This is a genomic window from Halobacillus ihumii, from assembly GCF_902726645.1.
Lineage (GTDB): Bacteria > Bacillota > Bacilli > Bacillales > Halobacillaceae > Halobacillus_A > Halobacillus_A ihumii.
The window spans coordinates 1,382,576-1,440,246 of the sequence record NZ_CACVAO010000001.1; the positions used below are offsets into that span (position 1 = coordinate 1,382,576).

The 57,671-nt window shown below is 37.6% G+C and carries 54 protein-coding genes (2 of these 54 running past the window's edge); 13 read left to right on the plus strand and 41 right to left on the minus strand.

Translation table 11 applies throughout. From position 1 onward, the window contains the following. A protein-coding gene (gene dcuS, locus G6R08_RS07040; protein WP_163527330.1) for a DcuS/MalK family sensor histidine kinase crosses the window boundary here: on the minus strand, positions 1-22 show its beginning. Its footprint begins 1,580 nt before the window's first position; 22 of the gene's 1,602 nt are visible here — the first part of the coding sequence; it begins with the start codon at positions 20-22; the stop codon falls past the left edge of the window. 802 nt (positions 23-824) lie between these two features. Here dcuS and G6R08_RS07045 point away from each other — a divergent pair. After that, a complete protein-coding gene (locus tag G6R08_RS07045) occupies positions 825-1,346 on the plus strand; it encodes a CBO0543 family protein (RefSeq protein WP_163527331.1) in 522 nt (173 codons plus the stop codon). A 2-nt stretch (positions 1,347-1,348) separates the two neighbouring features. Beyond that, positions 1,349-1,831, plus strand: coding sequence for a CBO0543 family protein (locus G6R08_RS07050; RefSeq protein ID WP_163527332.1), 483 nt, complete (start codon positions 1,349-1,351; stop codon positions 1,829-1,831). Positions 1,832-1,903: 72 nt separating this feature from the next. On the opposite strand, the gene G6R08_RS07055 is transcribed toward G6R08_RS07050, so the two are convergent. The 10 genes from G6R08_RS07055 to G6R08_RS07100 all read right to left on the minus strand — a co-directional run bounded on the left by G6R08_RS07055 (position 1,904) and on the right by G6R08_RS07100 (position 13,974). Further along, entirely contained in the window at positions 1,904-2,944 is a 1,041-nt protein-coding gene (locus G6R08_RS07055) for an N-acetylmuramoyl-L-alanine amidase family protein (RefSeq protein WP_163527333.1), read from the minus strand. Between the two features lie 886 nt (positions 2,945-3,830). Continuing rightward, positions 3,831-4,607 carry an IclR family transcriptional regulator gene (locus tag G6R08_RS07060; protein ID WP_163527334.1) on the minus strand — a complete coding sequence of 259 codons (777 nt, stop codon included), beginning with the start codon at positions 4,605-4,607 and terminating at the stop codon, positions 3,831-3,833. 24 nt (positions 4,608-4,631) lie between these two features. Next, positions 4,632-5,852, minus strand: a complete 1,221-nt coding sequence (locus G6R08_RS07065) for a CaiB/BaiF CoA transferase family protein (RefSeq protein ID WP_163527335.1) — start codon at positions 5,850-5,852, stop codon at positions 4,632-4,634. Between the two features lie 11 nt (positions 5,853-5,863). Then, on the minus strand, positions 5,864-7,849 hold the full coding sequence (locus G6R08_RS07070; protein ID WP_163527336.1) for a TRAP transporter permease: 1,986 nt from the start codon (positions 7,847-7,849) through the stop codon (positions 5,864-5,866). A gap of 39 nt (positions 7,850-7,888) precedes the next feature. Further along, a complete protein-coding gene (locus G6R08_RS07075) occupies positions 7,889-8,863 on the minus strand; it encodes a TAXI family TRAP transporter solute-binding subunit (protein ID WP_163527337.1) in 975 nt (324 codons plus the stop codon). Positions 8,864-8,916: 53 nt separating this feature from the next. Further along, entirely contained in the window at positions 8,917-9,723 is an 807-nt protein-coding gene (locus G6R08_RS07080; protein ID WP_163527338.1) for an enoyl-CoA hydratase/isomerase family protein, read from the minus strand. After that, on the minus strand, positions 9,720-10,817 hold the full coding sequence (locus G6R08_RS07085) for an acyl-CoA dehydrogenase family protein (RefSeq protein WP_163527339.1): 1,098 nt from the start codon (positions 10,815-10,817) through the stop codon (positions 9,720-9,722). The genes G6R08_RS07080 and G6R08_RS07085 overlap by 4 nt, the downstream gene beginning before the upstream one ends. Then, positions 10,814-11,962 (minus strand): acyl-CoA dehydrogenase family protein, encoded by a 1,149-nt coding sequence (locus G6R08_RS07090; RefSeq protein WP_163527340.1) that lies wholly within the window; start codon positions 11,960-11,962, stop codon positions 10,814-10,816. The genes G6R08_RS07085 and G6R08_RS07090 overlap by 4 nt, the downstream gene beginning before the upstream one ends. A gap of 531 nt (positions 11,963-12,493) precedes the next feature. Continuing rightward, positions 12,494-12,676, minus strand: a complete 183-nt coding sequence (locus G6R08_RS07095; protein ID WP_163527341.1) for a hypothetical protein — start codon at positions 12,674-12,676, stop codon at positions 12,494-12,496. 338 nt (positions 12,677-13,014) lie between these two features. Then, positions 13,015-13,974 carry an LCP family glycopolymer transferase gene (locus G6R08_RS07100; protein ID WP_163527342.1) on the minus strand — a complete coding sequence of 320 codons (960 nt, stop codon included), beginning with the start codon at positions 13,972-13,974 and terminating at the stop codon, positions 13,015-13,017. 363 nt (positions 13,975-14,337) lie between these two features. On the opposite strand from G6R08_RS07100, the gene G6R08_RS22075 reads away from it, so the two are divergent. Further along, complete coding sequence (locus G6R08_RS22075; RefSeq protein ID WP_240339660.1) at positions 14,338-14,436, plus strand: putative holin-like toxin; 99 nt, start codon at positions 14,338-14,340, stop codon at positions 14,434-14,436. 423 nt (positions 14,437-14,859) lie between these two features. Here G6R08_RS22075 and G6R08_RS07105 read toward each other — a convergent pair whose 3' ends face one another. After that, positions 14,860-15,543 (minus strand): FadR/GntR family transcriptional regulator, encoded by a 684-nt coding sequence (locus G6R08_RS07105; RefSeq protein WP_163527343.1) that lies wholly within the window; start codon positions 15,541-15,543, stop codon positions 14,860-14,862. Between the two features lie 172 nt (positions 15,544-15,715). Between G6R08_RS07105 and G6R08_RS07110 the strand changes: the two genes are divergently transcribed. The 3 genes from G6R08_RS07110 (at position 15,716) to G6R08_RS22080 (ending at position 18,926) form a co-directional block, all read left to right on the plus strand. Continuing rightward, entirely contained in the window at positions 15,716-16,882 is a 1,167-nt protein-coding gene (locus tag G6R08_RS07110; RefSeq protein ID WP_163527344.1) for a trans-sulfuration enzyme family protein, read from the plus strand. Between the two features lie 13 nt (positions 16,883-16,895). Continuing rightward, entirely contained in the window at positions 16,896-18,377 is a 1,482-nt protein-coding gene (gene nhaC / locus G6R08_RS07115; protein WP_205439403.1) for a Na+/H+ antiporter NhaC, read from the plus strand. A gap of 450 nt (positions 18,378-18,827) precedes the next feature. After that, positions 18,828-18,926 carry a putative holin-like toxin gene (locus G6R08_RS22080; RefSeq protein ID WP_240339660.1) on the plus strand — a complete coding sequence of 33 codons (99 nt, stop codon included), beginning with the start codon at positions 18,828-18,830 and terminating at the stop codon, positions 18,924-18,926. Between the two features lie 267 nt (positions 18,927-19,193). On the opposite strand, the gene G6R08_RS07120 is transcribed toward G6R08_RS22080, so the two are convergent. Then, positions 19,194-19,679: an immunity protein YezG family protein gene (locus G6R08_RS07120; RefSeq protein WP_163527345.1), complete on the minus strand. Its 486-nt coding sequence runs from the start codon at positions 19,677-19,679 to the stop codon at positions 19,194-19,196. 5 nt (positions 19,680-19,684) lie between these two features. After that, a complete protein-coding gene (locus G6R08_RS07125) occupies positions 19,685-21,256 on the minus strand; it encodes a T7SS effector LXG polymorphic toxin (RefSeq protein WP_205439404.1) in 1,572 nt (523 codons plus the stop codon). 347 nt (positions 21,257-21,603) lie between these two features. On the opposite strand from G6R08_RS07125, the gene G6R08_RS22430 reads away from it, so the two are divergent. Then, the gene (locus G6R08_RS22430; RefSeq protein ID WP_245804749.1) at positions 21,604-21,702 is read left to right on the plus strand and encodes a putative holin-like toxin; all 99 of its coding nucleotides are present in this window, start codon (positions 21,604-21,606) and stop codon (positions 21,700-21,702) included. Between the two features lie 211 nt (positions 21,703-21,913). Here the strand turns inward: G6R08_RS22430 and G6R08_RS07130 are convergent, their stop codons facing one another. After that, positions 21,914-22,453, minus strand: coding sequence for an NUDIX hydrolase (locus G6R08_RS07130; protein ID WP_240339661.1), 540 nt, complete (start codon positions 22,451-22,453; stop codon positions 21,914-21,916). 287 nt (positions 22,454-22,740) lie between these two features. On the opposite strand from G6R08_RS07130, the gene G6R08_RS07135 reads away from it, so the two are divergent. The 3 genes from G6R08_RS07135 (at position 22,741) to G6R08_RS07145 (ending at position 23,879) form a co-directional block, all read left to right on the plus strand. Beyond that, positions 22,741-22,977 carry a hypothetical protein gene (locus G6R08_RS07135; RefSeq protein WP_163527346.1) on the plus strand — a complete coding sequence of 79 codons (237 nt, stop codon included), beginning with the start codon at positions 22,741-22,743 and terminating at the stop codon, positions 22,975-22,977. Beyond that, complete coding sequence (locus G6R08_RS07140) at positions 22,964-23,542, plus strand: hypothetical protein (protein ID WP_163527347.1); 579 nt, start codon at positions 22,964-22,966, stop codon at positions 23,540-23,542. The genes G6R08_RS07135 and G6R08_RS07140 overlap by 14 nt, the downstream gene beginning before the upstream one ends. Before the next feature lie 97 nt (positions 23,543-23,639). Further along, on the plus strand, positions 23,640-23,879 hold the full coding sequence (locus tag G6R08_RS07145) for a hypothetical protein (RefSeq protein ID WP_163527348.1): 240 nt from the start codon (positions 23,640-23,642) through the stop codon (positions 23,877-23,879). A 315-nt stretch (positions 23,880-24,194) separates the two neighbouring features. Here the strand turns inward: G6R08_RS07145 and G6R08_RS07150 are convergent, their stop codons facing one another. From G6R08_RS07150 to G6R08_RS07160, 3 genes are all read right to left on the minus strand, one after another. Continuing rightward, a complete protein-coding gene (locus G6R08_RS07150; RefSeq protein ID WP_163527349.1) occupies positions 24,195-24,917 on the minus strand; it encodes an amino acid ABC transporter ATP-binding protein in 723 nt (240 codons plus the stop codon). Continuing rightward, positions 24,917-25,573 carry an amino acid ABC transporter permease gene (locus G6R08_RS07155; RefSeq protein ID WP_163527350.1) on the minus strand — a complete coding sequence of 219 codons (657 nt, stop codon included), beginning with the start codon at positions 25,571-25,573 and terminating at the stop codon, positions 24,917-24,919. Before G6R08_RS07155 ends, G6R08_RS07150 begins: the two co-directional genes overlap by 1 nt. A 73-nt stretch (positions 25,574-25,646) precedes the next feature. Continuing rightward, complete coding sequence (locus G6R08_RS07160) at positions 25,647-26,441, minus strand: glutamine ABC transporter substrate-binding protein (protein ID WP_163527351.1); 795 nt, start codon at positions 26,439-26,441, stop codon at positions 25,647-25,649. Positions 26,442-27,178: 737 nt separating this feature from the next. Between G6R08_RS07160 and G6R08_RS07165 the strand changes: the two genes are divergently transcribed. Then, positions 27,179-27,760: a hypothetical protein gene (locus tag G6R08_RS07165; protein ID WP_163527352.1), complete on the plus strand. Its 582-nt coding sequence runs from the start codon at positions 27,179-27,181 to the stop codon at positions 27,758-27,760. Positions 27,761-28,032: 272 nt separating this feature from the next. On the opposite strand, the gene G6R08_RS07170 is transcribed toward G6R08_RS07165, so the two are convergent. From G6R08_RS07170 to G6R08_RS07190, 5 genes are all read right to left on the minus strand, one after another. Beyond that, positions 28,033-28,830 (minus strand): hypothetical protein, encoded by a 798-nt coding sequence (locus G6R08_RS07170; protein ID WP_163527353.1) that lies wholly within the window; start codon positions 28,828-28,830, stop codon positions 28,033-28,035. Between the two features lie 404 nt (positions 28,831-29,234). Continuing rightward, entirely contained in the window at positions 29,235-29,978 is a 744-nt protein-coding gene (locus tag G6R08_RS07175) for a hypothetical protein (RefSeq protein WP_163527354.1), read from the minus strand. Then, complete coding sequence (locus tag G6R08_RS07180; RefSeq protein ID WP_163527355.1) at positions 29,927-30,280, minus strand: outer membrane protein assembly factor BamD; 354 nt, start codon at positions 30,278-30,280, stop codon at positions 29,927-29,929. The genes G6R08_RS07175 and G6R08_RS07180 overlap by 52 nt, the downstream gene beginning before the upstream one ends. A 96-nt stretch (positions 30,281-30,376) precedes the next feature. Continuing rightward, a complete protein-coding gene (locus tag G6R08_RS07185; RefSeq protein ID WP_163527356.1) occupies positions 30,377-31,618 on the minus strand; it encodes a ComEC/Rec2 family competence protein in 1,242 nt (413 codons plus the stop codon). A 1,153-nt stretch (positions 31,619-32,771) separates the two neighbouring features. Then, positions 32,772-34,202, minus strand: coding sequence for a YfcC family protein (locus G6R08_RS07190; protein ID WP_163527357.1), 1,431 nt, complete (start codon positions 34,200-34,202; stop codon positions 32,772-32,774). A 133-nt stretch (positions 34,203-34,335) separates the two neighbouring features. On the opposite strand from G6R08_RS07190, the gene G6R08_RS07195 reads away from it, so the two are divergent. Next, a complete protein-coding gene (locus G6R08_RS07195) occupies positions 34,336-35,172 on the plus strand; it encodes a MurR/RpiR family transcriptional regulator (RefSeq protein WP_163527358.1) in 837 nt (278 codons plus the stop codon). A gap of 18 nt (positions 35,173-35,190) precedes the next feature. Beyond that, on the plus strand, positions 35,191-36,321 hold the full coding sequence (locus G6R08_RS07200; RefSeq protein ID WP_163531181.1) for a M20 peptidase aminoacylase family protein: 1,131 nt from the start codon (positions 35,191-35,193) through the stop codon (positions 36,319-36,321). Positions 36,322-36,514: 193 nt separating this feature from the next. On the opposite strand, the gene G6R08_RS07205 is transcribed toward G6R08_RS07200, so the two are convergent. The 18 genes from G6R08_RS07205 to galU form a co-directional block, all read right to left on the minus strand. After that, positions 36,515-38,080, minus strand: a complete 1,566-nt coding sequence (locus G6R08_RS07205) for a UvrD-helicase domain-containing protein (protein WP_163527359.1) — start codon at positions 38,078-38,080, stop codon at positions 36,515-36,517. Next, on the minus strand, positions 38,044-39,771 hold the full coding sequence (locus G6R08_RS07210; protein ID WP_163527360.1) for an AAA family ATPase: 1,728 nt from the start codon (positions 39,769-39,771) through the stop codon (positions 38,044-38,046). The genes G6R08_RS07205 and G6R08_RS07210 overlap by 37 nt, the downstream gene beginning before the upstream one ends. 331 nt (positions 39,772-40,102) lie before the next feature. Next, on the minus strand, positions 40,103-41,056 hold the full coding sequence (locus G6R08_RS07215) for an LCP family glycopolymer transferase (RefSeq protein ID WP_163527361.1): 954 nt from the start codon (positions 41,054-41,056) through the stop codon (positions 40,103-40,105). Positions 41,057-41,201: 145 nt separating this feature from the next. Then, positions 41,202-42,356 (minus strand): sulfate adenylyltransferase, encoded by a 1,155-nt coding sequence (sat, locus tag G6R08_RS07220; RefSeq protein WP_163527362.1) that lies wholly within the window; start codon positions 42,354-42,356, stop codon positions 41,202-41,204. Positions 42,357-42,444: 88 nt separating this feature from the next. After that, positions 42,445-43,455: a UDP-glucose 4-epimerase GalE gene (gene galE, locus G6R08_RS07225; RefSeq protein WP_163527363.1), complete on the minus strand. Its 1,011-nt coding sequence runs from the start codon at positions 43,453-43,455 to the stop codon at positions 42,445-42,447. Between the two features lie 19 nt (positions 43,456-43,474). Further along, the gene (gene cysQ / locus G6R08_RS07230; RefSeq protein ID WP_163527364.1) at positions 43,475-44,260 is read right to left on the minus strand and encodes a 3'(2'),5'-bisphosphate nucleotidase CysQ; all 786 of its coding nucleotides are present in this window, start codon (positions 44,258-44,260) and stop codon (positions 43,475-43,477) included. Positions 44,261-44,304: 44 nt separating this feature from the next. Next, a complete protein-coding gene (gene cysC, locus G6R08_RS07235; protein ID WP_163527365.1) occupies positions 44,305-44,901 on the minus strand; it encodes an adenylyl-sulfate kinase in 597 nt (198 codons plus the stop codon). A 12-nt stretch (positions 44,902-44,913) separates the two neighbouring features. After that, entirely contained in the window at positions 44,914-46,689 is a 1,776-nt protein-coding gene (locus G6R08_RS07240; protein ID WP_163527366.1) for an SLC13 family permease, read from the minus strand. A gap of 111 nt (positions 46,690-46,800) precedes the next feature. Continuing rightward, entirely contained in the window at positions 46,801-47,790 is a 990-nt protein-coding gene (locus tag G6R08_RS07245) for a sulfotransferase family protein (protein ID WP_163527367.1), read from the minus strand. A 13-nt stretch (positions 47,791-47,803) separates the two neighbouring features. Next, a complete protein-coding gene (locus G6R08_RS07250) occupies positions 47,804-49,297 on the minus strand; it encodes a flippase (protein WP_163527368.1) in 1,494 nt (497 codons plus the stop codon). Between the two features lie 172 nt (positions 49,298-49,469). After that, positions 49,470-50,588 carry a glycosyltransferase family 4 protein gene (locus tag G6R08_RS07255; RefSeq protein WP_163527369.1) on the minus strand — a complete coding sequence of 373 codons (1,119 nt, stop codon included), beginning with the start codon at positions 50,586-50,588 and terminating at the stop codon, positions 49,470-49,472. 44 nt (positions 50,589-50,632) lie between these two features. Beyond that, entirely contained in the window at positions 50,633-51,532 is a 900-nt protein-coding gene (locus G6R08_RS07260) for a glycosyltransferase family 2 protein (protein ID WP_163527370.1), read from the minus strand. A gap of 174 nt (positions 51,533-51,706) precedes the next feature. Next, a complete protein-coding gene (locus G6R08_RS07265) occupies positions 51,707-52,834 on the minus strand; it encodes a glycosyltransferase (protein ID WP_163527371.1) in 1,128 nt (375 codons plus the stop codon). Between the two features lie 41 nt (positions 52,835-52,875). Continuing rightward, positions 52,876-53,850, minus strand: a complete 975-nt coding sequence (locus G6R08_RS22435; RefSeq protein ID WP_420810418.1) for an EpsG family protein — start codon at positions 53,848-53,850, stop codon at positions 52,876-52,878. Positions 53,851-53,943: 93 nt separating this feature from the next. After that, a complete protein-coding gene (locus G6R08_RS07275) occupies positions 53,944-54,981 on the minus strand; it encodes a glycosyltransferase family 2 protein (protein WP_163527373.1) in 1,038 nt (345 codons plus the stop codon). Positions 54,982-55,010: 29 nt separating this feature from the next. Further along, a complete protein-coding gene (locus G6R08_RS07280; protein ID WP_205439460.1) occupies positions 55,011-55,673 on the minus strand; it encodes a sugar transferase in 663 nt (220 codons plus the stop codon). A gap of 41 nt (positions 55,674-55,714) precedes the next feature. Then, positions 55,715-57,040, minus strand: coding sequence for a UDP-glucose dehydrogenase family protein (locus tag G6R08_RS07285; RefSeq protein ID WP_163527375.1), 1,326 nt, complete (start codon positions 57,038-57,040; stop codon positions 55,715-55,717). A 21-nt stretch (positions 57,041-57,061) separates the two neighbouring features. Continuing rightward, on the minus strand, positions 57,062-57,671 hold the 3' portion of the coding sequence (gene galU / locus G6R08_RS07290) for a UTP--glucose-1-phosphate uridylyltransferase GalU (protein ID WP_163527376.1). Its footprint extends 269 nt past the window's final position; only the last 610 of its 879 coding nucleotides appear in the window; the start codon falls outside the window, past its right edge; the stop codon is at positions 57,062-57,064.

Sequence of the window (57,671 nt, forward strand, 5' to 3'; positions counted from 1 at the left end):
ACTTAAATCGCGGCTGGCGCACTGTGTCTCACCTCTAATTAGAAGTTGATAGCTAATGATATCGATGGGCGATATTCTCAATACAACAATTTCTATCTATAAGAACGAAATATAATTTCACCTATTTGTTCAGAATTTACCTGAAATCTACGTAAAGCCATATAGTTCGCTATTCTATCACTTCTATTTTCCCTTCATTGTAGCACAAAGTCCCACATCCATTTAACAATCTAGGATATCGATCCATGAAAGGAACAACTAAGGAAATAAAACACATCCTTACTTCTTTTGAAAAATATGAATGTTCCCAAGCAACGGTTCTGAGACCCTTTTGGGGCTTTGTTTGATTTGATCGCAGCGTCTGCCGTCGAAGGATGTTGAAATAGATATTTCCCGGGAAATTATCATAATTTCTAAGAGAAATATGTCAAAAAGACGACTGACAATGAAGCTCAGACGCTTTTTACACGAACATAGTTTATTAGGCGGCCCCATTTATTTATCATAGTGTTGATGAACGACCCGGCGTGAATTTATATTACGTTATAAATAAGCGAAATAAGCGTTATAGCTCATCTCAAGTCTGTTTTCGCTCATATTTTTCATAATAAGCTCGCTTTTCTTCCGTATCGCTCCCCTCCCTATCCATTTCGCTCACTTCCAAGCCATTTACGCTCGCCGTCTCCGTCATGGTAGTTATCGAAGCATCCAACAGAAAGCTTGCCATACTATTCCGTAACCACACAAACCTTTAGTAACCATACATACCTCCCCGACGATTGGATAATCTAAATTTAAAACAGTTTTAACCAAGGCGGGGTCACATGCACATTTTCATAACGATTTGGGCTGTAGCAGCAGCCTGGCGCTGGGCTGATTGGAGCCGGTTTCGTGAATTCCACGCGACAATGATCTACATGCCCGCAATGGATTTATTATATTTTTATTTTACAAACGACTACCCACTATGGACGGTACAATCACATTTAGGACTCCCCTACACAGGAATAGCATTATTATATACGTTTATTGTCTTTCCCTGTACGGTGATCCTATTTCTGTCCAACTATCCGGATACGGTGAGAAAGCAAATTCTTCATGTTGGAAAATGTGTTATGATTTATGTGGGAATTGAATGGATCTGGCTGCTCTTAAGATTTATAAAGTATGATAATGGTTGGTCATTGGGATGGTCATTCTTATTTGTGATCGTTATGTTTCCTATGCTGCTGCTCCATTATAAGCGGCCTTTTCCAGCCTATATTGCTTCATTGATCATTATTATTTTCTTAATTTATTGGTTCAATGTACCTTGGGATTCCCTACACGTTAATAAGGAGACATAATTATGGAAATCATAATGCTGCGTGTTTTTCTCTTTATTGGAATAGGACTCTTTATACTAGCTTTAAGGAGGCCACCACAAAAGGATTGGTTGTTAATTTATTTTATTTCAGCATACTTCGGAAGCTTTATAGGAGCTCTTGTAGTTGCACACAACCTCATTTCTTATCCAGTAACTTTTCTTAAACCACCCTTTCACTCAAGCGTTCTTTTTGAGTTTCTGTTATTACCCATAGTATGTACGTATTATTATCAAACATCTTACCAATCGGGTATTTTCGGACGTATTTGGCAAGCAGGGTTCTATAGTAGTGCTTTGACCATTATTGAATTCTTTTTAGAAAGATACACAGATCTTATCGAATACCATCAATGGAAGTGGTACTTTACTTTAATTACTGTGTTTACGTTTATGATTTGTGTGCGTTCGCTGATGTGGGTGATCCATAAGAAGGCAAGTACTTTGAAAAACTCGGAATCACAGTAAATTTAATGACTTTCCTTTCCTATCAAAAAAACACCTTCAAACGTCATGATAACGCTTGAAGGTGTTACAATTTTAAAAATAATCCATAAGACCTTGGGTAATTGCTTCAGCTACATTAGCCTTATAACTTGCCGTCTTCAGCTTCTCCACTTCAATCGGATTCGAGAGAAAACCAAGTTCAACAAGAACAGATGTATCACTGTTCTCCCTCAGCACATGAAAGTCTCCAAACCTCACACCATCATTCTGCAGACCCGTGTGAGCCACTAACTGATCTTGAATTTGATCGGCAAGCCCTCTATCTGCATCTGAATAATAATACGTGCTAATGCCGCGGGCACTTGAGTAAATACTAGAGTTATAATGCAAACTAATGAAAGCGTGGGTGTTGTAATCATTGCTGATGGCCACCCGCTCCTCAAGAGATAAATAACGGTCACTCGACCTCGTCATAATCACCGTCGCGCCTGCCTGCTGCAATTGTTCAGAGACAATCTGAGCAGTTGGCAAAGTCATGTTCTTCTCGTGGCCGCCGTAATATCCTATAGCACCGGGATCATACCCGCCGTGCCCTGCGTCGAGCACCACGTTAATACCTTCTAACGAAGATGAACTCGGAGGCTCAGATGATGAACCGCTCGTGAGAAGCCAGCCTGCGATCCAGCCGCTGCCTCCCGACACCTGCACTTGAACCCAGTCATTGGACTTTTCGATGACTGTAAAAGTATCCCCGCGATAAACAAGTCCAAGACTGTCATGACCCGTTCCTGGACCAGTCCGCAAATGAGCCGCATCTACACTGACGGTAACTTGTCCTCCTCCAGAAGAATTGGAGTCCGTCTCAACCAAATAGTATCCGGCAACCCAGCCCACTTGGCCATCATAATTAATGCGGGCCCAGCCATATCGATGCTCATAAACCGTAACCAGAGCCTGATCATCCAGCGAACCAATAACAGACGACTCAAGACCTGGCCCACTTCTCACATTCAGATTAGTGGCTTCCACCCGATATGTAGTCCCTTCCTCAGCCGCAACCTTCGGGGTCAAAAAAGTGAACGCCATCATAAGACTGAGACACGCCACCATTAACTTAAAACTATTTTTCCTCACAACAATAATAAAACCCTCACTCCTCTCTCCTCATTCTCTACTAACTAAAACTATAGAACCATAGCTTTAAGTTGGATTGGTCACAGTATTGTAACAATATTCTGCAAAACGTAACATATCTCTCCATAAAATTAATTCTAATAAACTAGTTTAGGAGGAAATAAAAGGATTTATTGGAAATGTATACTGAATGAGGGGTACTTTTTCATTTGGCGTGAAGGGGTACTTTAAGCACATAAAGCGACCTGTTGACTCCTTAGGGAAAAGTCTTCGTCTTGAAGGGCCAAATCTTTGCCGCGAAGGGAAGAATCACTGGCTTGAAAGGCCGAACTCTTGCCTCGTAGGGAAGAATCACTGGCTTGAAAGGCCGAACTCTTGCCTCGAAGGGGAGAATCACCGCCCTGAAAGGCCGAACCCTGGCCTCGAAGGGGAGAATCACCGCCTTGAAAGGCCGAACTCTTGCCAGGTAGGGCAGAACCTTCGCCTTGAAAGGCCGAACTCTTGCCACGAAGGGCAGAACCTTCGCCTTGAAAGGCCGAATACTTATCACAAAGGGAAATACTCGCCGTGAACGGCTGAATCCTTTGCCAATCGCCACCAAGAAAGATTCCTCGTCTTTAAGGGGCGAACATTTGCTCCGAAAGGGAGAACCTTCACCTTGAAGGGTCGAACCCTTGTCGCAAAGGGGAGAACTACCGCCTTGAAAGGCCGAATCCTTGCCGCGAAGGGGATAATCACTGCGTTGAAGGGTCGAATCCCTAAAGTTTCGGTTAAAAAGTCTCCCTTATGGTCAAATAAATTTCCAACCCCCCATAATTGGAGGCAAAATAAGCGCCTGAGCAATATAGCTCAGACGCTTTTCCCATGCACTTAGATTGTTAGAAGTTTATATCCCTAATTTATCCGTAATTTCCTTTGCTCCATTTACAATTTTATCTGTTAAGTCCTCGAAGTTATAATCATCCGCTCTTGCAGAAGGAATAATAATAGTTAATGCTGCAAAAATGTTTGAAAACGGGTCAAATATAGGGGCACTAATCGAAGACGCTCCCTTTACTCTCTCCCCATGACTTGCAGCAAAACCATTTTTTCTTATTTTGTTTAGATCCTCGGTAATGGCTTCCTTAGTTGATATCGTATTTTCAGTTATAACCTCTAAAGAAACATCATTTAAATAATTTTCTAATTCATCCTGATTAAAGTGGGCAAGCAATACCTTTGCAGATGCACCTGCATATAATGGTGAAGTTTGACCAACAAACGTTAACGCATTTAGCTCATGTTTACTTTCAATGTTGTGGATACACTTTCTTTCCTTATTTTCAATGACACTCAAACTAACACTCTCCGTCGTTGCGGAGTAAATACGTTCCATAACGGGTTGAGCAATGGAAAGGAGACTTGAGTTCTTTTCCACTAACTCTGCAAAGAAGATAAAGTCTATTCCAAGCTGATAACGCTTATCTTGATCACTTTTTTGGAGCAGACCTTCCATGGTCAATGTAGAAAGAAGCCGTTGAAGGCTTGATTTTCCAATCCCCGTAAGTGAATGTAATTCAGTTAAGGTAAGTCTTTTATGATGTCTTGAAAAAGCTCGCAAAATCTGTACTGCTCGATGTACAGTCTGCATGGAGTAATTCTTCTCGAAGTTTTCTTTATTCATTTATATCACCTATTTAGCTTATTATCATCCATCCACTATTTTATCAAAAGCAGTGTATGAAATAACATGTTGTTTTCTTAATTCATCTAGTTCTTCCATACTGTACCCTAATTCCTCCATTAATAACTCCTCTGTGTGTTCTCCTAATAGTGGAGGTGCGTACTTACTTGAGATATTTAAGTCGGAAAATCTCATTGGATTTTTTGTCATTTTAATTTCTCCAACGATAGGATGAGTAAGCACTTCTACGCTTTCTCTGGCCTGAACCTGGGGATGATCAAACGCTTGATCAATCGTATTCACTTTACCAGCAGGGATTTTTGCCTGGGAGAGCAATTCCATCCATTCATCAGCCGTTTTCTTCTTCATCACTTGTTGAATCTTGGAAACTAACTCTTCTTCATTTTCTAAGCGCTTATCATTAGTGCAATATCTTGGGTCTGTGGCCCACTCTGGATGGTTTAATAGCTTACATAATTTAACGTACAGACCATTATTTCCAGCACATAACATAATCGGATCGTCCTTACAGCGGAAAACCTGATAAGGTACGACATTATTGTGACTATTTCCCACACGCTTAGAGATTTTCCCAGCATTTAAATAGCCGCTCGATACATTAGCTAGACTGCTGATTTGGACATCTAGTAAAGATAAATCAATATGCTGCCCCTGGTTATTGAAGTCTCTCATTCTAATAGCGGACAAAATACTAAGCGCCACATAATTAGAGGTAAGAATATCAGCTATAGGCACACCAACTTTAGTAGGTTCTCCATCAGCATCTCCTGTAACATCCATTAAACCACTGATGGCTTGAATCACTGGGTCGAAACCAGGAGCACCTTTATCGGGACCAGTTTGACCAAAGCCTGTAACCGAACACATAATTAACTGATCATTAACCGTCTTCAAATATTCATAGCCTAACCCTAGTTTTTCCATCGTCCCCGTTTTAAAGTTTTCCAGAACGACATCTGCTTTTTTTACTAAGTCTAGAAATACGTCTTTACCTTTTTCTTCTTTTAAATTTAACGTAATGGATCTTTTATTACGGTTAGATGAAAAATAATACGTACTCTCGCCGTTTACAAAAGGCCCCCACTCCCTCATACTATCTGAGCCTGTTAACGATTCAACCCTTATAACATCCGCCCCCAGATCTGCAAGAATCATGGATCCTGCTGGAGCAGCATATACCCTGGACAAATCCAGAATTCTTATATCTTCTAACGGTTGGTTCATATTCATCTCTCCTATAAGGTAAGTCGTTTACCCGAAGCTGTTCTTTCCGATTCTTCTTCTTTCCTGATACTAAACTTCTGCATAACTGCTACGACGCCTATTAAAGCCACCCCAAGCAATCCAAACAATATCCCTGGGAAGATTAATAGGAATGCTGCCACTAACATGATTGCTCTTTGTAATAGGTTAGTTTTTATAAATAACCTCCCTTTTACCACTGATGCTAGGGCAATAACCCCTATAATAGCTGTTATGGCTGCACGTAGACTATCCCATGTGGAACCTCCATCAAAAAGGAGCACGGGGTTAAACAAGAAGAAAAACGGGACAATAAAACCAGCTAATCCTATTTTCAGGGATTCTATTGATACTTTTCCGGAATCAGTGCCAGCAATACCGCCTGCTGCATAAGAAGCTAAAGCTACAGGAGGAGTAATACTGGATAAGGCGGCATAGTAGAAAGCAAACATATGAGCAGCTAATGGTGCCACATTCATGGTGATAAGAATAGGAACAGCAATGGCTGCAACAATAATATAGGCAGCCGTCACAGGAACGCCCATTCCAAGGATAATGCTTATAGCCATTGTTAATAACGCCGCTAAGAATACACTATCCCCAGCTAGATTTATAACATTATTGCCTACTACAAGGCCTAAACTAGTCAAACTTACTGTTGCTATAACCACGCCTACAATCGCACACGCGATCCCAACGTTGATAGCTCCCTTAGCCCCTTCTTCAATAGACAATAAGATTGTTCTAAAATTCATTCTCGTTGATTTTCTTAACCAACTAGCAGCTACAGTCGAAATTAATGCCCATATAGCTGCGAACAATGGAGTGACACCAGAAAATAAAGCGCCCACTAACACAAACAGCGGAATTAATAAATGGCCTCCATTTTTTAAAACCTTCATTGCATTAGGGATGTTTTCCTTGGATAAGCCTGATAGCCCCATATTTTTTGCTTCAAAATGTACGACCATAAATAGGGTTACATAATAAAGCAGTGCTGGAATTAATGCTGCCATCATAACCACTGTATATGGCACACCCAGAAACTGTGCCATAATAAACCCAGCTGCTCCCATGATAGGGGGTGCTATTAACCCTCCTGTAGATGCTACCGCTTCTACAGCGCCGGCAAATTTAGGACTATATCCGGTTTTCTTCATCATCGGGATCGTAACCGTTCCTGTAGTAACAACATTTCCAACAGCACTTCCACTGATCATCCCCATGAAGCCACTGCCGAAAATAGCAACCTTTGCAGGGCCTCCTGCTGAACGTCCCGCAATGGTTAAAGCCAGATCATTGATAAAATCAGTAAAACCACTATTTTTAAGGAAGGCCCCAAAAAGCACAAAGACAAAAATGTATGTGGCTGACACACCCAGGGCAATGCCAAAAATCCCTTGACTTCCCCAGAACATGACATTAATAACTCGTTCGACAGTAAATCCATAGTGTCCTAATAGGCCAGGTATATAAGCTCCGAAAAAATTATACAGAAGGAAAATGGCCGCAATGATAGTGAGTCCTTTTCCGGCAACTCTCCTACTTGCCTCAAATAATAAGAGTACGGCAACCCCACCCACGAAATAATCTAGTGTTGTATTTATACCATTTCTTTCTAGAATAAAATTGTCGTACATTAAAATAAAATAGCCAATAGATCCAACCGACAAAATGACACAAATGACATCCCAGACCGTCGGCGCTACTCTATTTCCACTACTTTTCTTCGAAGCCGGATAAAGTAAAAAAGTTAATACAAGCAAAAACCCTAAGTGCCAGGCCCTAAACTTCACAGTCTCCATAACTCCATAACTACTCGTGTATAACTGAAATACAGTCCAGACAATACATAGAAGTAAAATGACTCTAGACATAACCCCTAAATAATTCACCTGTTTTACACCATCATCAGTATAATTAGATTCTGACGGTTGTTCGGAGTCCTTTACCTTCTTTCGTTTAGGCAGGAACTTCATCCTTTCACCCTCCTCCTCATAGCCGTGTCAACATAGAGCTTATTCAAGAACGCCTATTTCCTTATAATATTTTTTTGCACCTGGATGTAATGGAACGCCTGCAGTACCTTGCACGGCTAACTCAGGGTCAAACTGTTTGGCAACGGCCTGACCGTCTTTCAATTTATCAAGATTTTCCCATAATGCCTTAGTCAGCTCATAAACCTTCTCTTCAGACACATTAGCATCAACAGCGATCCCGCTAAATTGCCCAACCGTAATAATATCTTCTGGTTGATTATCGTAAGTTCCAGCTTCGATGGTATGTTTAAAATTCCATGGATAGTCTGATTCATCCGTTAATGTTTTGATTGCATCTTCTGAAAAGCTCAGCACTTTTGAATCAACAGTGGAAATGAGCTCGGTAGCAGCCGAGGAAGGTACGCCTGTATAAATATTTGCTGCTTCTACTTGACCATTTCTTAATAAATCAACAGCTTCTGTAAACCCAACATAGTTCGCATTCACACTATCAACATTTACTCCATGGGCTTTCAATAATAATTCGGATTCTATGGCTGTTGCACTTCCTGGAGCACCAAATACGAAGGAATGGCCTTTAATATCAGAAGGTGATTCAATACCAGATCCTTCTAGCGCTATGACATGACTTACATTTGGATAGAGATTTGCTAAGACACGTATATCTTTGTACTGATTGTCTTCAAAATTACCAACTCCGTTATAAGCTTGATACATCATATTTACAGTTGAAAAACCCATCGTGACGTTTCCTTGGCTCATCAAGTTTAGATTATCAACACTCCCGTTAGAACCCTGTGATGTCACTTGTGTGCCAAGTTCATCCGTCCAAGTAGTGGATAATAATGCTCCCAATGAATAGAAGACCCCGGTGGTTGTTCCAGTTGAAAGTACTAAAGGTTTTCCTTTCGAGTTTCCAGCCGCACCACTGCAACCGCTTACAAACAGAACGATGGCTAGCAATAACAAACCGACCTTACTGATCTTTTTCATAAAATAATCTCCCTTTCCATTATTTGGTGAAACCAACGGAAACTAACTTCTTCCTACTTGAAAGTAGCTTTTCGCTTTTCCACAATCGCCTGCACACCTTGCTGGTAATCTTCCAACTCGGTGACCAATCCCATCGAAGAAGAAATCATATCAAGCGATGAACGTAAACTCATATTTTCACTTTGATAAACCGCTCTTTTCGTCAATCTAATGGCTTGTTGTGGCCCATTCACTATCTTTTGTAAATAATTATCTGTAAAATTCTCGACCTCATCCTGGGGTACTACGAAAGTCACCAAGCCCATTTCCTTAGCTTCCTCTGCTTCAATTACCTTCCCAGTCCATAACATATCTAGCGCTCTATCCTTACCTACCAATCGAGGCAAGAAATAGGCAGCCCCATCCCCTGGAACCAACCCTACATTCACATAACTTTCAGATAATCTAATCTCCTCTGACGCAATGCGAATATCACACATTAGTGCCATATCAAGTCCTGCACCAAACGCAGCTCCATGCATTTGAGCAATGACAGGCTGGTCAATTTCTTCCAATAATAAGGGGATCCTTTGGACCTTTTTCCATAATGAATTCTTTCTTGCTAAACCTGTACTTGTTAAATCCTCTTCACTTTTGTAAAAACCATTTCCAGCAATCATTTCCTTAATATCTCCGCCTGCACAAAAGCCTTTCCCATTCCCTTTAATCAGCACAGCACGTATTTGTTCCGAGTCCCGGACTGTTTCCAGTGCTTCAATCCATAAATGAATCATTTCTTCACTAAAAGCATTTAAACGATCTGGCCTGTTTAATGTGATTGTTGCAATATGGTCTTCTACTTTAAAAATTAAATCGCTCATTTTATTCCCTCCCCTAATTGTTTTTCTATTACCGTCCGATCCGTGATCATTTCCCATAAGCTATCTTTGTTAGAATTCATGACATTTTCAGCCAACTGATCTGCCCAATAATTTTCATTTCCAAATTCATCTCTCCAAGCCCAAAGTCTTCGAGTCACTTGATTCAACCGATGTTCATGTGTTACTCCTATTGCCCCATGAAGCTGGTGTGCAATTTCGGTTACTTTGCCTGCTGCCTCATTCACCTTTATTTTTGCTACCGCAATTTCTTGTTCCTCAGTCCCTTTAATAAAAGCTAATATGGCTTTATTGGCAATGGTAGTGGAGGCTACTGTTTCACCTGCTAATACAGCAATATGCTGTTGAATAGCTTGTAAACGATGCAGTGGCCGGCCAAATTGTTCACGCTCCTTTGAGTAAAGAACGCTTAATTCCAATAAGGTTTCCATAGCTCCACTCATCATGACAGTTTTTATTAATCCTCCTAAATGAGTGACTTTCGCCCTGAATTTCTCCACATTAACCTCTTCAATGAAAATGTCACCAACATCAACACTTTCAAAATGAATAGTGTCCAATGGTTCGCCAGCAAGATTGCTATTATAATCAAAGTTAGCTTGCTTTAATGGTAATAAAGCGATTTTGGAAACACCTTCAACGCTGACTGGTACTAATAAACTCTCCGCATGTCTAGCCCATGGCACATGTATGGCCTTCCCTCGAACAGAGTACCCTGTAGAAGTCATTTCTAACTCAATCTTGTTCTCATTATTTACAGAGAATGTCAAAACATCTGCTGAGGGTGTTACCCCATGATCCGACAACAACCATTGAACTATTAAGGTTTCTGATAAAGGAAGCGGGACAGTAAACTTCCCGGCTAACTGTAAGATATAAAGAGCATCAGAGTAATCTCCACCAGTCCCTCCTAACGATTCTGGAATACCGACAGATGTAATGCCAGATTCCACTAACACCGACCATAAATCCTCAGCAAATATGCCGTTTTCTGATTGATCAATCAATTCTTTTGAGCACAAAGACTTGAACATTTTATTGGTGGAATCCAATATGATTTCTTGCATATCACTCATTCAGCAACAACCCCTTTCGTAACGATTCCTCTTAAGATTTCTGTGGTCCCACCACGCAAAGTGAATCCTGGTCCATGTAAAATGGACTGAGCCAATAACCTTTCAAACCGAACATCCGACGTTATCGATGGATGACTATCAATAATTAACCGGGCAGTCTCAGCCACACTCTTCTCAAAATTTGTTCCCATATCTTTAACTAAAGCAGCGGCTGTATTTACATCCGCTCCTTCCTCTAATAATTGCGCAATCCCGATGGACATGTGTCTTAAACTATATAATTCAGCCAAAAGTTTCGCCGTTTCCCTCATTCCTCGCAGGTCCTTATTACTCTTCAACTTGCCAATCATTTCCTCTAATAAAGGGAATGTACTCAGTATCCTTTCAGGTCCACTTCTTTCATAAGCAAGCTCCGCCATGCTCTGTTTCCACCCGTTAGCTTCTTGCCCAACAATGTTTCCTTCAGGAATGATAACGTTTTCAAAAAATACTTCATTAAAGTGTTCTTCGCCTGTTAAATATTTAATGGGTCTAATAGTGATACCAGGACTGGACAAATCCACAACCAATTGACTTAACCCCTCATGTTTCCTGTCTGTTTTTCTTGGTGAGGTTCTGCAGAGCACTATCATATAATCGGATAGATGCGCCCCACTAGTCCATATTTTCATGCCATTTAACACCCAGCCCTCTTTTGTCCTTTCTGCTCTTGTACTTATAGAAGCTAAATCAGAACCAGCATTTGGCTCACTTAAACCTATTGAAAAATAACACGTACCTTTTGCAATTTTAGGAAGGAAAAACTCCTTTTGTGCTTCAGTTCCATATTTCAGAAATAAAGGACCCGTCTGACGATCAGCAAACCAATGAGCAGCTATTGGAGCACCTGCCGCTAATAATTCCTCAATAACTATATATCGTTCGAGTGAGCTCCTCTCAGACCCCCCATATTTTTTAGGCCAAGTCATACCAATCCAGCCTTTTCCTCCAAGCTTTTTCGAGAACTCTGGTGAATAGCCGCTTAGCCATGAGTCAACTTGAGGTTCGAAGCTTTCTTTTTCATCCTTTAGAAATTGTCGTACCTCCCCCCTAAAGGCTTCTTGTTCCTCCGTAAATTCCGTCATCGGTACCTTTAATTTGTTCATATAAAAACACCCTCCCTTTTTACCGTTATACGATAACTGTTACCATTATATGATACTTTGTATTTTAAAGGACTCAATTATAAATAGCAACAACTTTTAAAATTTTCTAATTATTACTTCAGAGGATTTATTTCCAAGGTCACTATCCTCTAAAAAGTTAATGGTTTCTAAGCACAAAAAAGTCAGAAAGAGAATTCTTCCTTCCTGACTAAGAATCTTCGAATATAAAGTTTAAATGGACTGCTCAATTATTGAAATTCCAGATGAAAATTGTATCTTTATTTGATTGGGCATAGATATATATATAAATATAAACAAATAAGCCAGAAGATGATATGATGAGTACAAACCACTGGAAAAAGGTGTCTTATATGGCTAAAGACCACGCACCACCTCATGTCGTTCAGGATTGCCCGGATAAAATCCACACTTTTATTTAAATATACTCAGAAACAAAAAAAGCACCTGAGCAATGAAGCCCAGGCGCCTTTCCCGTAGATTTATCAGGAGCTGTTCGTGAGCGACAGCCCCCTATTGTTTCTCCATATTCCGCTTAAACTCCCTCATTTTCTCATCAGCTACCAATTCAATAGGCTCCTCCTGATCGGCAGCGACCCCTATTTGTTTCCCACGATCATCATTGATGATCCGATCTCTTTGACCGTCGCGGTGGGGAGTTGTTTCGGAATGAGTGTTCTCTGAATCCTTCGGCATAAGGTTCATCCTCCTTTTTCATAATTTGGATGAACGGCCTTAATATTATACCTAAGTAAAATAACAACTATCATCAGAGTGTGAATCGTCTTAACAAACCGAATCATTCTCCCCTGCTCACACGACTAATGTATACAGACCCATACATTCAGCAACAATGGTAAAAACATCAACGAGTGAGGTGTCGGTCATGTTTGCGAAAGGATTCAGAAACGCACTATTGCTATGTGCCCCATTTTGGATAATGGTCATCCTGTTGATAGCTTTCACAAAAGGATAACGCCTAGAAATAGAAAAATGCTGTCTCTCCGCCAAACGCGAAGAGACAGCATTTTAAGTTACGAGCTGTATTCCTTAATCATATTATGAACCTTCTGTACTTCCTTATCCGGCACTTGCAGATAGTACGTCCCATTAATCCTTGTACCGTTACCCTTCATTTGATACGTGTTCATATTTTCCTTGGCACTACGATAGTTCAGCATAATATTTTTCATTGTACTGAAATTCATATTCGTTGTGACATTACTGCCAAGAACATCCATGATATCTCCAATCCGACTCACCGAACTAATGCTCGCACCCTTATCAATAATCGCCTGAATCACTTGACGCTGACGCTCATTTCGCCCAGCATCGCCTCTTGGATCCTGGTATCTCATCCGTACATACCCCATCGTCTGCGCGCCATTCATCGTAATTTTACCTTTTTCATAATGATAGCCTTTTTTATAATAGCCGGTATCATACCAATCTAGTTGATTGTTAACGGTAATTCCTCCAACCGCATCGACCATTTCAGAAAGCCCCTGCATGTTCATCTGCACATAATAATCAAGTTCAATATCTAAAAAGTTCTCCACCGTACTGATCGTCATGCTTGTGCCGCCAAATGCATACGCATGATTAATCTTGTCCATCGTTCCAGCCATTGGGTCATCGCCCACAAGCTTCGTTCGCGTATCACGCGGAATACTGATCAGCTGACTGCGATCATTGGCCGGATCTAACGAAAGCACCATCAGAGCATCCGATCTGCCTCGATCACCTTTCCTTTCATCAACACCCATCAGCAAAATATTTAAAGGTTCCTGGTTAGAAATCTTTTTCTTGGCCGCTTCGTGATCAATAGAAGCCACCTTCTGATGCATCTCATCATCAACCGTGCTTTTCGCTCCCGCATAAATTGTGTACAGGTAACCTCCCCCGCCTACAATAAGCAAGGCGATCAGTAGAAGCGGTATCTTCCACCATTTGCCCCTTTTTCTCTTCTTTCTGTGTATATCTGAACGTTTCATAATTAATGTCTCACTCCATTATTTGTAAATCTACTATCCTTCATTATACCTATATAGTGCACAGACAACAAGAATACGACAAAATTCTTAGAATTGCAAATGGCTTTCTAGATTAATAGTGGGATCATTTCACACAAAAAATAGACACCTCCCGCTATCAAGCAGAGAATGCCTAAATTCGATGAATGGTATTACCGTAATCAAAGAGCAACTATATAAAAAGCTGCATCTCGATTTATTCTGAAATATCTAATATTATGGAAGTATTACCAGCATAGTTATGTAATAATAGAAAATAGATAGTTGTTTGAATTGAATAGGGTGTCGGCTAGTCCCCATGTCATATAAAAAGGGGGTGATGCCATGAGCGTCTATGAAGCATTGATGGTTGCTATAGCTTTTAGCACCTTAAATGTATCATTGATTGCCTTAGTTGTGGCGATTTCACGCAAAAGAAAATAGACACCCTGTCGAGCAAACGGGAAGTGTCTATTTTCGACAATAGCCATACCCTATCTAGAGCAACTATCTAGGGGATCACAGTGGGAGCTGTGATCTCCTTTTCTTATGTGTATCCTGTTTCTGGCTTAATTATACCATGTTTTTGTCTGAAAGTTAAATGAATAGTTACCTATTGGTAGTAACCCACACATAAATCAGCCTGACAACTGATAGACTATCACCACAACAAAGTCTGGGCAGTACCTCGATAAGGTCAACTGAACTTCGACGCCTTAACGATTGCACTACAATAAGAGTAAGTCTAATAAAATCTTTTCCGGTACTCACCTGTTACTGCTGAATCCAACACAAGTAGTTGTAACTACTTAGACAGAAGGTGATTATTGGTATTTTAATTTATAGCGTTGTGCGAAATTAATAAGGTTAAACTTTCTCAATAGAATGTCTAACAGAAGCCATGATTTCACGAAAAGACTGAAGAGCTTCATCAGAATCCCTTTCACGAATCGCCTTAAGCAGAGACTCATGGAAAGGATAACTCTGATCAAAGATATCATCTTTCCCAAATGGTACATTCCAGAACTCATGAAAAGTATCCCATACCGAGTCTATGATGCTCTCTAGCATTGGATTTTTAGATGCTTTATATATGGCCTGATGAAAGTGAGCATCTGCCTGATTGGCCTTCTCCCTTTCATCATTTTCAATAAAAGTAACATATTCTTTCAAATGAAGACTCATTTGATTGATATCTGCCTCATTTGCTGAGACTACTGCAAGTTCTACTGCTTTCCCCTCTAACGCCTCTCTCACCTCAAGAGTTTCCAACAAGAATTTCTTTTCATTTTCCACCTCAAAGGCCATTTGAATATGGAATGGTTTTATATCACTTATGAAAGTGCCCTTCCCATTCAAAACTTTTAAGGCACCTTGGGATTCAAGTAATTGTAACGCTTCCCTTAATGAGGAGCGCCCTATTCCTAATGTTTGAACGAGTTCTGCCACGGAGGGAAGACGATCTCCGCTTTTTAAATTCTCTTGCTTAATGTACGTCTTAATTTCATCTGCCACGAGTTCAGACAATCGTTTTTTCCTTAATGCTTTCACGACATCACCTCTGATTGAACTTACCCTCATTATACTATGGGTGTACATAGTTATAAAATATAAACACTCTGGTTGTTTGTAAATTCATAATATTTATACCTTTCATACAGGTTGATAGTATGATAGTATTTCATAAAGTGAATCAATCGGCAATGATGAGGGAGGAACGCTTGTGAATTACACAGATGAAGAAATATGTACACAGTACGGGGATAGGCCTAAAGATAATAGAGGAGCTGTTTCGCCACCCATTTACCAAACCAGTTTATTTACATTCGATACATTTGAAGCGTTTACACATGCTCAATTATACGAAAGGGAGAATTACGTATATACAAGAGGTGTGAACCCTACTACTGAACTATTAGAGGAAAAATTGGCCCTCTTAGAAAGAGGAGAGAAATGTAAATGTTTCGGATCAGGAATGGGAGCGATCAGTTCCGTTTTTTTCTCCTTATTAAAAAGTGGAGACCATGTCTTGTTTGTCAATAACATTTATGGTCCCACGCAGCAGCTATTGGAGCACTTACAGAATTTTAATATAGAACATAGCTTCTCAAATGGAGATGTCGAGTCCGACATAAAGCCTCATACAAAGTTGATTTATGTAGAAAGCCCCGGAACCATGTTAATGAAAGTCGTCGATTTAAGAAAAATCTCAACTATAGCTAAAAAGCACGGCATTTACACAGCTATTGATAATACATGGGCGACTCCCATTTTCCAAAAGCCTATCACACTAGGATTTGATCTAAGTATCCACTCCTTGACGAAGTATATCGGGGGGCATAGTGATGTGGTAGGAGGAGCCGTTGTTGGTACACATGAACTCATCGACCGAATCTTTACATACGGCTTCCAGCTAAACGGATCTGTTCTTTCCCCCCAAGATGCTTCTCTAATCATTAGAGGCTTGCGAACACTGCCTCTTCGTATGAAACAACACCAAGATAACTGTTTACGCGTGATTCAATACCTCACAACAAAAGAAGAAGTTCTAAAAATTAATCATCCGAGCCAATGGAAAGGAGGTGCCTTTTCCTTTATAGATGATCAAATGACGGGTTATTCAGGCTTATTAAGTATCGAATTAAAAGAAGGAGGGTTTAAGAAAGTTGCAGCTTTTATCAACCAGCTCTCGATATTCAAAATTGGGGTAAGCTGGGGGGGTTATGAGAGTCTTGTCAATTCACCCATCAAGGAAAACAATGAACTAGAACTTATTGAACAAGGAATTGGAACTGGTATCATACGATTTTCCATTGGACTAGAAGGTTCAGATCTTGTAATTGCCGACTTAGAAAAAGGGTTTCAAGCCCTGCATTCTATTAAATCTTAGGGAGAGGATTATAGTGAACCAAAAAGAAGTGAAACGTCCAACTACAGCAATGGTATTGATCCCCATCTCCATTGCCCTCATCATATTTATTGGTGGGATCGGGGTGATGAGGTTTCAAGCTGAATTAATGTTAATATTTGCTGGTGTAGTGTTTGCCATATTTGCAGGAATCTATGGGCATAAGTGGGATGAAATTAGCTCCGTGATGGGCGAGAAAATTAAAACCGCATTACCAGCCATACTCATCTTATTTAGCATTGGTTTAATCATAGGCACTTGGATGATCTCTGGCACGATTCCCTTCTTTGTTTATTATGGGTTAGAATTGATTAACCCTGGATATTTATATGTAATGGCTTTTATCGTAACAGCCATTGTCTCCACATGTGTAGGTACCTCGTGGGGATCTGCAGGTACCATTGGTGTTGCCTTGATGAGCGTAGCGCAAACCATGGACCTTTCCCTGGCGATTACAGCTGGTGCTGTCGTCTCTGGCGCTTATTTCGGTGACAAACTATCACCATTGTCTGATACTACCAACATGAGTTCATTGGCAGCAGGCTCTAATCTATATGAACACATTAAACATATGATATACACTGCCCTTCCCTCATCAATCATTGCCATACTCGTCTTTTATTTCGTTGGACTACAAATTGAAACCAATTCTGGACAGCTATCAAATATTCAAGAAACACTCTCTGTTATTGACCAATTGTTTAACCTAAATATCCTAGTCCTGCTTCCAGCAATCATTGTCATAGCGGGCTCTCTAATGAAGAAGACTCCACTGATCGTTTTGTTTAGTTCCTCCGTGGTCGCCATGTTCATAGCTTTAATTTTCCAAAATGCATCTATTAGCAATGTATTTACAGCTGCTGTAGAAGGCTTTAACGTAGAAATGATTACTTCTACCCTACCCGGACTAGATTCGAGTGTACTATCTGAGGATATGCAAGGATTATTAAACCGCGGTGGATTATATTCCATGTACAATGCTACATTCTTCGTATTTTGTGCCTTTTTCTTTGCATCGGCACTCGAGGTCTCACAAGCATTAAATATCCTTCTTGAAAAAATTATTATGTACCTAAAGTCCGTGGGAAGCGTTATTTTCGCATCACTCGTTACTGGATTTGCAGTTATTAACTGTACCTCTAATGCCCTTGTTACCTATTTTCTAATAAAAGATATATATGGTGACGTTTATAAAAAGAAAAACTTACACCCTGTAAACTTATCTAGAAGCATGGAAGACTCCGTAACAATCACCGAAGTCTTAATGCCTTGGACCGTATCAGGCGTGTTTATGGCCACAACACTAGGTGTAAGCAACTTCGAATTTTTACCATGGGCTATATTTAACTTAGGTGGCTTTGTCTTTTCCGCCCTGTATGGATTTCTGGCCCCGTATACTGGAGGATTCGGAATTAGAAAACTGAATGAAGATAAACCATTAGAAGACTCAGAAGCTTCTTCTAAAAAAGTCATATAAAAAAGTGAGTCAGACATTCTACAATTAAAGGATCCTAAATGAGCAAGTCCGCTTATAGGATCCTTTGTATTGGAACCGAAATCATCAAATGGCTGCAGTAAAGTTTCTGATGTTTTATCAAGTTGTACATATACGTTCTCATTGAATCATTACAATACCAGGCAGTATCAGAGTTTCCAGAAAACAAGAACTTATTGACGGAATCAAATATTGGTGAGGTTACTAGCTTTATGTAATCCCGCCTCCACTGCCTCCTGTTCGAGAAAATCTCCCCGGACTCCGTCATGTCTGAAACCAACAGTTCTAATCAGTTCAACCGTACCTCAATGAAATTCCTTAATATTTTGGAAGTATTAACACCATATTTATGTAATAATAGAAAATAGATAGTTGTTCGAATTGAATAGGGTGTCGGCTAATCCCCATGTCAGATAAAAAGGGGGTGATGCCATGAGCGTCTATGAAGCATTGATGGTTGCTATAGCTTTTAGCACCTTAAATGTATCATTGATTGCCTTAGTTGTGGCGATTTCACGCAAAAGAAAATAGACACCCTCTCAACCAAACGGGAAGTGTCTATTTTCAACAATAGCCATGCCCTAATCTAGAGCAACTATCTTGGGGATCACAGTGGGAGCTGTGATCTCCTTTTCTTATGTGTATCCTGTTTCTGACCTAATTATACCATGTTTTTGTTTGAAAGTTAAATGAATAGTGGATTACATCGGTTACATCTTCTGTTGTTAACCTAGGTAGAAGTTACGTAGTGCATATCTAAGATAAAATATCTTAAAAGTAACTAGTTCCCCAGAGACATCACATATTGCTTTTTTCGAACTCTCTCATTCTCTCTATTAAACCTAGATCCTTTTCTTTCTCTTCACTTACATACTTATACTCAAAATATTTTATTCTAGCAGCCGGACCAAATTCACTTTTATGCCAATCCGTATAATCAAAATGCACATTTAAATTACCTGTATCGTCCACTAATAATGTTACTGAAAACCAAGGTTCCTGGTCATTCTCTATAAATACCTTTTGTAGTTTAACAGTTAGTTCAAATAGTTCATGAAGGTCTTTATTATATCCCCTCTTATCTACAGCGTATAATTTTGGAATATAATGCGAAAAAACAGATTGCCCTTGGTCATCTTTAGGAGTAAAAAAGAAGAAAACTCCTCCTTCTTCGTCCTTAACTTCACCACTAAAAGAAAAATTACTCCATTCAATTGGAATCATATCATTAATCTGTTGGGCTATTGTTTCATATAGCTTGTTTAATTCTAATTCAAAACTCATCAATATCAACCTCCTGATTTATTTGCAATCTCACGGACCACCGGGAATTCTCCTTCAATTTCATATTCAACCATAAAGGAATCTGGTCGCATTGATTTTTTTGAATAAATTGGTTCAATGCCTACTGACACTTTTTTGGGCGGAATCTCCTTCATTGCATTAGCCCACTCGGTCTCCATTTCATACCAAACTCCGCCCCTCCTATTAATTTGGCTATTTTGTGGAACAAGATTATCAATATCAGGTGATCCGTTGAATTGTGCTCCTACTAAATGACCACCATCATCATCTGGCAACCTGTCTTTTCCTCCTACATTTACTTGAGCATATTTATTTCTATCAGCCTTTTTCAATACTAGTTCAGGAGCCTCTACATTTACGATACGACCAAGGTCATCGGTATTATATGTGTAGTTACCATTAGTTATATATTTAGTGTTTGGAAGTAATTGTTTCTTACCATTTTTCCCTTTTATTATGTGGGCTCCTAAATCAATTTCTTTAACTTTCTTCACACTAGTACTATTTATAACACCATTACTTTTACCCGCACCCTTAGCAACACTACTAACACCTTTAACACCTTTCCCAAATACCTTAACAGCTCCCCCGCCAACAACAGAGGCAGCAAGAATCGCCCGCTCCCAACCTTCATACTCCACACCCGTAATCAAATTCTCACCAGTCTTCGTCTCAATAGCCGCCTTGACATTCCCAACAATCGGAATAAAATCAAGAACGAAGGATGCCGTCTTCTTAAACCAGCCCACATCTTCTGCTGAAGCCGCCATTATGTCTTCTCTTGTACATACCCCTCCTGAGGTGAATTCATACCCCAATGATACAGGGGAGAGCCGCTTCTGTTCAGAAATAAACTCATCTACTTCACCTGGGGGAACGAATTTCGCACTCACCGCTAGATTGATAGATGCCCAATCCGCATTTGATTGAATCTGACCTGCCTGATAACTTCCTATACTCATATCTCCAGTCTCAAACTGGGAGGATATCGATTCTATGTATTGATTCATGGTCGATAAGCTTTGCTTCAGCTCCGCCAACTGGCTCGACTCCGTCTGATCAAACTCATGCAGCCGCTCCACCGTCTCGTCCTTCTTATTCCTCGCCTGTTGAATATCCTGCAAAAATGCGCTGTCATCAACAGACGGCAGTGACACAATATCCTGAACGCCGTTAACGACTTGATTGACTTCCTGAACGATCTCCATCGTGACGGTACTTGCTTTATGTAATCCCGCTTCCACTTCCTGTTCAAGAAAATCTTCCCGAATCAGACCTTCAGCATCCGGCTCGAGCTCATTCAAGGAAGCCATCATCTTACGAATAGTATCTTCATATTGCGAAAGGAATTGCTCCAAATAGCTCAAAAACGGCAGGTGCGCTTCCTTGTAAAACACCCGAATCGCCTCCCCGCCTTCCCCGCGAAGCGAGTCTTCCAAATCAATGATCGCCTTTATACTGACCTTAACTTGTTGAACCGAGTTCCTCAAGCTTTCCAGCGTATGTATCGTTTCTTCTCCACCCTTTTGGAGATCCGAAACATCAAGCACCTTCATGTAAAACAACCTCTTTCCGAATTCGTTACATCAAGTATATAGAATTTTTTACCAGAAAGGAATACGTCTATCTAAATCTTAACGTTTAGTATCACAAAATCGGAAACAAACACATAACCCGCTTCTCCCCATAGATCTATCCCTCAAAGAATGATACCTCAGAAGCACTGCTGGCCTCGTCACCTCTGAAACCACCACTTACAACCAGTTCAACCGTACCTCAATGAAATTTCTTAATATTTTGGAAGTATTAACAACATAATTATGTAATAATAGAAATTAGATAGTTGTTCGAATTGAATAGGGTGTCGGCTAATCCCCATGTCAAATAATGAGGGGGTGATGCCATGAGCGTCTATGAAGCATTGATGGTTGCTATAGCCTTTAGCACCCTAAATGTAACATTGATTGCCTTGATAGTGGCGATAATACGCATAAAAAAATAGACACCCTGTCTGGATAACGGGGAGTGTCTATTTTCACGAATAGCCTTGCCCTAATCAAGAGCAACTATCTAGGGGATCACAGTTGGAGCTGTGATCTCCTTTTCTTATGTTTATCCTGTTTATGACTTAATTATACCACGTTTTTCACAAAAGTTAAATGTAGTAGTCAAGCTATAGCTCGATTACCTTTTCGCCTATTTTACCGTCACATTCAATCTTCCAAACATTGATACCGCAGAACCGCAGCAAGCCCCGCCCCATGTCTAAAGTCACCACTGCCAATCAGCTCGTACAACTCATCCATCCCAACAAGCTGCATCTCAATCTCTTCACTCGGTTCAAGCGTCTGTTCTCCAGCCTTATAAACACCCTTTGCTGCAAAAAGGTGAATCGCTTCAGAAGTGGATCCCGCAGAAGGGTGAACAAATCCGAGGTTGATCCATTGATCCGCCTGATAGCCCGTTTCCTCCAGCAACTCACGCTTGGCCGTGGTAAGCGGTGAATCGTTATCGTCAATCGCACCCCCCGGCAGCTCTAACTCCCACTGCCTCACCGCATGACGGTATTGTTTGAGCATGATCACTTGATTATCCTCTGTCAGGGCCAACACACAAACACCGTGCGGAAAACTTACATAGGAAAATTCCATCTCATCCTCATTGGAGAGTTGGACTTGCTCTTTTTTTACAGTGAATTTGCTAACTTTAACATTCTCTGATTCCATAACCTTCCATGGCTGTTCTTTCGTCATAGTGAACTCCTTTTAATAGATGATGATCCCATTTTCCTGCCAGCTTTTTACTATGTCAACTTGTTTTATCTATCAAAAAATTGGTAAAGAACAAATAGAACATTATCCTTTTGCTGGCGTAAAGAAGATTATGTGAAAAATAAAGCCTAATCTTTTATTGTCCTTTACAAATGGGTAAAATAAGTTATAGCTATGTAATTACAATAGATTATCATACTTCTCAATCATTGAAATGTGTTGTATTATAAAGTTAAATAAACTTCTTGAAGAAAGGTAGGGCGAGATCAATGCGCACAGTTACTCTTGAACAAATTAATCAAAACATCAAGAAGAATTGTAAAAAAGCAAATGCTACAATAAGAACTTCAGTTCCAGCCAATGGGCGAAGAAAAAAATCTCGCACCCGTACACCTGGAGAAGTGAAAGCCTTAAACGAAATATCAGTTGCCCGATGGCAAAAAGCCGTAAAAGATGGTCGTATCATTAAAACTGGTAAAAGGTCAATGTACTATGACTACAGTTGAAGATCTAAAAGAAGCCCTTAACTATTTAGAAGATAAGCCTAAATTTGAACGGCAGCTTGAATTTGCTGCTCTTTTAACAGATTATTTTAAAAGTAAAGGGATCGTGCCCATAGTTGTGGGAGGATTATCTGTTGAAATCTACACAAGAAATGATTACCACACCCATGATATAGATTTTGTAAGTGATGGCTGGCATTTATATGACGACCTTCTCACTAATCAATTAGGGTTCCAACGTACTGAACGAGAATGGTATCATCTGGATACTGAAATTGCGGTCGAGATACCATCTAATCACCTTGAAGGTAGTCTCGATCGTGTGTATGAGATAACCCTTCCAAACAGCAAGAAACTCTATGTAATAGGCATAGAGGATATCATTATTCATCGTATTGAAGGTATTGCTTTTGCATTAAAGTTCCCAGAAGATGATGAAGATTACGAATGGGCTTATAGAATGTTTCTAATTCATAAAGATGACGTGGACTTGGAGTATTTGGAGGAACAGGCAAAACAAGCTAATATTTATAACTTAATAGAACATTGGTTTAAGCAAAGGAACTAACAGACTGATAATAATCTGTTGGTTCTTTTTATTGCGTTCTCACTCATAAGAATGAATAGCTAAGGCATACTATTCCTAGGTTAAAGGAGAGAGAGCGTTGAAAAAAGTGAATTTAGAAGACATAAATAATCGGATCGAAGCTAATAGAAAAGAGGCTAATAAAAAGATTGCTGAAAGTCGAAAAGGAAGACGAAAACGAACCAGAGTAAGAACAAAAGGGGAGAAAGAAGCCCTAGATCTAATATCGATAAAACGTTGGAAAAGAGCTGAAGAAAAAGGACTCATAAAGAAACTAGGGAAAAGAAAAATGTTTTATGATCACCGCTCAGTTGATTAGCTGCTTGTTTGATGAGGGTTATTGGATCGGCTACACTTAATTGAACAGCTCTAGACTCAGTGAATTGTGCATAACGCTCACAATAACATCATTCCCGCTCCCAATCTAACTACGCTCGCTATTTTCATTTTTCGCTCCGATCCTAACTATTTCGCTCACTTCCACGCCATTTCCGCTCGCCCTCTCGTCCACTCACCTGCTCCCGCGCCCTGATACTTAGCTGGGAAGCATGACAGCTCCTCCCACCATCCTTTGACGACTTCACAAAAAAAGCTACCGGCCTGCAAAATAACAGACCAATAGCCTCATACATCATCACAATATTTTATTCAGAAATTCCTTCGTCCGCTCCGATTCAGGATTGTTAAAAATCTGTTCCGGATCGCCTTCCTCCATGATAATTCCTTCATCCATAAAGAGGACTCGATCCCCAACTTCTTTGGCAAATCCCATTTCGTGCGTCACGACGACCATCGTCATCCCTTCATAGGCGAGCTGTTTCATAACCGCTAAAACTTCACCAACAAGCTCTGGGTCCAGCGCAGAGGTTGGTTCATCAAACAACATGACCTTAGGCTCCATGGCAAGGGCACGAGCAATGGCCACACGTTGCTGCTGTCCGCCTGATAATTGATTGGGATACATGTCAGCTTTTTCACTCAGACCGACCTTATCCAGTAACTTCTGTGCACGCTCCTTTGCTTCTCCTTTACTAATACCACGCGCTTTTTGTGGGGCAAGCATGACATTTTCAATTACGGATTTATGCGGGAACAGATTAAACTGCTGAAACACCATTCCCACTTCTTTTCGAACTTCATTAATATTTGTCTTCGGATCATTTAAACTTGCACCATCTACCACAACATCACCGCTTGTAATTTCTTCAAGCAGGTTTAAACACCTTAAAAATGTACTCTTTCCGGATCCACTCGGGCCGATTACACAAACCACTTCTTTTTGTTCAACCTTGCAATCAATACCCTTTAGGACCTTTGTCTTTCCGAAACTCTTATGCAGTTGTTCAACTGTTATCATTATACATCCAGCCTCCTTTCAACAATGCTCAAAACGAAGGATAGTGTTAAGGTAATGGCCAGATAGAACACAGCAACTGTCGTATAAATTTCAACAGCGTTAAAGTGGTTGGCAGCAATCAAACGTCCCTGGAAAATCAGTTCCGGAACGAGTATGACTGATAACAGTGAAGTATCCTTAATACTGATAATGAACTGGTTGCCCAGTGGCGGAATCATTCGTTTAAAAGCCTGTGGCCAAATAATATGGCGCATCGTCTGTCGATGATTCAGACCAAGTGAACGACCAGCCTCCATTTGACCTTTTTCAATAGATACAACGGCACCACGCACAATTTCTGCGATATAGGCACCCGAATTTAAGGCAATAACAATAATACCTGCTGTAACGGAATCGAAATTATAGTAAATAATCAACGGCAGCGCATAAAATATCCAAATGGCCTGAACTAGAACCGGAGTTCCGCGCAGAACCTCTATGTACACACTTGATATCCAATAAATAATTTTAATATTTGAAATACGTCCCAATCCAAAAATGGCACCGAGAACAAAGCCTATCAAAAGACCAACCACCGAGATTAGCAGCGTATAATAAAGACCGGTCATTAATTGTGGTAAAAATTCAACAACACCGGCAAAATTAAATCTATCCATCACAATCACCTCTCTTGTTGTCTATAAAAAGTAAAGGGTGTAACAACTGGATGGTTACACCCTTTTACTGCTCCTATGATTCTTTAGGTGCTTCCCCGAACCATTTTTTATAAATTTCATCGTATGTGCCATTTTCTTTCAGTGTTGCCAGGGCGTCATTGATAGCCTTTACCAAATCTTCGTGCCCTTTGGAAATGGCAATTCCATATTGCTCGGCTTTATACAATTCACCGACCATTTTCAGCTTATCGCTGCCTTCAGTTTTGATGTAATAAGCCACGTTTGGAGCATCATACAGCACAGCATCAGCGCTTCCATTTTCCACTGCTAGATATACCTGACTCATCTGCTGGTACTCATTTGCTGTGGCATCTTTAATATTCTCTTTGATAAACGCTGCACTAGTTGACCCGAGTCTTGTGGCGATTGTTTTGCCTTCCAGATCCTCAAGATTTTTGATGGATGTATTATCTTTCGGAACCCCAATACGCAGCCCCGATTCATAGTATGGATCACTGTAATCAATCTTCTTAGCACGCTCTTCAGTAATACCAATCCCAGCTATGGCAATATCAAATTTACCCGTTTGCAGCCCCGGAATGATACCATCAAAGTTTGTTGGTGCCAATTCGATTTCAAATCCCGCTTCGTCGGCGATCGCATTAATGAGTTCAATATCGAAACCTGTATATTCACCGTCTTCTTTAAATTCAAACGGAACAAATCCAGTATCCGTTGCAACGGTATACTTGTCCTCTAATTCACCATCTGAACCACTTTCACCGCCACCTCCGCATGCAGCAAGTACAAGCATCAGACTAGCAGAAAATAAAATAAGACTTAAAAATTTCCAATTACTTTTTCTCAATGTTGTTCTCCCCCTTTTGTAAGTCTAACTGGTTACTAAACCAGCCTTTCATGACCTCCCTTAAATGATTTGTCGAGCTCAATGGCTCTACGCAAAAATTTTCTCAATTTTCTTATATTATACAATATCTCAGAAGTATTTCAAATTTTACGAAAATGTTAACCCATAAGGCGCCCATTGTTAATGAATCAAAAATTTCCTTGAATGGATTTTCCAAAATGGTTGGGATTCTGAATTTGAGAGAACTGACGGCTTGGATTCTACTCCCCTTAAATAAGAGAATGAACGAACGCTCACGATAACCCATTTTCCGCTCACAACTTGAGCACTTGCGCTCGCTAGTTCTGTTTTACGCTCCGTTCCAGCTATTTCTGCTCACCTCCACCGCCATTTCGCTCACCCCCGCAAAACCGGCAGTTAGACACACGCATCATTGAGGAAAATAACACCTCCTCAAAAACGCAAAAAGCCACTGCGCTTCTTTGCTCAAAAAGAAACGCAGTCGCTTATTCTCACTAAGAAAGGGGTGGCAAGTTTATCGATGTTAATTTTCTAAACGACCTTACATCCATTATGAATTCCTAGATCATAGCACACACCTGACTCTTCTTTAGGAGCATGGTAAATACTATTGAACTATGAATAAACCATCTTATAGTCACGTATAATTACCTATTATTTTCAAAATGGATCTCATATCAAAAAGTAAATTAACCGTGAGAGAGGATGATAAAGAAATGCTATACAATGTCGTATTATTTCTACATATATTAGGCGTGGTAATCATGTTTATGGCAGTTGGCGTTACCTTATCTGCTATGATTGCTATGCTCCATTCCAAGACGGTTGAAACATTACGAAGTTGGTCGAAGGTCGCTGTGAAAGTGGATGGTTTACTTCCACTCAGTGTGATTTTAATCTTACTGCCTGGTGTCTATTTGGTGTTCTCCAGATGGGGGTGGAGGATGGCGTGGGTGAACGTCTCCCTAGTTACTTTAATTGTCATGACTTTTATGGGGCCCGCCATTAATTTACGCCGGTTAAAAGAAATTCTGAACACAGCTATGGATACTACTGACAGCGTACCTACCGTTGAATTATTGGAAAAGGTGCGAGACCGCATCCTATGGAATTCCATTTCCATCATGACTATGCTGGCTATTGCCATTCTCTTTTTAATGACTGTTAAACTGGGTATGATCGGCTCTTTAATCACAATCGGTGCAGCCATCTCTTTGGGACCCATTATTGCTAAAGCCGTTTTGAATGGAGCAGCCGAATCGATTTCAGACTCCTCTAAGAGTCCTTCAAACTTCTAACAATCCGAGTTAATAATAGTACCCGCTTCTCCCTTTAAAAGAAGCGGTAATATCTTTTACGATAATAGGGACATCACCGGTTTTGCACTAATTGGTTAAGCAAGCCAACACCCATCCTATCGATCCGCTCGCCCCGCCAAAACTGGCAGATAAACACACTCAACACATTGATCCAAAACCACATCTCAGAAACGTAAAAAAGCCGCCGAGCTTCTTTACTCAAAAAGAAGCTTGGTGGCTTTTTGAAAAAGTGGACCTAGTGGAGTACAAATTTAAAAAGTGATATACGTTAATAAATCTTCGCCTATGAAAGTAAGTTTACACCTTGTTTCCCGTTGTTCAGTATTAAAGGCTTCCATTAATCCCAATCGTTGCAGTTCAATAACTGAATGTTGAATACGGTTAAATATTACATCGTCTGAAATCCCTTTTTCTCTACAATAGGCTTGGGAAAACTCCGAATAAAAGTCTGAGGTTACTTTTGGGCCGAACTGCATGCTAGCTCCAAGTTTAATAGGTGGCCAAGTTCTATAGTCTGAAATTATAGTTAAAGCTTGAGGCGTTAACCTTTCTATTTGACTCAGCGCATATCGGTGTTTTTCAAAAAGCTTTTCAAAATCACCATTATCCACTAGGTTCTTTAAGACTGTAGACAAATGATCAGATAGTTCTCGGTCTGGGGGAGAATCATCTAATAAACGTAAAATTTTATTGAAGAGAGTATTCCCCTGCGGACTTATTAAAAAGTCTTTCAAGTCCCCCAAAGAACTTTCCAAAGAATTTGTTTTATCAAAATACTGTTGCAAAAGAACTAACTTTTTTGCTTCTGCCATCTCCTGATTAATACCATCATTCCAATTCAAGATTGCTGAAACCACTCCTCCAACTGGTCCTAAAAATGATAGGCCATTATCAACAACAATCTTCTTGGAATTATCAGAAACAATTCTTTCTTTCTCTTCTTCTGTAAGTTCAATATCCTTCAACATTTTTTCCAATGATTTTGCTTGTGTACTTAAATAACTCTTAGGATCTTCTGAGACAAATGAAAGTTCCTCTTCTCTCCTCATATAATCTCTCCTTAATCAATTTCAAAAGAATAGATTGTAAAGAATATAAAATTCAGATGTCCATCTGAATTACGCTATAATCTATGAAATCAAAAAATACTTACTTCCTCCTCTCTAAAATTGCGATAAATAACCTGTATCCCAAATAAATTTAAACTTACCTGTATAAACTTCGGATTCAGAGAGCCTTTTTATCTATTATAGCTATCAGGCTTGCTTAGCAGGAGCATATGATTCATATATGCATAAAGCCTTCTGCGCGATTGTAGTCAAGAAATTATTCTACACCCAACTCCAATCCATCAAATACGACTAAACAAATGTTCTCCTGCACTCTCTAAATTATTTTCAAACTAATAAATCATATTATTGTAAACATATTTATTTCGGGGATCAATGCCATACTATCCCCAAGTAGCCTGATGACCTTCTTTTGTTTCTGGATTATCAATAACAACCTCATATAACCTAAAGATATAGTCACCGTTGTCTTTATCATGATCATATTCAAGAAAAACATTTGGATTATTCAACTGAGTTTTAGTGTATTTATTTAATAGATATTTATAGACTAAATTCTTAGCTTCCTGATGAGTAAGCAAGGACTGTCCTTGTTCTTTCTTCTCTTGGAGGGCTTCCTCGTTTTCTTTCTTTTCTTCAGCCCGCACTTCTTCTGCTCTTCTTTTCTCTTCCTGTATCCTTTGCTCCGCTAAATACTGTTCTTTAGCTTTGAGGGTTTGCTCAAGTAGTTCACTAGCATCATCTTTAACCTTGTTGATCCGAGAGCTTTCTTTTTTAATCTCGTGCTTAGCAATCTGTTCGAATATACTAATAGCTTCATCGAACTTCAGTTTTTCCAATTTATTTTCACCCGATTGAAGTTTATTGCTCAATTCATCATAGAGTTTTCCACCTTGAGCCTGCCTCAACAATTCATTTGCTTTATGAGTTACCTCGTTGAATTTTTTATTATCAAATTGATCTTTACCCTCGAGTACTTTCTTAAACATTAGAATAGCTTCCTGAAATTGTCCATCCTCTAAGTCATCTTCCCCTCTAATCAGCCACTCTTTTCTATCATTATATGTATTCAGAGCTAATTCTGCATGTTTCTTAAATTTTTCAGCGTCACTTTTAATCTCACCCATATATCCAGACCGTTTTGCTTCATATCCAAAACTTCTCCATAGTTACTTATACTCAATTCCATATTGCCATCCTCAAAAGCATTAGCTCCTTCATTCATAAGTTGAAGTAGCTTTATTACATTTCTAGCTTCATCGGTGTTATTCTCGGACTGAGCGTTTTCGTATTGATTTAGTGCTTCCTCATAGTCTGCTTTTTGTATTGCATTATTTCCATCCTCTATAGAGGATTTATATACTTCCGTGGTGCAACCAGTAATCAGGAATAAGGTTAATACAGTCATGATAATTAATATACTTTTCATAAAATTCCTCCAAACCAACTGCACTTCGCTATTGGCCAATACAACATCATACATAGTCGATCAACTTTCTGGTCTAATCAATATTTTTTTATTAAATTATAATCGTTCAATTAAATCCCCTTGAACCGTCTCGTAAAGAGATTTATATCCAAGCTTGTCTATATAATTTTGGTAAGGATGTCCATACCCATTATCTCCGTAAGAAATAAAACCCTTAAATTTAAGTGAACTCCAGTTCTTAGAATCGATTCTCCCTGCCTTGCCACCATGATGCGGTATAACCATAGTCAAATTAGGTTTAAGATTGTTTGCTTTAAGAATAATGTCTTCCATTATCTTATTGTAATGGTGGTCTCCTGTTAGCAACCCTGACCTTTCTTTACCACGTACATGTATAGCAATCCCTGTCTGATTACGAGAAACTCCTGATGTAGCGCGGTACACATTAAAATGCAAACCATTTGCTATTTCTTTCAACCTTATTCCCCTGCCTTTTCCTTTTGCAGGTTTTAATAATATAGGAGTAACTCCGTTGGTGATTAATCTACCCCACGCTTTTATGTAGGTATTACTTCCTGGAAGATTGTCTGGTGCTATAAAGCTTTTAATCTTTTTAATCTCTTCATCATCCATATAGCATATACTAGAAATATGATCAGTATCCCAATGACTTAAAACAACGTGTACTTCTTCATCAAGTCTTATTCTATTGTCATCTAGGATTCTATCAATCTTTTGGTTTCCAAACCCATTATCCATTCCTAAATCGTATATTAGTCTAAAAAGTTTTGTTGCACCTTTATTCTTAAAACAAAAGTGAACCTCGTTCCAATTGCCATGACCAATGTTTATTACCTTTAACTGTGGATAATTCCAAAACGCTTCGCATAACGGTTCACTAGTATAGTCTAACCACGGAAGGGCGGTTTTTGTTGGAGTGTGGGAATAAGAATCAACTTTAATTTGAGGATCAGGTGACTTTGAAATATATTGTTGGAGATTAAATAATCTATTATCATGTTTAGGTTTTAATAAAATGCGGACAATAGCTATATGAAAATCATTAGATTCATCGCTATCGTAAAATAAATCATAATCCGAAGGCGTTAATTTAAAATCATCCCAAAAGCTATCGGGTATAACGTACCAACTACCAGCTTTAGGATATTGGTTAAATGCAGAAAAGTTAATATTTTGAATCTGAATCATGGAACGTGGATCTCTTTCATCCCAAGGGATATTATTCTGCTCACACCACTCCTTCAAATTTTCATTGTCTAAGAAATCTAATACTATTTCGTTATTATTTTGTTTCTCGCAGTAAAAATATCTATTCATTTGTAGTCCCTCCACTTTCTTTTATCGGTCAATTAATAGGTTTGTAAATGGAGGCAGTTGATTTAAATTCCTGCCCATATCAAAACAACACCTATAGACATGAAAACCCCGTGGTCGGAGCAACTGGTACATGTATTCATATAATTACATGAACATATCAATTGACATATTCTAAATAATGTTTATTTTTATAAGATGGAGAAGATAAAGCACCGTATAGAAAGTATGCAAAGATCCAAAATCTGCAGGGACTCTGGTAGGACCAGACTCATTCTACTTGTCAAGTTTCTGACTTATTTCATCCTATTTTCTAATTGTCATTCAGTTCTAACGGACTAATACTGACAAGTGCTCAATTTTGGCTTATTCCTCATTTTTTTATAAACTTCCCCATCCTTATTAACTCCCCTTTTTTATCGTATATCTTATATTTCGACAAACAATGAGAGAAACCTTCTATAATATGTAATAATTATATGTATTTTGCACTAAAAATCTTCATTAAATCTGTGAGGGCTAGATCAAATAGATAAACTAAGATTTAACAGCATTCCAATGGATAACTGCCATAAAGTGCTGGATGATTTAAGGGAATCCCGTAAGATGGGGAAGGAGCTCTAATAATATTTAACAGCAAACTCCATACTATTGATCTGGGATTAAAGAGGGTTATTGAGAAAAAATTAATATAGAGGACATAAATCATCTGGCAAATAGGAACAGAAGCTAATAAAAAATTGGGAAGGTCGAAAAGGAAAGCGAGAATTAATCAGAGCATGAACAAGTGGCAAGAACAAAACCCAAGGATTTATATCATTAAAACGATGGAAATGGCTGAAGAAAAAGGCGCTGTAAAGAAACCGTATAACATAAAATATTCTATTATCACTGCTCTGTTAACTAACTGCTCGGACTCTGCTCCTCTCTTGAACATAAGACCACTTTCAAATGAACGAACGCTCACGATAACACATTTTTCGCTCACAGCTTGAGCACATGCGCTCACCATTTTTGATTTACGCTCCGTTCCAGCTATTTTCGCTCACCTCCACCCCCATTTCGCTCGCCCCCGCAAAACCGGCAGTTAGACACACGCATCATTGAGCAAAAAAAACACCGCGCTTCATAAAGAAGCACGATGGCTTATATACACCTAGTAATTCGGTCCCCAGCCAATCAACACCCCGATCGCCAAGAACACCATCGACAACACATACCACATCACGATTAACGGCAGCATGAACCGTACCCACTTCGTCCACGGCACCCCGCCAATCGCAAGACAAGCTAACAGCACACCAGACGCCGGCGTAATACTGTTCATAAAGCCATCTGACAATTGATACGCCGTCACCGCCACCTGGCGAGGAACTTCCATCAGGTCCGCTAATGGTGTTAGGATCGGCATCATCACGACGGCGTTCCCGCTCCCAGACGATACGAGCAAGGCGAACAACGAATTCCCGATAAACATGGCAATCGCCCCGAACACGGAGGAGAAGGGTTCCATCGCCACGGCCAGCCAGTGGACGATTGTATCGAGGATCTCCCCGTTCTGCATAACGAGCACAATGGCCCTGGCTAGTCCGATAATTAATGCGCCATAGACGAGATTCTTCGCGCCGCCCATGAATTCTTTGACCACAAAGTTCGGCGACATTTTAGCAATCAGCCCGGTTCCAACTGTGATAATGAGAAAAATGGCTGCCATGTGATTAAGTGACCAGCCGAATTGCAGCGCACCCACGATGTAAAATACAATCGCTAACACGACAAAGGACAGAATCAGTTTATGCGTGCCGGTAAATTTCTGCTGCACATCCTCACTCACTTGCTCATCGTCTTTTGGAAAACGATTGGCCCCCATCAGACTCTTCGTCGGATCATTCTTCACACGCTTAATGTACCAAAGAATATAACCAATCGTAACGGCAAAAATCACCACGGTCATAATACATCTGAACAGGATGCCGGAGTACAACGGAAGTCCGGCGATGTCCTGAGCAATCAGCACGGTGAATGGACTCATAAACGACGTGTTAAATCCGACATACGCGGTTAATTTAATGATCGCCACACCAGCGATCGCGTCTAAATCGAGCGCCTTCGCGAGGACGATCCCGATTGGAATAAAGGCAATGACAGCATTGGAGATCGCGCCGGTCAACCCGCCAATCGCAAGCAGCACCCCAACGAACAGGACAAGTAAATGTTCGCGATTTTTCGTTTTATTTACGGCCTTCATAATCGAAGCATTGATGGCCCCGGTCGATTCGATAACAGCAAAGGTTCCCCCGATAATTAAAACTAAGAAAATGATTCCAGCTGTCTCGACCATGCCATTTTGAATCGATAAAAAGAAGTCCATAATTCCAGTTGGATCTCCATCGACACTATGAAAGCTGTCTGGAACGACTACCGTAATATCTCCCTGCTCCACTCGTTCAAATGCCCCCGATGGCAAGATGTACGTGGCCACCGCCGCAAGCAGCATAATCAGCAGCATGATGATATAGGCGTCAGGCATCGCCCACTTTTTCTTCTGTTTCGGAGCGGAATGGCGCTCCCTTTGTTGTATCGCCATGTGTAAACTTCCTCCTTTGTTAAAATTGAATAAATATTGTGACAACTAATAAGTTATGATAGATTATAATAAAGTATTTCTTTTAAATCAATATCATTTTAAAAATTATCTTTTATTTTCAGGAGGAAGCTTTGTGGAAGATTACTACACAAAAATCGAAAACGCCTATGATGATCTATCAAAAGGGTTAAAAAAAGTGGCGAACTATCTACTAGAGGAACCTACCGCCTTTGCGGCGAATCCAGCGAAGAAGGTTGGCGAGGCGCTCGGGGTTAGCGAATCGATGATCACTCGCTTCTGTCTGACGTTAGGGTATAAGGGGTACAGCGAGCTGCAGGATGAGGTGCGCGACCATGTATTTAATCAGAAGCGGATCTTTGCGGAGTATCCATTGTCCCATAACGAGGAGAAAGAGCGTCCCTTTCACGAACGAGTGATGCTGCACGATCAATTTAACATCGCATCCACAGCGGAAAATATAAAAGAAGAGCAATTCAAGCAAGCCACGGCTTCCCTGGCTGAAGCCGATCAGGTCCTGATTGCCGGATTGCGTTACACCTTCTCGATGGCCCACTGGCTGACTTATGCCCTGCAGTCGATCGGGATCAATGCCAGACTCTATCGTCCTGATCTCGATGCCCATCTCGACTTTGGGTCAACAAAACACGTCTTTATCGTATTCTCGTTTCACGCCTATTCAACAGAAACCTTAATGCTTGCCGAAGAAGCGAAACGACGCGACTGGACGATTATCGGCATTACCGATTCCGGGATCGCACCAATATCAAAGCACGCCGACACCCTGTTTCCCGTCTATTTTTCAAAAAGAAGCCATTCCGAAACGGCCCCGATTGTATTTTCCTTTCTAAATGCGCTCGTGTCCGGCATATCTATTAACGAACCAGAACGAACCCGACAAAACAAACTAACAATGGAAGAAAAACGACTCAAACAAACGTTTAAATTGTAAAAAGGAGAAGTGATCACTATGGATATCGAAAAAAAAGTTATGGAAATCTTTGAACACCTGCACACACACCCGGAAATAAGCTGGAAAGAAACCGGAACGACCGAATATATCAAAAATCTATTAGTCGAAAACGGCTGCCGCGTCCGTACGTTTGACGATTGTACCGGCGTGATCGGAGAAATAGGAGAAGGAAAACCAGTCGTCGGAATCCGTGCCGACATGGACGCCCTCTGGCAGGAAGTCAATGGCACATTCCAAGCGAACCACTCATGCGGCCACGACTCCCACATGTCCATGGTCCTCGGCGTGCTGCTGTCGATTCAAGAAATGGATCACGTCCCGAATGGAACCATTCGCTTTATCTTCCAACCCGCCGAAGAAAAAGGAACCGGCGCACTTAAGATGGTCGAAAAAAACGTCGTCGACGATGTCGATTACTTATACGGCGTCCACCTGCGCCCCATTCAGGAAGTCGAGAACGGCATGGCCACCCCTGCCCTCTTTCACGGAGCGGCCCGCCATATTACCGGCGAAATTAAAGGAGAAGACACACACGGAGCCCGCCCCCACCTCGGCGTCAATGCGATTGAAATCGGAGCGGAACTAGTCCAGAAACTAAATCACATCCATATCGACCCGATGATTCCACACTCCGTCAAGTTCACCAAATTTCAAGCCGGCGGCGAAAGCGCCAATATCATCCCGGGCAATGCCACCTTCAGCATTGATTTGCGCGCCCAAAAGAACGATGCCATAGAAAAATTAACGACCTCTGTAGAAGAAGCCGTTAAATCAGTCTCAGATTACTATGGAGTTCCAATCGATTTATCACTAGAATCGATGATGGCCTCAGCGATCGTGGACCCAGAAGCCCAAGCGTTTATGGCGGAATCTATTAAGGAAGTTTTAGGAGAAGAGAATCTAGTAGATCCTGTAACGACTACAGGAAGTGAAGACTTTCACTTTTATACATTGAAAAAGGAGCATATAAAAGCATCTGTAATGGGATTAGGGTGTGATTTGAAACCGGGGCTGCATCATCCGAATATGTCGTTTGATCATGGGATGATTATGCCGGGTGTGAGGATTTTGGCGGGAGCGGTTTTGAAGACTCTTGAACATTTGAATGACTCAGATAAACTCAGATAAGAGATCATAATATGGTGAAATAGGCGAAATAATCCCTTCCTGTTGTAAGGAAGGGATTATTAATGAAGAATGTTTTGCCTAGAAATTAGTTTTACTTTCCTACCGTGAGCAGAGCCCGAAATTAGAACTCTAAGATTTTATTATACTCTATTGATGCTACAATTCTAGAACATGCCCCACGAATATATCTTTTTTATTCAAGAATTTTAATTACTTTTTCAACATCAATTTCGATTCCTAAATCCTTTGTTTTTGAAATTACAAAATTGATATAGCTTTTATATCTGGTCATAAAATCATTTTGAGCAATAATTAATAACCTTTCTTCCGGTCTAGATATTGCAACGTAATGCAAGAATTTTATCCCTTCTCTAGTCAAGTCATAATCTTGGGCATTTATTATTACCTGTTCAAACTCAAGACCTTTAGATGAATGGATTGTACCAGAAGTTAATTTGTAACGGTCTTGATTGTAAGTAGGTGTATATTTCTGGTCATTTACTACTTCATGTAATACACTTATCTCTCCATTTATTTTATCCAAGTCTTCACTATAACCTAGGTAATTGTACAAAGTAATACAGTTTTCTTTAAATTGATTCTGGTCGTTAAGTGTATCATTAATTTCTTTTAATAACATTTTGATATCAGAAATTCTGTATACTTCAGGCATCGGTATTTCATCCCTAAAGTCATACTCACTATATCTATACTGGAATATATAATGAGCTATAGCTCTTGCTATCCATATGTGCTCGCTCTCAAGATTAGCATAATCTAAAGGTGACCCGGGAATGAAGACGAACGGAAGACCAGATTCACTTAATCGATTACTCCACTTCTCTGCATTATCATTTCTAAAATTCAAGAAGGCACATTTTTTACTAACATCAATCCATTCATTTATATAAGCAATAGCTTCACTATCAATACCGAACTTAAAAGCGATTACTTCATTATTAAATTCAGTTTGATGATAATGCTTTCTTACACTCTCCATAAATATATTTGAATAATTTTGAATAACTTTGTTTGACCTGAAATTATGCCATAACTCGAATTCTTTGAAAGTTTGTTTGGTAAATAACTCAGTGAACCCATCACTATAAGCTCCTCTCCAACCATATATAGACTGTTTAGAATCACCAACAATAAACAAAGGAATTTCGAGTTCATCGGATAAATACATAAAAAATTTGTGCATATCTTCGTCACTATCTTGGTACTCATCAATATAAACCCGATAATACTTTGCTTTCATATATCTTCTCGCAGAATGGGAATTCTTTAAAATTTCTAAAGCCAATTGGAATGCAAAATTTTTCTTTCTATCACGGTACTTACACATTAATTTCGTGTTCTTAATCTTATCTATACCATCATTAAAAGTTTTAACTTGGTTCTCATCACTAAAGTCTGGTTTAATTTCTATCCTGAAATCCATGCCGTAGACATCGTACATAAATGGTTGAATTACCTCTAACCAAATGAAATTATCGTTTGTTCCTACAAACCCCTCTCCCTTATTAGGGCCAAGTCTATTTATAATCTCCTTTGCTGCTTTTCGTGTGAAAGTTACAGCTGCAAATGTTTGATAGTTATTAATCTCTTCTACATCTTTAATAATTCTTTTTATAGTAGTGTATGTTTTTCCAGTCCCTGCACTAGCGCTTATTACAATATTACCTTCAGTAGTGAGAATTTTGTCCCTAATATCTTTATCTACTGGCAACATATTTCCACCAGCTCTCTCAAACATTCAAATCTCTTATGTTTATAAATCTTATCTATACCGTATTGAGTAATACTGGTACTTAATTCAATCATATTAATAAGTTTTGCGCTTTGTAAATAATCCACACCATTTTTTGAGCTGTTTTGATCCTTAGCTAGCCTGTCCAGAATTCTTGGAATTACTTCATACAAATCATTTTCTAAATCAACTCTGGAAAGAAAAATATTCTCGACTTTTAATTGCTCAACTACTTCAGATAATTCACTAAATACAAATTTTTTCCTCTCAACTTTATAGCTTGAATCTTTTTCATATCTTGTAGGGTCAATACCTCTTAAATTATTTTGTTCTGTTTCACCAATAAGCCTTTGACATCTGTTTACACCGATAAGACTACACTCTGGTCTTCCGTTAATTTTTTTAAGATCATTATCAGTTTTCACTATCACTTTGATTCCAAGTGCAGTCAATACCGAATAGTATTCCTTAAAATTAATACCATCTACTTCTAGAATATAACCTCCAAAACTCTCATACCGTTCACACTTGTCTTTTAGTATTCGTTCAAACAGTATCTTTTCGGACGGTCCCTCAACGAGCAAAACTACATCCGCGTAAATTGCTTCCGCTAGATTTTGATTTAGTTTTTGCTTTAATGTTTTATACATTTCTGGAACTCTATAGATGAAAGATTTCCCTACAACTGTAGCATCCTTAAATAGCTTGATCAGGTTAACATCATCCATTTGACTTACAATTAGTGATGAATGTGTTGTCATAAATAGATGCTTAAAAATCTCATCAGAGAAAATCTGATACGATAACGCTATCTGCATTGACCTATGTAAATGATTTTCTAGTTCTTCAATTAAAAATATATTGATTTTTCTTTCTTCTAGCCTACGGTTCTCAAGCGTAAAAAGTGTATAAGCAAGAATCTTCTTTCTACCATCTCCGGAAGTTGGATAGTTTTCACTTTTTTCATCTTGAATATATGGCGTGAGTTTGCTGTGAATATTACTTAATTCAATTTCAGATTGGATAGACACATTAAAATTTTTTTCATCTTTAAATTTCTTATATTCACTTACCAGTGCTTTTTCAAATTCCTTTATCGTGCTCAACCTACCTACACTACTATTAAGCTTTTTTATATCCTTGCTAAGTCCTTTTCTTTCCTTTTCACTTAAACTTGACTCACCTTTTAAAATCTCTTTAGAATATCTTTTGAATGTACTCTCTAGTTGAATTGACGAATCAATGTAAACTACATTAATGTACTTATCTAGCTCATAGTATGACTGACTACTTGGAACTTCCTCCAAATCCTGTAAGTCAGCACCCCAAAAGAGATTCGGCTCTCCTACAAGGGATTCACCATCATACACAGATTTAAGTTGTATGTAAATTTCATCAGCACCTGTAGGTATAGCACCACTCATCATTGTATAAATCTTTTTACTATCATTATTCTCTTCATCATCAATCTTAATTTTAAGGGTTATTACAATTTCCCTTCTAGTGTCTTTATTGTAAAAATCGGAGTCCACAAACCCGTTTTTTCTGAAATTTCTATCTAGTAGGAAACGTATAGCAGCTAGGAAATTACTCTTACCAATATCATTGAGGCCAAAGACGATATTGCGATTAGTTAAATCAATATCCACATTTTCAAAGTTCCTGAAGTTTTGAATAGCCAAATGTTTAAGGATCATGTTATCCCCCTTAATTATTGCTCAGTTTTAGAAAAGCTTCACTTAATTCTTCATATAATAAGTTAATCACTTCTCCATACTCACTTAATATATTATAGCTTAATTAGATACTTCTCCCACGTAGTCGTTCATAACCCCGATATATAAAAACACAAGTGTAAAAAAATCATAAGTAATAATACTCTGATTCAATTTTAAATATTTTGCACTTAAAGCATCGGATAACAGAGCTTTTCCCGAGTGCGGCAAAGTGTGGTGTATCTTGCAGAAGTTAACCCACATCTAACAGATCCTATGATTAAATACTCTCCAATAGAGGCAAAACCTTTGCTTATGAATTGTATTCCATAATCATATTGTGAACTTCCTGAACCTCTTGATCCGAAACAAGCAAATAATAAGTACCATCTATTTTTGTGCCTTTCCCTGTCATTTGATAGGTCGTCATGTTTTGCTGGGCACTACGATAGTTAAGTAATATATTTTTCATTGTGCTGAAATTCATGTTCGTCGTTACATTATTGCCGAGGACATCCATGATCTCACCAATCCTACTTACGGAACTAATACTGGCCCCTTTATCAATAATCGCTTGGATTACTTGTCGCTGGCGTTCGTTTCGACCGAAGTCACCATTCGGATCCTGATACCTCATCCGCACATAGCCCATAGTTTTTGGACCATTAAGGGTAATCTTACCTTTTTCGTAATGGTAGCCTTTTTTATAATAACCACTATCATACCAATCTAGTGAATTATTAACAGTAATTCCTCCGACAGCATCCACCATTTCAGAAAGACCCTGCATGTTCATCTGAACATAATAGTCTATTTCAATATCTAAAAAGTTTTCAACTGTTTGTATAGACATGTTCGTTCCACCAAAAGCATAAGCATGGTTAATCTTATCTTTGATTCCAGCTTTGGGATCATCTCCTACGAGTGTCGTTCTGGTATCACGTGGAATGCTGATCAACTGGCTGCGGTCATTAGCAGGATCTAATGAAAGAACCATAAGAGCATCTGATCTTCCACGGTCTCCTTTTCGTTCATCTACTCCCATTAATAAAATGTTTAACGGTTCCTCTTGATTCAGTTTTTTCTTGGCCGCCTCATGATCAATAGAAGCTACCTTCTGATGCATCTTATCATCAACAGTACTCTTCGCCCCAGCATAAATAGTATATAAATACACTCCCCCACCGACTACTAGTAAAGCTAAAAGTATTAGCGGAATCTTCCACCACTTGCCCTTCTTTTTCTTCATTTTTTCAGCACGTTTCATAAAATGTCCACTCCAATATCTGTAAGTCTATTATAATTCATTATACCTAGAACTATGATAAACAACAAGTCGACAAAATCCATAGAAAAAAGCAAAGCATTTAAGCTTTGCTTTCTCCTAATATTTTCAAATAAATCCGTTATTCTTACTTTTGTTTCATGCCTTTAATCAGCACATCAGCAACCTCAGGACGAGAGAACTCTTTTGGAGGGCGCTCACCATTACGTAGAAGTCCACGAACTTTAGTACCGCTTAGGTGAACATGTTGTTCTTTATCATGTGGACATGTTTTAGCTGTAGCCATATTTCCACATACTTGACAGAAGAAAGCATGCTCAAACTTAAAGATGCTAATGCCTAACTCATCTTCAACAGTTGAAATTAATTCCTGTGCTTCATATGTTCCATAATAATCGCCTACTCCAGCGTGGTCACGACCTACAATGAAGTGTGTGCAGCCGTAGTTTTTACGTACTGTCGCGTGCAGAATAGATTCACGTGGGCCAGCATAACGCATGGCTGCTGGATAGATGACTAAACGAACGCGATCTTCTGGATAATAATGCTTTAGAATAGTTTGATAGCTTTCCATACGTACATCAGCTGGAATGTCGTCTGACTTTGTTTCTCCAACTAATGGGTTTAATAAAAGACCATCCACAGCTTCTAGAGCTGATTTTTGAATATACTCATGGGCACGGTGAACAGGGTTACGAGTTTGGAAACCTACTACGGTTTTCCAGCCTAGATCAGCAAACAGTTGACGTGTTTCAGATGGATCCAAGTAAAAGTCCTCGAACTCACCGTGGTCTGGACGGTTTAGTAGAGTGATAGGTCCACCAAGGTAGATGTTACCCTTCTTATAAACGTTGTTCACTCCAGGGTGAGCATCTTCTGTTGTACCATATACTTTAGCCGCTTCATGTTCTTTATCGTAGGAGTATTTTTCTTTAATAAGCAAGGTACCATATGTAATACCATCTTCTCCTACTAGGGCAATCTCTTCCCCAACTTCATACTGGTCAGCTTGTTCTTCACTTACAGGAAGAGTGATTGGAATGCTCCAAATTGTACCATCTTTTAGACGCATTTCATTAACTACTCTTTCATAGTCTTCTTGTCCCATAAAGCCTGTAAGGGGGCTGAACCCACCAATTCCAATAAGTTCTAAATCGGAAATCGTCCATTTTGATATTTCAAGAGAGTTAAGTGATGCAGCATTAGATACTGCTTCTTCTTTCTCACTTCCTTTTAGTTCACGATTTACTAAAGATGTTCCACCGTGTACTTTAACAGCCATTGTAAAACCTCCAAAAAATATTTAATAAATGAATTCTTTTATGAGCGTCTTTACCCATCTTATATATTAACCATAATCAAATAGTTATTCAATTCCCTATATTTACTAACGGATCTTTATAACCTTTGGGATGCTTCTGATGCCATTCCCAGGCTGTTCTGATGATTTCTGTCATAGAGACAAATTCTGGCTGCCACCCAAGAACTTCTTGGACTTTCTTAGAAGAAGCAACTAACCGTGCGGGATCACCTGCACGTCTTGCTGCCATTTGAACTGGTATTTCATGACCAGTTACTTCTCTAGCGGCTTCAACCATTTCTTTCACAGAGAAACCTTGTCCATTACCTAAGTTAAATACGGAAGAAGTGTTAGCTTCTGAAAGATGATCTAAAGCAAGAAGGTGTGCTTTGACTAGATCCACAACATGTATGTAGTCACGAATACACGTTCCATCTGGCGTATCATAGTCATCTCCGAATATTGAAATATGATCGCGCTGTCCTAGTGCTACTTGAAGAATAATTGGAACAAGGTGAGATTCTGGCTGATGATCTTCCCCAATATCTAAATCAGGATGGCATCCCGCAACGTTAAAATATCGCAATGATACATACTTAATGCCGTGAGCATGTTCAGACCAATGCAACATTTTTTCAACTGCTAATTTGGTCTGACCATATGGATTTGTTGGGTTTGTAGGTGCAGTTTCCGCAATTGGAATTTGCTCAGGCTCCCCATAGGTAGCTGCAGTTGATGAAAATACAAATTTGTCTACATTGTATTCTGCCATTACTTTCAAGAGAGTCATTGTACCAAAAACATTATTTCCATAATATTTTAGCGGATCTTCTATACTCTCTCCAACTAATGAGTTAGCTGCAAAGTGCATGACTGCATCAACCGAATGTTTATCAAAAACCTTACGTACTTCATCAATATCTCTTAAATCAGCTTTCTCGAACACAGCAGAATCCACAACTGCATCCCTATGACCCGTTTCTAAATTATCTAAAACGATAACATTGTGATCAGCTTTTACGAGTTCAGCCACCGCATGACTACCGATATATCCGGCTCCACCAGCTACTAAAACATTCACCTTAACACCTCCTCTAAAATTAAGCTCTCTGAGCTAGAAACCATGGATTCCGAAGCACTTCTTTATTATAAGTTAGTGGCACTTCTTCATTAGCTACTTCTACTTTCCCACCAGATAACTCAACGATCGCTTGTCCAGCACCAGTATCCCACTCCATTGTCGGCGCAAAACGAGGATAATAATCTGCTTTCCCTTCTGCCACGAGGCAAAGCTTTAAAGAACTTCCAGCTGATACGGTCTCCACTTCGTCATGCGTTTCCTTTAATTGATTAATAAATGCCTCCGTCTCCTCTGACATATGAGAACGACTAGCCACTACACTTGCAACTCCAGGCTTGCTGCTTAATAATGGCAACCTCTCCGCTCCAACAAGCTCCTCACCAGTAGATTCTAATACAGCGGAAATCTTGTAGGCCCCTCTCTCTTCATCAGCAACATAAAGGTCATCAAGGGCCGGAGCATACACCACACCTAATACTGGCTTACCATCTCGGATTAGGGCAATATTAACAGTGAATTCACCATTCTTTTTAATAAATTCCTTCGTACCATCAATAGGATCGACTAACCAGAATTCCTTCCATAATTTGCGCTCTTCATAAGGAAGATGTGCACCTTCTTCACTAAGGATTGGAACTTCAGGATAGTTTTCTTGTAAAACTTCCTTGATAATTTCATGTGAACGCTGATCCGCTATCGTAAGTGGAGATTCATCTTCTTTATATTCCACGTCAAAATCAGTTTCGTATATATTCATGATTTCTTTTCCAGCATCTAATGCTGCTTGAATAACTATCTTTTTCATCTTTATACCTCCCCTAGAGACCTTCCTTAATCTACTAAGATGATTTAAATATATTTGTTTTCTAGCAAGTAATTAACAACTTGTTTAACAGAATCTTCAAGTGAATGCTGATCTGTCTCAACTGTGATCTCAGGGGAATGAGGTTCTTCGTATGGGGCATCAATTCCAGTAAACCCTTTGATTTCACCCGCACGGGCCTTTTTATAAAGACCTTTAGGATCACGTTCTTCAGCTTCTTCTAAAGAGCATTTTGTATAGACTTCGATAAAATCTCCGTCTTCAAATAATTCTCGAACGTTACCACGATCTTCACGGTACGGTGAAATAAATGCAGTTAATGTAACTAAACCGGCATCGTTCATGAGTTTGGCTACTTCACCAATTCGACGAATATTTTCTGTACGATCCTCAGGACTGAATCCTAAATTTTTGTTTAAACCATGACGGACATTATCTCCGTCTAACCGATAAGAGTGAACACCTAACTCATATAGAGCCTTCTCGACTTCAACAGAAAGAGTAGATTTACCTGAGCCAGACAAACCTGTAAACCAGAGAACAGGGCTCTTATGTTTCTTTTGATTTTGTCGCTCTTCTTTTGCCACTTTTGAATCGTGCCATGTAATATTAGTAGACTTCATTCGTATTTCCTCCTAAGCAAATTGAAAATATATAATAGATATGGTGATAATCATTACTATAAATGTTAAAGGTAAACCCGCGCGTATATAATCTTTGAAATTATATCCCCCAGGACCGTAAACTATTAAATTTGTTTGATAACCGATAGGAGATAAAAAACTAGAAGACGCAGCGATAGCAACTAAGATCGCCATCCCCATCGGATCTATCCCTGAATCCATTGCCACTTCATAGGCAATCGGGAACATTATGACAGCCGCTGCATTATTCGTAATTAACTCCGTAAACAAATTCGTCATAATATAAATGGACGCCAGAATGGCCAAAATCCCAAAGGGTGCTAAACTTGCAACCAGATTATTAGCAAGCCAATCTGCTGTGCCTGTTTGTATTATCACATTTCCTATTCCTAAAGCACTGGCAATGAGTAATAAAACTTGAAACTGAACTGTAGCTTTAGCTTCCCTCGGAGAAATCATCTTTGTTAAAAGTAAGATTCCAACTGTAATCACCATTGCTTTAAAAATCGAAAGTATTTGAAATGTCACAAGAGCGATCATAACTCCCAGTAATGCTAAAGCAAACCAACCTTTTGATTCATTCTTATTAAAAGGAGCATTGTCTACGTGTGACGTTACATAGAAGTCACGTTGATCTCTACTTTTCTTATCAAAACCTGACCCTGAAACAATCAGTAATAGATCTCCTGCTCTAGGAGTAATATCTCCTATTTTTCCTTCCACCCGTTCATCATTTCTATGAACTGCCATTACGGCGGCATCATAAGTTTCCCTAAAGTTGCTCTGTTTGATCGTTTGACCTACTAATGCCGATTGATGTGAAACTACTATCTCTTGCAGTTTCGTATTACCATTTCTTAAATCATCTAAGGATAAATCTGTTCCTGTATCAAGTTGAAGGCCTTTCCTCTTTTGAAGATCAGCTATAGTCGATATCATACCCGTGAATATTAGACGATCCCCTTTTTGGATTAACGTTTCTTTTGTGACAGGGGAGATTTTCTTGGTTCCTCTAATAATTTCAATTAGGTATAATCCTTTTAGGTTTCGGAGTGAAGCTTCTTCTACAGACTGGTTTATGTAAGGGAAACTATCTAACACAACCATCTCGCTTAAGTAGTCCTTTGTATTCTCACTCACCTTATCCATAAGACTTCTATGATTTGGCAAAACTTTAGGACCGAAAATAATTAGATAAATAAGTCCAACAATAGTAATAGGAATCCCTACAATAGCTAGTTGAAAAAAGGAGAAACCATCCTTACCAAAATCAAGTAACAAGCCGTGGATCAATAGATTAGTAGAAGTACCCATCAACGTAATGGTTCCACCTAGGATAGCTGCGTAGGAAACTGGAAGCAGAAACTTAGATGGTGCAAATCCTCTGTCTGACGCCCACTTTCTTACTATAGGAGTTAAAGTAACCACTATAGGTGTATTATTCATAAATGCTGAAGTTGCGGATATAGGTATAAGCAGCCTTCCTAATGCTCCACGGTGGGTTGTCGACTTAGCTAGAAAAGAGGAAATAAACTTTTCAACCACTCCACTTTTTTCAATAACCCCTGCTACAATGAATAGTAATGCTATAGTTAACATTCCTTGGTTTGAAAAACCTATAAGTGCTTGTTCAGTATTAACATACCCGAACATAATAAAAATAAATAAGGTAGTAAAAACAAGTAAGTCTGGACGTGCAATTTCAAAAAATAACCCGATAAGCATAAGAATTATCATGATTACCACGATAATCATTTCGTGAGTCATATTAGTCATCCTTATTAAGAAGATACACAAGGCTCCCACTTTTCATTAGAAAAACCATGCAAGTGTTAGATAGAAGTCAAAGAAAGCTTAAATATAGCTTGAACAGAGATATTACAAAAAGTATTTAAGTAATAATCTGTTAGAAATATATTTTTTAATTGATTCTTTCTTGTTTGGTAAAACATAGGATTTAGCATCCATGAACTTGTAATTATACTTAGATATAACTTGGCTAAATAGTTTATTAACTAACTCAATTTCTATAGGATAAATATTTTTTTTGAAGTTTCCTATTGATTTACTAGAAATACCTTTAAACTTTTTTGAAGTTGTACTGTTACCCTGCCATATCTCCCCATCGGACGTAGGTATAAAAAGAATTTCCTCTTCATCTATTTGTAAAAACTTTGCCATTAAACTTATTGTTTTATCTGGATCTTCAACTAAATCTTCATACTTTATAATTAAATAATCATCTCTAATTATTTTTTTATTTTTATCTAGAAAATAATATGTGTTGTATAAGCTTCTTACTATGGGCTTTAGAGATGGGTATTTGTTATTATAAGTTTTGAACTTTCGGATCGATACTATATTTGAGTATGGATTTCTTACAATATGAATAAACTTTGCTCTAGGATAAAGAGCTTTTAAGTTCAAAGCAAACTCAGCATTTTCCACTGACTTTTCAATTATTCTTTTTTCATAGGTCATTTCCTTACCATATAATGAAAAATACATAGATCTTACAAAGAGTTCTATTATTTCTTTTTCATTGCGGATATCATTGAATTCTTGCCAAATATATTCTTTTAAGCTTTCTATATTCCATTTGCCTCTTGTATCACTATCAGAAAAAATTTCATAGTTTTTATTAGAATAATCAATCCAGTCAATAAAGTTATTAAATATTTCTTCTTTTGAAATATTTCCCTCAGGCATCTGCCTTCTTATTCCATAATCAATCCAATCCCCTAAATGCTGAAAAAAGTGTGCTTCTATAGGAATAACGAATAACCCAGGATGCCCGTCGAATAGACTTCTTAATAAACTTGTCCCAGATTTGTGTGCTCCTAATATGAAAACGGGTTCCTGATTCATGTGGAATCTCTCCTCAGTTTTGTTTAAATTTTTTAGGAAAAATATTTTTAATTACCATTTTGTCATCGTTAGATAAAGCGAACTTTATATACAATAGGATGAAGGTAAATATATATACTGTAGTGAAAATGATAAGTTCAAATAGCCAGTAAGTATTAAGTGTGTACTTTAGACCCAAGACAAATATAAAAACTATACTTACAATAGCCATGATTTTTACATAACCTGAATTATATGGATGTATTCTATAGTTTCTATATACTATTAATAACTTTATGATATTACCAATAGAAACGGCAACTAATGAAGCAATGGCAGCACCATTAATTCCATAAATGGGGATTAACCATAAATTTAGGCAAATATTCAATATTGCCATAAATAAACTATTATAAAGCTCATAATGTCCCTTATCAGTCATAATAATAATATAGCCGGCAGAGCCTACAGCAGAATTAATTACTTGACCACTTGAAATCAAAATTAGGGCAACTGAGCCAGTAACAAATTCTATCCCAAACAAGTGCATTATTTGATTGCTAAGAAGTGAGATTAAAGAAAAGAAAACCAAGTTAACAGTCAATATCCATTTTGTAATTATTTTATAATAATATTCTATTGACTTAATATCGCTCTTAGAGTAAAGCGTTGATATTAGTGGTGCAAACATAGTATTGAACGCTATAAGAATAAAGCTACTCATTGTGCCTATTCTTAAGGCAATATTATATATTCCCACGTCATCCTCTTGCAGAAAGTACCCTATCATAAACACATCAGATTGGTTTATTATAAATACTAAACTAGGAGTAATAATTAAAGGTAAGGAAAAAAGGAATATTTTTTTATATTCGCCACTATAACTAAACTTTAATCCAGAAATAGTCTTAGCTTTAAATAATGATTGTAATAATATAAATATTCCTATAAATGTACTAAGTAGAAAAGCCACTACAATCCCTTGGATCTCTAATCCTAAAAAAAAGCATAGGAGAAACAAAATTATTTTTAAGGAGGGAATAATAAAATTTTCAACGATTACAACTTTTTCCACCCTATCTATCCCTCTGAAGACTCCTTTTAGTAATTCTTGTAACGACAGCAAAACTATAAGTGGAGCCATCAAAATGAGCATTCTTCCTAAATGTGAGTTGTTTAAAATGACCTCAGCCCACCATTCATTGTAAATGATAACCACTAATGAGAATAAAGAACTCAATATAAACACACATAGGAGGGAAAAAGCGATAGTACTATTTCTTTCATTTATTTTATTCAATAAACTTAACCTAGGTATCATAGCTATAAGACCTTGATCAAGTCCTAATTTTAGAATCATAGGAATAAAGCTTATAATGGTAAAAACGAACATGAATTCTCCATATGTATTAGCACCTAAATATCTAGCTGCTATGAAATTAAATATCAAACCAAGGAACACTCCAAAAATTCTTCCAATGAATACTAACCCTGACTTTTTGACCAAGTCAAACAAATTATTTTGCACTAATTATCTTCCTCTTTTATCTTAATAAATGGAGACACTTTTTATTTAATGCGAACAGTAATCAATATCTACTCCTTAAGATTTATTTAGTAAAACATGTTATTCTTAACTAATTAAGGTGAAGTAATTTTAAGCCAAACAAAAACATCTTCTTGATCCCTATTTAACTTGGTTACCCTGAATTTATGATAGCATTTAGTTCTTTTTCTATGGTAGCTGTTAAACCGCTTTGAGTAATTATATTTTCTGAAGCAGACTTTGAAATTCTTATGAATTTTTCAGGATTATTATATAAATTTAATATTGAGTCTGCCATTTGTTTTGAGTTATTGCCTAATATTCCAGTCTCATTTTGCTTAACAAACTCCGGTATAGCCGTATTATTCGAGGTAATTGGTACTAAACCACTAGACATTGCTTCACACATAGACACACCTTGCGAATCTTGGCGTGTTGGACAAATAAATAATCCATATTCTTTATGCAATTTAGATATTTCACCTTGAGAAAGAAAAGTATTATGCATTTTAACATTACTGAATTTTGTTAAACTCTTTTGAATTTTATTAAAATGCTTACCTTTTCCATATAAAGCAAACTCTAAGTCTTGAAATTCTGTATGATTACTTAATAATTTTATAACTTTTGCAGTAATATCATTTGCATATTTTTTACTTTGGAAAGTCCTTATAGAAAGTATTTTCTTTCTTTGCTCTGTGCTTTTTTCAACATAATTATATAGATCACCATTTATATAATTATGAATAATATATGTTTTACTAAATTTTGTTTTAATATCTTTTTCAGCAGTATTCTTTATCCATTTAGATACAAAAATATATGTGACATTTAATTTTGTATTCTCATTGAATCTCTTATAAGCTCTTAGCAATTTTATATTATCTTTTATATACTTCAAGAATTTGATATCTTCAAAATCAAATAATCGCCTTTCCCAACTAGTTGCTTCGTATAAATGTACCCATATTAGTACAGGAATGTTTTTCCTCATTTGACTCAAAGCATATATTGTTGGTTCCAGTAAAAAATGAACTAAAACCCGATGAATGATGTTTTTTTCTAAAAAATTATTAAAGGCCTCCGTGTTACCTTCATAAACATTAACTCCTTCAAATGTGTAACTTTCAACTGAAGGCTTGTTATTATCTAATACCCAAACATCGGTGTTATACCCCTTTTTAATATACTCGGTTACACGTTGGTGTACAAACCCACTTCTATATAAATTACCTTTTTTAGGGTATTGATGAGTAAGTATTATAAAATTCATTTTTGATCCTCCTCACGACTTTAATTTCAGTATCTCGTTCATCATTATCTGAACCTTTTCCTAAACAAATTTAGGGGTATAACACACTTTATTAGACCCTTAATCAGTACAATTAAACTAATTGAATCTTTTTGAAATGCTTTTAAATAATAATATAATGCTTTTCTTCTCTTATGATTAATAATTAGTGCAGAAGAAACATAGTTAGCTAAAAAGGCGTAATAAGATTGCTCTGACAATTGATCACTTACTTTATTTAACCACTCTAATGATAGTTTGTATTTACTGTTGTTTGCGATACGGTCGCCTCTTTCATCAACATTATAAATTGAGAGTGGCTCTGATAAAGAAATAAATTTTGCTCCTTGTTGCTGAAGCCTTAAACAAAAATCCCAATCTTGATGTTTCTTGATATTTAATCCAAACAGCACTCTTTTCCCCAGTTCGCTTGGAAACATATATGTGCTTGTTTGAACACAATTTCCACCTAAAAGTATATAGTCCATTATATCTTCAGAATCCTTTATAGGGTTATTCATAGAGAATTTTTCCACTTCATTGCGTTTAAATATAACATCGGTAAAACATAAAAAACTTTCTTCTTTATACTGATCTATAAAACTTAACTGTGATTCAAGTTTATTAGGTACCCATTCATCATCTGAATCTAATAAGGCAATAAATTTACCTTTACTTTGTTTAATACCAATATTTCTTGGTTTTGTACCTTTACTGTTATTTTCTAATCGGATATATCTTATTCGTTCATCTTTATAACTTGAAACAACTTCACTAGTATTGTCCTGTGATGCATCGTCAACAATTAATAATTCAAAATTTGTGTATGTTTGATTTAAGACACTCTTAATGGTCCTGTCAATTAAGTGACCGCGATTGTAAGTCGGTATTACTATGGTTACTAAAACTCTGCTAATGTGATTCATCGAACTACATACTCCTTATTTAAGTTTATTCTCCTCACAGTGGTAATGTATTTCAATTTTGGAACTTAATTTTGTAAAAAGAAATTAAATTTATTTGTATATTAACCCAAGCAAGGACTGCAATAATTCTTGACTAATGTAGTTATTTTATATTTCCCCTTTTTCCGAAACAAATCAGTTGTACAGGTTATCTAAATTATCTATCATGTTTTTTATAGTAAATGTTGTTTCAAATAAAAACCTACTATTCTTTTTCATTTTGGTATGCGTTTCCGTATTGGTTAGCAAATGCAAGATTAATTCTGAAGCTTTTTTATAGTCGCCAGGGTCAAATAAGAAACCATTATGATTATTAACAATAACTTCGTTATTGCCAATAACATCCGTCCCTACAATCGGAAGTTTATATTTCAAAGCTTCAATTAGTGAATAAGGCATTCCCTCATACAGTGAAGTAGAAAGGTAGATATCAAATAAATTTAAGTACTCGTCAACAGAGCTTTTATAGCCCGGAAGTAATAATATGTTCTGTAAGTTATTATTTTTAATAAACTCCTCTAATTCTGGTCTTAAGGATCCCTCTCCTATGAAAATAAATTTAACTGAAGACAATTGCAAAGAAACTTCTTTTGCAATTTGTGCAAAGGTTAACGGGTCTTTTTGGCTCTCTAACCTGCCTACAACTCCAATTATAATACCTTTATTTTTTGACTTATTTGTTTTCACAACTTCAGATTTAATATTATTATCAATTCCATTATAAATTACGTTAAATTTGTCAGGGTTATCAAGTTTATTATCCAAGGCAAATTTTTTTTCTCCATTTGATACATTAATTGTACTCGTTGTGAAAAACCTGCTCATAAATTTCTCTATAATCTTATATAGAGTATTCTTTATAGGTTTAATATTTGAATCTTGCATTACATAAGCGTGAGGGGTATAGAATATTTTATTTACACCTGCCAACTTAGCACTAACCCTTCCCAGTACACCTGCTTTAGAACTATGACAATGTACAATATCGGGTTGAATTTTATTGATTATTGAAAATATATTTTTAAGTGCAAAAACATCCTTATAAGATATTTGTCTGTTAAAATTCTCCACTTCATATAGTGAGATATTTCTATTTTTTTTATACTCAACTATTTTTTCTTTAAAACTTTTATCTGCTCTATCTAAATTGTAGATTAAAAAAATATCGTATTTGTTAGTGTCAATATTATCAATTAAATCTATAATATGTTTACTTACACCACCGCCCAAAGCCTCAGATATGTGTACAAGTTTTTTTTTCACCTTTTAATACCTCCTAGTCATAAAGCTATTAATTCTAAAGATTATAATTTAGTTTGATAGGGCAGTACTCCGTAATGACCAAGTATGATCTTTCCAATAATAAATATTGAAAATGCAATCACTAATATTACATCTAAAATCCACCTATCCTTTTTCCTTACTAATAATAATAACTGCGGTAGCAATAAAATTTGTGCTATTTGAAAGTAACTAGCTACTCGATAGAATAGTAGATACTCTGTGGAAATTACCAACAATAAAAAATAAGCAAAAAATAAATTAATTAAAAACTTATTAAAAAAGTTTAATTTAATCAACCTGTAGTAATTTATGATAATAAACAACATTAAAAGAAAAGGAAGTAATAGGTTTATTAACTCTATACCTTCAGCTATAAATATTTGTTCTTTATACATCAAATACTTTTCAGGTAATATATTAAACAAGGAAGCAATTATTACATTAGATAATGAGGTATTAATTAATGTTATAACAATCAACGATAATATAAAAAACAAAATCGGTGAAATTACTATATAATAAAGAATTATGAATGAAAATGCTAGCAAAGCACTCCTATGTATTAAAAATAACAAAAAAACAATTGCTGAAAACTTCAGGAATTTTTTATCCCTAATTAAGGTTAAAGATAGGAATAAAACAGAGACAACTATGGACTGCCTAATAGTATTGAATGTCGAAAAGTATATTCCAGTTGTTACATAAAAATAGAATACTGATATTGGATCTTTGCTAAGAACGATAGATCCCTTTATAAAATTGAAATTAATAATTATAGCAACGATTATTAAGAAAGACTGAAAGTTTAAACCTAATATATTAAAGAATTTATTTATATATAAATATCCAATTTCCACAAAATCACTGCTATAGGTAATATGTGGTGAACTGTTAAAAATATTCAGGTATAATTCGAAATCAGTCCCTACATCCCATCTAAACCCCTGGATTGCTGCTAATATAAGAAACGATATAAATAATAAAGGTTTTATCATTTTTCCTGAAATAGCTCTTCTTAATAAGTAGATAAGGGATAGAAACAATATTGAAATAGTATACACAAACAAAGTAAACACCCAACCTAAGTTTCACCAAATTAATGGTTTCACATAATTTAGAATTAAAAACTTTAAACGTTCTTTCTTGAACCTTACAATTCCTAATGGATTGATTTTATAAAAGGTAGATTTTTTATAGGCTTTATAATTGTTTGCTATCACACAATTGGAAAAGTAAAACTCGCTAATAATTAATTTAAGCTCCACTTGATTGAAATATTGGCTTGAGTCATTTTCTTTTATTATTTTTAATAGCCACTCTTCTTTTTCTTCTAAACTAAAATTAAAATTTATTATTTTGTTTGCCATTGAGATCTCTGTATGAACGTTTAACTCTTCTGAATTGAAGTTAATATCCATCAGCTGTAATCCTTGTCTATAAACTTCTTTTTGTGATTGTATTAGAGTTTGTAATCTATCCCTCGATTTTGAAGTAATGCTGGTATTACTCATTCGATAGTGTATTAACCGTTCCTTCATCACCTCAATATTGTTTTTGTCTGCAAGTAACTGCCAAAAACCAAAGTCTTCACACATTATATGATCGTCATTATAGAACGCTTTGTCTGTTTCTATTATAGACTTCCTAAACATAACACTAGGATGGAAAATTCTATTTTGGAATAAAAGTTCACATTTTATAGCATCAACACCTTTATTATAAGATGTATGTTTTTTTATCCATGGGTATTTATCGGAAAACATTATAGCATTAGAAGCAACAATAGAAATATCCAAATTCTCTTTCAAGAAATTCACTTGTTTTTCAATTCTTAACTTTGTTGATATATCGTCGGCATCCATTCTTGCAATATAAGTTCCTTTAGATAATTCCAATCCTATATTAAGTGTTTTTATTAACCCTTTATTACCATCATTATTATATACCATTATTCTGTCATCTTTAAATTTGTTTATAATATTTATACTTTCATCTGTAGAACCATCATTAATTAATATTAATTCAAAATTTTTATAGGTTTGGTTTAAAATACTCTTTATGGATTCATCCAGGTATTCTTCTGAATTATATACTGGCATAATAATAGAAACTAAAGGTTCAAACAAAAAAAAACTCCCGTCCATATCTTTAAGTTTTAAAAAGCATCTTTTGATCCAAATAAGACAAATATTGTTTTAAATATAAGTTTAATATCTAACAAGATATCTCTATTATTAATATATTTTAAGTCTAACTCTATCCATTCTGAAAATGATAGGTTACTTCTTCCACTCACTTGCCAATAACAAGTTAAACCTGGAGTAACTTGCAATCTTTGTTTTTGATAACTATTATATAAATCCACTTCTAGCGGGAGAGGAGGCCTGGGGCCAACAAGACTCATTTCTCCTTTCAGCACGTTAATAAGTTGGGGCAACTCATCGATGCTAGTCCTTCTAATGAACTTACCTATCTTAGTAATCCTAGGATCTTCTCTCATTTTAAAAACTGGTCCTGTAGCTTCATTTTTAATCATTAGTTTTTCCTTTAATTCTTCTGCATTTGAAACCATAGAACGAAATTTATACATTTTAAAGTCCCTACCATTTTTGCCAACGCGAATTTGGCTAAACAGAACTGGACCTTGAAAATCATCTAACTTTATTAATAAAGCAATCAGAACGAAAATAGGACTCAGGCAAATAATACCTAGAGTAGCTCCTACTATATCCATTAGTCGCTTTATAAACAAGTAAGCAACACTATCATTTACATTAACAACTTCAAATGAAACGTGGCTTGTACTATTACCCGACATTCCCTCTTTGGTATTTAAATGCCCCATCATACCACCTACTTTCATATATTTAATTTTTCCCGATTATAATGAATGGAAGGTCGACCTACTGAATGATATTCCACTTTCTGACCTCTCATTTTTTCTAAACTAAAACAGTTCCTCCCGTCAATCACTAGAGGATAATTCATGGTATTAAATAGGTTTAATTTAATATTTTTAATATCTTCCCACTCAGTAAGTATTAAAGTTGCATCACTATTCTCCAGAGCTTCTTCTATAGTTTTAGCATAAACCATTTCATGGCGAAGATATGATTTTGCATTTTCCATGGCTATTGGATCATAACCTATTACCTCTGCCCCCTCATCTATTAAACGTTTTGTTACTACAATTGAAGCTGCTTCTCGCATATCATCTGTATTTGGTTTAAAAGCTAAGCCTAATACTGCAATTCTTTTCCCTTTTAAGTTAGGTATTCTATCCAACAGTTTATCTATCAATAAACATTGTTGTTTTTGATTAACATTTACTACACCCTTCAGTAGTTCGAAATCATAATGCACATTTCCAGCTATTTGAATTAGAGCCTTCGTATCTTTTGGGAAGCAAGATCCACCATAGCCTATACCAGCATTTAAGAATTCGGAACCAATTCTCTTATCCATCCCCATACCGCTTGCTACATCCTCAACATTTGCATTTAGGCGGTCACATATATTAGAAATTTCATTAATGAAGCTTATTTTAGTAGCAAGAAATGCATTTGAAGCATATTTAATCATTTCAGCACTCTTAATGTCGGTTCTGAAAACCGGTACTTCAAAAGGTGTGTTAATTTGTTCTACTACATCCCCGGCTTTCTCATTATCCGCCCCTATAACGATTCTATCTCCATTGAAGGAGTCATGTATTGCTGATCCTTCCTTAAGGAATTCAGGATTGGAAACCACATTTACTTTTACATCATTCTTTAAGTTGCGGTTCAGAATATCCTTAATTTTATGGTTTGTCCCAACTGGAACAGTACTTTTTGTGACTACTACTGTGTCTCTTCTAATTTGTGTAGCGATGTTTATTGCAACTTCTTCAACATATGTTAGATCAGCGGACCCATCATCTTTTTCAGGAGTGCCGACAGCTATGTAGATAGCTTCTGCATTATTAAAACCTTTAGTATGATCGGTTGTAAAAAAAAGTCGGTTCTCTTCAATATTTTTTAACATAAGTTCACTTAAGCCCGGTTCATAGATTGGTGAAATACCCTGCCTCATTTTTGTTATTTTTGCTTCGTTAATATCAATACACGTCACTGTGTGTCCAATTTCAGAAAGGCTAACACCTGTAACCAGTCCGACATAACCTGTACCTACAACAGCTATATTCACGTTACTACCTCCAAAAGGATTCTAGTTGTTAACTTTTTGTCGGATTAAATTCCTTATTAATTCTTCTATTTCAGACCCAATTTCTTCGTTCTTCAGAGCAAATTCAATCGTCGTCTTAATAAACCCAAACTTCTCTCCAACATCATAACGTTTACCTTCAAAATCATAGGCATAAACATTCTGCAACTCATTCAACTCTTGAATCGCATCCGTCAATTGAATTTCTCCACCAGCACCCGTCTTCTGTTGATCTAAGAAGTTAAAGATATCTGGGCTCAGTACATAACGCCCCATAATTGCTAAATTAGAAGGGGCCGTACCCTGCTTAGGTTTTTCAACAAAATGATTAACTTGATAACGACGGCCTTCAATCGATTTAGGATCAACAATCCCATAACGATGAGTTTCGTCATCAGCTACCTGTTGGACTCCAATCACAGATGACTCTGTTTCATCGTATTGGTTGATCAACTGTTTAAGACATGGCGTATCAGCCTCAACAATGTCATCACCTAATAAAACTGCAAAAGGTTCATTTCCAATGAAATTCCGCGCAGACCATACAGCATGACCTAAACCTTTAGGTTCTTTCTGCCGAATATAGTGAATATCAACGTTCGAAGTTTCCCTT

Bases quoted from the DNA above. Each gene is read 5' to 3' on its own strand.
- G6R08_RS07205 (WP_163527359.1), bottom strand. From the start codon at position 38,080: ATGTTTGAGAGAGCTGGTGGAAATATGTTGCCAGTAGATAAAGATATT.
- G6R08_RS22080 (WP_240339660.1), top strand. From the start codon at position 18,828: ATGAGCGTCTATGAAGCATTGATGGTTGCTATAGCTTTTAGCACCTTA.
- G6R08_RS07165 (WP_163527352.1), top strand. From the start codon at position 27,179: ATGCTATACAATGTCGTATTATTTCTACATATATTAGGCGTGGTAATC.
- G6R08_RS07095 (WP_163527341.1), bottom strand. From the start codon at position 12,676: ATGCCGAAGGATTCAGAGAACACTCATTCCGAAACAACTCCCCACCGC.
- G6R08_RS07210 (WP_163527360.1), bottom strand. From the start codon at position 39,771: ATGATCCTTAAACATTTGGCTATTCAAAACTTCAGGAACTTTGAAAAT.
- sat (WP_163527362.1), bottom strand. From the start codon at position 42,356: ATGGCTGTTAAAGTACACGGTGGAACATCTTTAGTAAATCGTGAACTA.
- G6R08_RS07120 (WP_163527345.1), bottom strand. From the start codon at position 19,679: ATGAGTTTTGAATTAGAATTAAACAAGCTATATGAAACAATAGCCCAA.
- G6R08_RS07065 (WP_163527335.1), bottom strand. From the start codon at position 5,852: ATGAACCAACCGTTAGAAGATATAAGAATTCTGGATTTGTCCAGGGTA.
- G6R08_RS07175 (WP_163527354.1), bottom strand. From the start codon at position 29,978: ATGGGTGAGATTAAAAGTGACGCTGAAAAATTTAAGAAACATGCAGAA.
- G6R08_RS07245 (WP_163527367.1), bottom strand. From the start codon at position 47,790: ATGAATCAGGAACCCGTTTTCATATTAGGAGCACACAAATCTGGGACA.
- cysQ (WP_163527364.1), bottom strand. From the start codon at position 44,260: ATGAAAAAGATAGTTATTCAAGCAGCATTAGATGCTGGAAAAGAAATC.
- cysC (WP_163527365.1), bottom strand. From the start codon at position 44,901: ATGAAGTCTACTAATATTACATGGCACGATTCAAAAGTGGCAAAAGAA.
- G6R08_RS07125 (WP_205439404.1), bottom strand. From the start codon at position 21,256: ATGAAGGTGCTTGATGTTTCGGATCTCCAAAAGGGTGGAGAAGAAACG.
- G6R08_RS07150 (WP_163527349.1), bottom strand. From the start codon at position 24,917: ATGATAACAGTTGAACAACTGCATAAGAGTTTCGGAAAGACAAAGGTC.
- G6R08_RS07090 (WP_163527340.1), bottom strand. From the start codon at position 11,962: ATGAACAAATTAAAGGTACCGATGACGGAATTTACGGAGGAACAAGAA.
- G6R08_RS07070 (WP_163527336.1), bottom strand. From the start codon at position 7,849: ATGAAGTTCCTGCCTAAACGAAAGAAGGTAAAGGACTCCGAACAACCG.
- G6R08_RS07085 (WP_163527339.1), bottom strand. From the start codon at position 10,817: ATGAGTGATATGCAAGAAATCATATTGGATTCCACCAATAAAATGTTC.
- G6R08_RS07140 (WP_163527347.1), top strand. From the start codon at position 22,964: ATGACTACAGTTGAAGATCTAAAAGAAGCCCTTAACTATTTAGAAGAT.
- G6R08_RS07190 (WP_163527357.1), bottom strand. From the start codon at position 34,202: ATGGCGATACAACAAAGGGAGCGCCATTCCGCTCCGAAACAGAAGAAA.
- G6R08_RS07045 (WP_163527331.1), top strand. From the start codon at position 825: ATGCACATTTTCATAACGATTTGGGCTGTAGCAGCAGCCTGGCGCTGG.
- G6R08_RS07280 (WP_205439460.1), bottom strand. From the start codon at position 55,673: ATGTCGGGTAATAGTACAAGCCACGTTTCATTTGAAGTTGTTAATGTA.
- G6R08_RS07060 (WP_163527334.1), bottom strand. From the start codon at position 4,607: ATGAATAAAGAAAACTTCGAGAAGAATTACTCCATGCAGACTGTACAT.
- G6R08_RS07215 (WP_163527361.1), bottom strand. From the start codon at position 41,056: ATGAAACGTGCTGAAAAAATGAAGAAAAAGAAGGGCAAGTGGTGGAAG.
- G6R08_RS07050 (WP_163527332.1), top strand. From the start codon at position 1,349: ATGGAAATCATAATGCTGCGTGTTTTTCTCTTTATTGGAATAGGACTC.
- G6R08_RS07240 (WP_163527366.1), bottom strand. From the start codon at position 46,689: ATGACTCACGAAATGATTATCGTGGTAATCATGATAATTCTTATGCTT.
- G6R08_RS07100 (WP_163527342.1), bottom strand. From the start codon at position 13,974: ATGAAACGTTCAGATATACACAGAAAGAAGAGAAAAAGGGGCAAATGG.
- G6R08_RS07170 (WP_163527353.1), bottom strand. From the start codon at position 28,830: ATGAGGAGAGAAGAGGAACTTTCATTTGTCTCAGAAGATCCTAAGAGT.
- G6R08_RS07130 (WP_240339661.1), bottom strand. From the start codon at position 22,453: ATGACGAAAGAACAGCCATGGAAGGTTATGGAATCAGAGAATGTTAAA.
- G6R08_RS22430 (WP_245804749.1), top strand. From the start codon at position 21,604: ATGAGCGTCTATGAAGCATTGATGGTTGCTATAGCCTTTAGCACCCTA.
- G6R08_RS22075 (WP_240339660.1), top strand. From the start codon at position 14,338: ATGAGCGTCTATGAAGCATTGATGGTTGCTATAGCTTTTAGCACCTTA.
- G6R08_RS07185 (WP_163527356.1), bottom strand. From the start codon at position 31,618: ATGAATAGATATTTTTACTGCGAGAAACAAAATAATAACGAAATAGTA.
- G6R08_RS07180 (WP_163527355.1), bottom strand. From the start codon at position 30,280: ATGAAAAGTATATTAATTATCATGACTGTATTAACCTTATTCCTGATT.
- G6R08_RS07200 (WP_163531181.1), top strand. From the start codon at position 35,191: ATGGATATCGAAAAAAAAGTTATGGAAATCTTTGAACACCTGCACACA.
- G6R08_RS07155 (WP_163527350.1), bottom strand. From the start codon at position 25,573: ATGGATAGATTTAATTTTGCCGGTGTTGTTGAATTTTTACCACAATTA.
- G6R08_RS07080 (WP_163527338.1), bottom strand. From the start codon at position 9,723: ATGAGCGATTTAATTTTTAAAGTAGAAGACCATATTGCAACAATCACA.
- G6R08_RS22435 (WP_420810418.1), bottom strand. From the start codon at position 53,850: ATGATAAAACCTTTATTATTTATATCGTTTCTTATATTAGCAGCAATC.
- G6R08_RS07260 (WP_163527370.1), bottom strand. From the start codon at position 51,532: ATGAATCACATTAGCAGAGTTTTAGTAACCATAGTAATACCGACTTAC.
- G6R08_RS07075 (WP_163527337.1), bottom strand. From the start codon at position 8,863: ATGAAAAAGATCAGTAAGGTCGGTTTGTTATTGCTAGCCATCGTTCTG.
- G6R08_RS07255 (WP_163527369.1), bottom strand. From the start codon at position 50,588: ATGAATTTTATAATACTTACTCATCAATACCCTAAAAAAGGTAATTTA.
- G6R08_RS07135 (WP_163527346.1), top strand. From the start codon at position 22,741: ATGCGCACAGTTACTCTTGAACAAATTAATCAAAACATCAAGAAGAAT.